This is a genomic window from Flavobacterium sp. GSB-24 (assembly GCF_027924665.1).
Classification (GTDB): domain Bacteria; phylum Bacteroidota; class Bacteroidia; order Flavobacteriales; family Flavobacteriaceae; genus Flavobacterium.
This window is the reverse complement of the sequence record NZ_AP027043.1, coordinates 57,672-115,342: the sequence shown is the minus strand read 5'-3', so window position 1 is coordinate 115,342 and position 57,671 is coordinate 57,672. Positions and strand designations below refer to the sequence as shown.

The following is a 57,671-nucleotide window of genomic DNA, read 5'->3' as shown; positions in this document are numbered from 1 at the left end:
CTCTTTAATAATCAAAATGCAATTACAAATACTTGGGTTCGTGATGTGTATTCTAAAAATCAATATGCGATTCCAAATTATATGACTTCTAGGGTTTTTAACGTTAAGATTAATGCGAGACTGTAAAGTCTTTTCTAATTTTTTAGTAAAATTCAATAAAAACCAAAATTACAATCAAAAATAGTATATTTGATAATCGAATATAATCCGCCTAGATGAAAAAGTATTTTAAATATATAGCCTTGGTAATCGTTGGAACAGTTATAAGCTGCCGCGAAGAAGTTAAAAAACCAAAAGTAAGTTACGACGTATCAAATAAGGTAAGTGTCACGAAAGCCGATTCTACGCAGGTAGAAGTTGCAGATCTGCCTATTCAAATGCAGGGGACGGATTATTTAATTCATCCAGTTGGAGATTTAAGAGTATATGAAAAAGGTTCTAAAGCAAGATTTGGTTCCTCAACTGTAAACGACGTTAGTTTTACTATTTCGAACTTAGGTGAATATGAAATCACGGGTTATTTGCAAAATTTGAAATTTCAAAAAGTAGATTCAGATTCTATTCGTCCTTTATCAGATAAACCAATTTTGATTTTAACTGCCACTTATTTAAAAACTGTTGCAGATAAAACCCATAATAATGTTATGGTTTACACGCTGACAGATTCAGATACAAACAAAGATGGAAAAATAGATACCAGCGATATTAAAACTTTATATTTAAGTGATATCAGCGGAGAAAACTTTACAAAAGTTTCTGCTGATCTTCAAGAGTTGGTAGATTGGAATTTAATTGAATCGAAAAACCGTTTGTATTTCAGAACTATTGAAGATACCAACCAAAACGGACAATTCGATAAAAATGATGTACTACATTATAATTATATAGATTTGACTTCTAAAAAATGGGAAGTTAAAAGTTATAAACCGATCTAAGTTGCTAAGGTTCTGAGGCGCTAAGATTCTAAGGTTTTATAAAAAGCCGTTTAAAAATTATTTCAATAATTTTTAAACGGCTTTTTTGTTCAGTAAGAAAAAAAACTTAGAATCTTAGCGCCTCAGAATCTTAGTACCTTCATATCAATATATCACTTTCCAAATCAGATTTTTCAATTTCAAAACCAAAATCTAGACGTTCGACCAATTCGATAACTAGTTTTTTATACCAGTTTTCAGATTTTGGATGAATGTATATTTTCTCAATTAGTTGATTGATGTCAACATTGATTTTTAATCCGTCGTTTAGTTTTATGTCGCTTTTTGAAGTATCAGTAATAATGCGGACTTCGCGTTCGTATTGAAAACTTTTTCGTTTAAATAAAAACGGAAAAAATAAATCATCAAACGGAATATATTCTTTTTTATAATCGATATAATTTACCTCGCCAATATATTGATCAAAGTTGTTCTCTGGTTTTAAAGCTTTTTGTAATCTTCCAATAGTAGACTGAATCGCTAAACCTTCGCTGTTTTGTGTAAAAATCTGCCACATGGCAAACGATTCATATTCATTAATATGCCAGCTGCTTATAGCAACTTGTTCTCGTTGTGTTTTGTAGTATTTTAAAAAGTCAGGATTGTTTATTGCAAGCTTTTTAATCTCTTCGTAAGTAGGCTCGCTGAAAGTGCCTTCGTATTGATCTTCAAATTTGTCTGAACGAGACATAAATAATTTCTTAGAAAGTAATAAGTCTAAGAACTTAGATAAGTCAAGATATTTCCAAACTATAGTGTCAGGATCTTCAGGAAGTGTAATGTTCGGATGGTTAAGATACATTTTATGGAGATTAAAATTTATTCTTTAACTCACCTAAAGTTATAAAAATAAACACAGATTAAAGAAATTAAACTGAGTTTTAATATTTCCTTAATCTGTGTAGATTATTTAATTGTATGTGTGTCTTAAGATTCGAAAGATTGCATGGTTACCAATTTGTTGTAAGTTCCATTTTTTGCAATTAGTTCTTCGTGAGTTCCTTGTTCTACAATTCTTCCTTTTTGCATCACCACAATTATATCTGCTTTTTGAATTGTCGAAAGTCTGTGGGCAATTACAATAGAAGTTCTATTCTGCATCATGTTTTCGAGTGCAACTTGAACAAATTTTTCGCTTTCTGTGTCCAATGCAGATGTTGCTTCATCCAGAATCATAATTGGTGGATTTTTCAATACTGCTCTCGCAATAGATAAACGCTGTTTTTGGCCGCCAGAAAGCTTGTTTCCGCTGTCGCCAATATTGGTGTAAATGCCAGCTGGCAGATCTTTTACAAATTCGTATGCGTTTGCGATTTTCAAAGCTTCAATGATTTCGTCGTCAGTTGCATCTAATTTTCCTAATGCAATGTTGGCTTTTATCGTGTCATTAAATAAAATGCTGTCTTGAGTTACCAAGCCCATTAAACCGCGAAGAGACTTCAGGTTCATATCTTTAATATTAATTCCGTCAATAGAAATTGATCCGTCATTAACATCGTAAAAACGAGTTAACAAATTGGCGATAGTACTTTTTCCGCTTCCAGATTGTCCAACAAGAGCAACAGTTTGTCCTTTTTTAATTTGAAGAGAAAAGTCTTTTAAAACGGTTTCATCTTCATATTTAAAGTTGATATTTTGAACAGATATAGTATCGTCAAAAGTTGTTTTTTCGATTGCGTCTGTTTTGCTTGTAATAGGATTTTCCTGATCTAAAATCTCTAAAACACGCTCTGCTGCTGCGTTTCCTTTTTTTACTCCATAAGAAGCTTTAGAAATTGCTTTTGCAGGAGTTAGAATATTATAAGCTAATCCCATATAGGCAATAAACGAAGGGCCGTCAAGAGTTTTGTCTATTAAAACCATTTGACCTCCATACCAAAGTAAAATGGCAATTACGGTAATTCCCATAAATTCACTTGCAGGAGAAGCTAAATTTTGACGGTTTCCAATACTATTAGATAATTTAAAAAATCGTTCTGTTGAGTTTTGAAAAACGTTATTGAAATATTCTTCAGAGTTATATCCTTTTACAACTTTTAGTCCGCCAATAGTTTCTTCAATTGTCGATAAAAAAGCACCTTGTTCTTGTTGTGCTTTACCGGATTGTTTCTTTAATTGTTTTCCAATTAATGAAATAATATAACCAGATACTGGAATAAATATAAATACAAACAGAGTAAGTTTCGCACTAATAATTAACATTGTAATTATAGTGAAGATGATAGTTAAAGGTTCTTTTACTATAAGTTCTAGAATTGCCAAAAATGAAGTTTGTACTTCGTTTACATCAGCAGAAATTCTTGAAATCACATCTCCTTTTCTTTTTTCTGAATAAAAGGCCAAAGGCAGTTCTAATGTCTTTTTGTACAAAGCATTTCGCATGTCTCTTAAAACACCATTTCTTAAAAAGTTAATGAAAAACATAGCTAAATAATCGGCTAAGTTTTTAAGTAAAAAGATAGAAATAATAATTGCCACCATTACGGATAAAATATATCCAGCTTCATGAGTTCCTTTTGTTGTGGTGATATAGTAACTTAAATAGTCTTGACCGTAATCCTGAATTTTTAAGATTCCCTGATAGACTGGTTTTGTATAATTTTGTTTTGTTTTGTCGAATAAAACCTGAAGCATCGGAATTAAAGCGACAAAAGAAAGGGTGCTAAAAAGCGCATACAAAATATTAAAAAAGATATTTAAGAATGCGTATTTTTTATACGGATATATAAAAGGAACTATTTTTTTGAAATTACTCATTTTGGTGTTTTTTACCATTAAAACCCGATAGCTTAATAAGCTATCGGGTTTTTGAAAAGTGTATTTGTATTTTTATTATTTCAATTGCATATCTGCAATGATATTCTGTATTTTTTGATCTAAGAAACTTTCGGCAGCATCAAAATCTTGAACAGATTCTAATTCGGCATTTACGCTGATGTAGAATTTAATTTTTGGTTCTGTTCCGCTTGGTCTTGCACAAATTTTAGAACCGTCTTCTGTATAATAAATTAATACATTCGATTTCGGCATATCCATCGTAGATTCTTCATTAGTCAACAAATTCAATGCAGTAGATGATTGATAATCTTCAACCATAATCACACGCTGACCATTGATTTCTTTCAAAGGATTTTTACGTAAATCAATCATCATCTGATTAATTTCTTGTAACCCTTCCATTCCCTTTTTAGTCAATGAAACTAAGTATTCTTTGTAAAAACCATTTTCAACATAAAGTTGTAAAAGTTCTTTGTAAACAGAGCTTCCGGCAGCTTTTGCTTGTGCGGCAACTTCGCATATTAATAACGTTGCAGCAACTGCATCTTTATCTCTAACCGCATCGCCAACCATAAATCCGAAACTTTCTTCACCACCACCGATAAATTCAAGTTCAGGGAAATCTTTGATCATTTTTGCGATCCATTTAAATCCTGTTAAACCAACTTTGCATTCAACACCATAACTTGTAGCCAATTCCATAATCATTGGAGTGGAAACGATTGTTGAACCAACGAATTGTTTTCCGTTTATTTTGCCTGCTTTTTTCCATTGTTTCAAAAGGAAAGAAGTCATTAAAACCATAGTTTGGTTTCCGTTAAGCAAAATCATTTTACCATCATTATTTCTAACGGCAACACCCAGACGGTCACAATCAGGATCTGTTCCTACAACAATATCAGAATTTGTTTTATCTGCCAAAGCCAAAGCCATTGTTAAAGCTTCTGGTTCTTCTGGGTTTGGTGATTTTACAGTTGGGAAATCTCCGTCTGGAACTGCCTGTTCAGGTACAATATGAACATTTTTGTAGCCAGCCTGAGATAAAGTATCTGGAATTGATTTTATTGAAGTTCCGTGTAATGAAGTAAAAACAATATGAAGATTGTCCTTAGCTTCTGCAGGAGTATTAAAACTTGCGTTTTCGATAGATGACTTAATAAATGCTTTATCAATATCAGTATCAATATACTGGATCAAGCTTTCGTTTGCGTTGAATTTAATTTTGTCGTAATCTAGATTTTCGATTACATTAATAATTGCTGCATCTTGTGGAGGTACAATTTGTCCGCCATCCTGCCAATACACTTTATATCCGTTATATTCTGGCGGATTGTGAGAAGCTGTAAGAACGATTCCGCATTGACACCCTAGGTATTTAAGTGCAAAAGATAATTCTGGAGTTGGTCTTAAGTCAGAAAACAAATAAACGTGAATTCCGTTTGCAGAGAAAACATCTGCAACCACTTTTGCCAAAGTATTACTGTTATGACGGCAGTCGTAAGCAATAACAACTTTTAGAGGTTCGTTTGGAAAAACTTCGTGTAAATAATCAGATAAACCCTGAGTATTTTTTCCAAGCGTATATTTGTTAATTCTGTTGTTTCCAACGCCCATAACGCCACGCATACCTCCAGTTCCAAATTCTAAGTTTTTATAAAAACTTTCTTCAAGTTCTTTTGGTGAAGTAGTCATTAATTCTTTAACAGCAGCTTGTGTTTCTTGATCGAATGTTGGTGTCAGCCATTCATTTACAGCATTTAAAATATTAGGTGCTATATTCATGTAAATTTTCTTTTATGTTTTAAATAAAGGTAGTTTTTCTTCAAAAATTAATTTGACTCAAAAAGATTTTTTTTTCCTGATTTGTGTCAAAAATTTACTTCACGTGCTACTTTATATCTTTCTTCGTTGTTTTTGGTTCTTAAAATAATTTCACCTAAAAATCCAGCTAAGAAAAGCTGAGTTCCTAAAATCATTGTAGTCAAAGCAATGTAGAACCACGGATTATTTGTAACCAAAGTATATTTCATTCCGTTATACATATGGTATAGTTTTGAAACGCCTATATATCCAGCAGACAAAAATCCGATTATAAACATTATTGATCCCATTGCGCCAAATAAGTGCATTGGTCTTTTTCCAAAACGCGATAAAAACCAAATCGTAATCAAATCAAGAAATCCGTTAATAAAACGTTCCATTCCAAATTTGGTCTCCCCATATTTTCTAGCTTGGTGAATTACCACTTTTTCGCCAATTTTTCCGAAACCGGCATTTTTAGCCAATACAGGAATATAACGGTGCATTTCGCCAGAAACTTCAATGTTTTTGACAACAACATTTTTATATGCTTTTAATCCGCAGTTAAAATCGTTTAACTCAACACCAGAAGTTTTTCTGGCAGCCCAGTTAAATAATTTTGAAGGAAGATTTTTTGCTACAACAGAATCGTAACGTTTCTTTTTCCAGCCTGAAACCAAATCGTATTTCTGAGCTGTAATCATTTCGTACAATTCAGGAATTTCATCTGGACTGTCTTGCAGGTCGGCATCCATTGTAATAATAACGTCACCTTTTGCTTTGGCAAAACCAGCATGTAAAGCCTGCGATTTTCCAAAGTTTTTCATGAAACGAATGCCTTTTACATTCGGATTTTCATTAGAAAAACCTTCAATTATCTGCCAAGAATTATCTGTACTACCATCATCTACAAAAATGATTTCATAAGAGTAATTGTTAGATTGCATCACTTTAATGATCCAAGTATAAAGTTCTTTAAGTGATTCCTCCTCGTTTAGAAGCGGTATAAGTATAGATAAATTCATTTATATTTTTATTCTTGTGTAGTTTTGCTTTTAAAAAATGCAGCGAAAATCAATCCAAAAATGGCACTGATAACAATTGCAAAAACAGATCCTTTTGCTAGTTCTATAGTAGAGTACGGACTACTTTCTTTCATTTTAGCAACTGCTTCGTTAATACCTGAAGCTGGAGCACCAAATTTCTGCATCATATTTACAGTGTATTTGATCATAATTTCGCTTAAAGTGTCTTTAGCTCCTGGATCAATTACGTTAAATAGAATAATATTAAAAGTTGTAGAAATCAAAATACCGATTACTGCAGCTATAAAATAAGTGGTAAAAGCATCTTTGAAAGTAAAAACGCCATTTAATTCCTTCTTTGTTTTAGAAAGCAAAATAATACTTATTGTAAGACTTATTGCTATTCCAATTATACCCATCCACCAAGCTGTAAAGAGGTTTAAATCAACAGCATATATCGTTGCAGTAACCAAAGCAGATGCAATACCAATCATTACACCATAAGTAATACCGTTCTTTTTTATAACTTCATTAATCATATTTCTATATGTTTTAAAATTAATCCACAAATATAGTAATTCCCACTATAATCGGAGATAAAAAAAGCTTTTCGAAATAAACTAAAAAAAAGTGGGCTAAGTATTTGTTTATTAAAAAAGAATTGTAAATTTGCACACTCAAAAATAATTAAAAGTTTTTAAACAAAAAGAGTATCATTTGTTTACACCTTTTTCTAACCATGAAAAAGCTTCAAAATAAAAATACTCCAAACAATAAATAAAAGATAAAGATGAAAAAAGGAATTCACCCAGAAAATTACAGATTAGTTGCATTTAAAGACATGTCAAATGATGACGTTTTTATCACTAAATCTACTGCAGATACAAAAGAAACAATTGAAGTTGACGGAGTTGAGTATCCAGTTGTAAAAATGGAGATTTCTAGAACATCTCACCCTTTTTATACTGGTAAATCTAAACTTATCGATACTGCAGGACGTATTGATAAATTCAAAACTAAATACGCTAAACACGCTAAAAAATAATAGCTGTTTTACATTATACAAAAGCCTTCCAGATCTGGAAGGCTTTTTTTTATGCGTTAAATATTACTTTTCGTTAAAGTGGTTTTTTAGTAAACCCGTAAAATATTTGTAACTTTGGGGTCAGGTAACCAAATCAAATTTTAACAAACACTCAATTATTTATGAACTACATTCTTTTCGACGGGCCCGTTCGGAATGCGTTATTACCCTTTACCTTTACGAGGCCTGTGGCTGATATTTTGGTCGGAATTATGACCATCCGTCAAAAATGGGAAAAACGTTTAGGTTCAACAATTACCACTATTACCGAAGAATATTTATCAGAAAAATTTCCAATGGTTGAAATGGAAGAAAATGTAATGATCAATGCAGCGTATTTGCCAAATGATACACTTGTAGAGATGATTTCTGACTTAACCGAAAATCAGGCCATTTTTAAAGGAGAAGATGTAATTGCATTTTTTGCAACCGAAAACCAAGAAGAAATCGATTTTGATTCTTACGAAATTATTCAGTACAATGATGACTGTATAACTATTGAACATACTTGGGATATTTTTTCTAAAAATGATGCAGCGATCCGTCAAGATTTTAATTATTTGACAGAAGATCGAAAATCGCAGCCAATTCCAAAAAGTGTTAATGTAATTGCACCCGAAAATATATTTATCGAAGAAGGAGCCAAATTGGAGTTTGTAACTTTAAATGCTTCAAATGGTCCTATATATATAGGTGCGAATTCGGAGATCATGGAAGGAACTGTAATTCGAGGGCCTTTTGCTTTATGCGAAAATGCAATAGTAAAAATGTCTGCCAAAGTTTACGGAGCGACAACTGTAGGGCCGGGATCTAGAATTGGAGGAGAGGTTAAGAACTCTGTGCTTTTTGCAAATTCGAATAAAGGACATGAAGGATTTTTAGGAGATTCTGTTTTAGGCGAATGGTGTAATATAGGGGCCGATTCTAATAATTCAAACCTGAAAAATAACTACGAAGAAGTAAAATTGTGGAGCTATGAAACGGAAGGTTTTGCAAAAACAGGACTTCAGTTTTGTGGTTTAATGATGGGAGATCACAGTAAATGTGGTATCAATACAATGTTTAATACCGGAACTGTTGTTGGAGTAAGTGCCAATATCTTCGGATCTGGTTTTCCTCGTAATTTTGTGCCAAGTTTTTCTTGGGGAGGCGCAGCGGGTTTTACGACTTATGTAACCAAAAAAGCTTTTGAAACAGCCAAACTGGTTATGGGACGCAGAAACATTGAGTTTGATGAAACTGAAGCCGCAATTTTAGAACACATTTTTGAAGAAACCAAAAAATGGAGAAAAGACTGATTTAATTAGAGAATTAGTCAATTTGAAAATGAGATAATTTTAGCAAACCCGACTGGTTTTTGAAACCTGTCGGGTTTGTTTTGTTGTGAATTTTAAAAACGACACATTTTCAAATTAAACAAATGATCTAATTATCAAATTGTCACATTTTCTAATTCCCTAATTGGTACATTATCCAATTAAAATCTATCTTTGCGCTTTCAAAAAAATACTTGCTTAGAAATCTAAAAATCTAAGCAGTCTAAAATCTAAAAATCTAAATGATTACAGTTAACGATATTTCGGTTCAGTTTGGTGGAACTACACTTTTTAGCGATGTTTCTTTTGCTATCAATGAAAATGATAAAATCGCCCTTATGGGTAAAAATGGTGCGGGAAAATCGACACTTTTAAAAATAATTGCTGGTGTAAACAAACCTTCAACTGGAAGTATTTCTGCTCCAAGAGAAGCAGTAATTGCTTATCTGCCACAACATTTACTTACTGAAGATGGGGCGACTGTTATGGAAGAAGCATCAAAAGCATTCAGTGAGATTTTTAAAATGAAATCTGAAATAGACGAAATCAATGAGCAGTTAACAGTTCGTACAGATTATGAAAGTGACGAATACATGAAATTGATCGAAAGAGTTTCTGACTTAAGCGAAAAATTTTATGCTATTGAAGAAGTAAATTACGAAGCTGAAGTAGAAAAGATATTAGTAGGTTTAGGTTTTGAGCGCGAAGATTTTACACGTCAGACTTCTGAATTTTCTGGAGGATGGAGAATGCGTATCGAACTGGCTAAAATTTTATTGAGAAAACCAGATTTAATTTTACTGGATGAGCCAACGAACCACATGGATATTGAAAGTATTCAATGGTTAGAAGATTTCTTGTTGAACCAAGCCAAAGCTGTTGTAGTAATCTCGCACGATAGAGCGTTTGTAGATAATATTACAAATCGTACTATTGAGGTTACAATGGGAAGAATTTACGATTACAAAGCAAAATATACTCATTATTTAGAATTAAGAAAAGACCGCCGTATCCATCAGCAGAAAGCATACGATGAACAGCAAAAAATGATTGCAGAAAATCGTGCTTTTATTGATCGTTTTAAAGGAACATTTTCTAAAACAGATGCTGTGCAGTCTCGCGTAAAAATGCTGGAGAAACTTGAAATTGTTCAGGTTGATGAAGTAGATACTTCGGCATTGCGTTTAAAATTCCCGCCTGCAGCGCGTTCTGGACAATATCCTGTTATTGTAAAAGAAATGTCTAAATCTTACGGAGATCATGTTGTGTTTAAAGATGCAAATATTGTAATCGAACGTGGTCAAAAAGTAGCATTTGTTGGGAAAAATGGTGAAGGAAAATCGACCATGATCAAAGCGATTATGAAAGAAATTGGTGTTGATTCTGGAAGTGTTGAAATCGGTCACAATGCACAAATTGGATATTTTGCTCAAAATCAAGCGGCTTTACTAGATGAAAACGCAACGATCTTTGAAACAATTGACAGTATTGCAGTTGGAGATATTAGAACACAAATTAAAAATATTTTAGGTGCTTTCATGTTCCAAGGTGATGATATTACCAAAAAAGTAAAAGTGCTTTCAGGAGGAGAAAAAACACGTTTGGCAATGATAAAATTATTGTTGGAACCTGTAAACTTATTGATTCTGGATGAGCCTTCGAATCATTTGGATATGAAAACGAAAGATATTATCAAAGATGCGCTTCGTGATTTTGACGGAACTTTAATCTTAGTTTCTCACGACCGTGATTTCCTTGACGGTTTAGCAACTAAAGTTTTTGAGTTCGGAAATAAAAGAGTAAAAGAACACTTTGAAGATGTTGCAGGTTTCCTTGCTCATAAGAAAATGGACTCTATGAGAGAGATCGAAAAATAAATCAAAATAGATTCAAATTAAAAGCACAAGTTAATTCTTGTGCTTTTTTTATTTTTAATAACATTATTTTAATGCAACTTTTTTTACAAGAGATGTATTTTTTTGCTATTTTAGTAGTCCCATTTCGTTTTAGCTGTAAGTAGTTAGCTTTTTGGTTTTCAAAAAGCATAATTCTGATTTGAATTCAGTTGTATAAAAAACTAATATTTTATCTATTTGAAGTCTATGAATAAAATTCTACTATTTCCAATTGTTTTTTTCTTCTTTTTAACTCCGCTTTTGCTGCAAGCCCAAGACTATGTAAATGAAAGTGGAAAAACTGAAAAGCCAGAAAACGAGGTAAAATATCCACAATACCAAATCAAAGGTCTTTTGCAGGCAAGATATCTAGAAAGTTTTGGCGATAATGTTGATGTTTTAGGGGTTCACCACTCTACTGGTGATGTTACACAGCAGTCTTTTGATATTAAAAGAATGCGTGTTGGTTTAAATACCAAATTAAGTGAAGCAACAGAAGTTGTGATCCTAGTCAATTTAGCTGATTTTAAATCCGATACAAAAGGTAAAGTTTTGGAAAATGCCTATGGAAAATATACTTTTAGTAAATACATTGCTCTAACAGGAGGGCAATTCCGTCCTGCATTTGGTATAGAAGAGCTTGTTCCGGTGGATATTATAAAATCTTTTGACTTTTCAAATCAATATTACGAATTCGGAAAAAATGGATGGACCAGCTTTCAGATAGGAGCTTCCGCAACTGGAGCTTTCGATATCGGAAAAATTCCAGTCAATTACGCTGTTTCTGTATTAAATGGAAATGGAAAAAATGTAGAAATGGATAAGGATAATGGAAAACAATATTCTACAAGATGGGTTTTCGAATTATCAAAAGAACACAAAATTAATCTGGGTTTGAACGGAGGTTTCGGAAAAGTGTTTAAAGAAGATGTTTTTGCAATTGGTGCAGATATAACCAGTGATTTTAAACTTACAGACAGATTTACTTTCGATCTTCAAATCGAATACAAACAAGGAACAAATCATAACTTATATTTTTCTCTGCCAGTAGAAAGCAGAACAGATAATGTTGCTGATTATCAAATGCGAGGGATTTATTTTCTGCCAAATCTGAGATATGTTGTAAACTACAAAAAATTGACTGCTTTAGAATTATCATGTCGTTACGAAACATTTGATCCTAGTTATAAGGTCAATTCAAATGTAAGGCAGACCTATACGCCAATGGTAAGTTTAGAATTTGGAAAAGCCTATACGGGTCGAATAGAATTGGGATTTGAAATTGATCGATTTGATAAAAGTGTTCCAGATACATCAACCTATAATGATGATTTATTCTTAATTCAATTACAACTACGACTTTAATTCACCTAAATTTTGTTTTTTATGAAAGAAGTAAAAATTCCTCAGACCCTGATAACGCTGGCAATTGGAATTGCAATTTGGTTTATTCCTGCACCAAATGGCGTTGTAATAGAAGCGTGGCATTTATTTGCCATTTTCGTAGCTACAATTTTAGGAATTATTCTAAAAGCAGCTCCTATGGGGACTATGTGTATGATTGCAATTGCATTAACGGCAATGTCACAGGTTTTGGCTCCAGGCGATCCAGGAAAATCGATTACTTTGGCCTTGAGAGGTTTTGGAGATAAAGTAATTTGGTTAATTGGAATTTCATTCTTTATAGCCAGAGGTTTTATCAAAACAGGTTTAGGAAATAGAATTGCTTTTTTATTCATCAAAATATTCGGGAAAAGTTCTTTAGGATTGGCTTATGGTTTAGGATTGGCCGATTTAGTGCTGGCGCCAGCTGTTCCGAGTAACACGGCAAGAGGGGGAGGGATTATTTATCCGATCATGAAATCCATGTCTATGAGTTTTGGCTCAATGCCTGATCAGCCCGAGACACACAGAAAGCTGGGTTCGTATTTGACTTTAAATAGTTATAATATGAATTTGATAGCATCTTCAATGTTTCTAACAGGTACGGCAAGTAATCCGATGTGTCAAAAATTTGCGCTTAATTTAGGAATAAAAATAGCTTGGATGTCGTGGGCAGCTGCGGCGATTGTTCCAGGTTTATGTGCATTTTTTGTCATTCCGTTTGTGTTGTATAAAATTTATCCTCCAGAATTGAAAAAAACAGCCGATGCGCCGCAGATAGCATCTCAGAAATTAAAAGAAATGGGAGCAATAACCAGAAACGAATGGATGATGCTGCTGACGTTTTTTATACTTCTTTTTCTTTGGATGACTGGAGATTTATTTTCTATTGATGCGACAACAACAGCATTTATAGGATTAGTAATTTTATTGCTGACTTCGGTTTTAACTTGGGATGATGTAAAAGCCGAAAAAGGAGCTTGGGATACAATTGTTTGGTTTTCTGTTTTAGTAATGATGGCCAGTTCGCTCAATGAATTAGGCTTCATTGCGTGGTTTAGTGATCTTGTAAAAGCAGAAATTGGTGGATTAAGCTGGCAAATGGCTTTCCCGATTATTGTGCTTGTATACTTTTTTAGTCATTACCTTTTTGCAAGTGCAACAGCACACGTAGCGGCAATGTATGCCGCATTGCTTGGCGTAGGAGTTTCGCTTGGAATTCCAGGACTGCTGCTTGCTTTTATGCTTGGTTTTATAGGTTCGCTATACGGAACATTAACGCATTATGGTCATGGTCCGGCACCCGTTTTCTTTGGGAGCGGCTACGTCGATTTAAAGAGCTGGTGGGTCAAAGGACTTATAACTGGTTTAGTTATGCTCTTTATTTATATGGTAATTGGAGGATTGTGGCTCCGAATTATTGGATATTTTTAGATTCTAATTCCAGGAGGAAGCAGTTCTTTATATCTAGGATTTTTTTTGAAAAAAGAAACAATCTTTGGATGAATTGGAACAACTCTGTAATTTTTTTCAGAGCTTAATTCTAAAATGTTTTTAAGTAAAGCGTTAATAGCTTCTTCATTTTGATACGAATCTGGTGTGTTGATTTTAGTTAAGAAGATTTTTTTTTCTTGAAATGAATATTCAACTGCCAGCATTCCTTCAGGTACGACAGTTTCAAATTGGCGTGCAAAAGTGTTGTCTTTGATTTCCATAGTTACAAAAGTTTCCATAGTAATTTCTTTTAAGGTTATGTTTATAAATTGAATTTGGGAATTGAAATAGTATTGACAGAAAATTCTTTATAAGATTTTAAAGCCAAAAAATATTTCAAATACAAAGGTAATCATTTGATTTTCAATATTAAATTATTTTTTGAAGAGATAAACTTTAAGCAATTGTTTCTAAGTTTATTTTTTTGGATTCAATTAATAATGTGGAGCGAAATTTGATTAAGATGATATTAAAAAGTAACTTTATTTTTTTAAAATAAATGTCATAAGGTAATTTCATTTTAATAATATGAGTAAAATTCCAGTTTATTTTATGCCGGGTCTGGCAGCAAGTTCGTCTATTTTTGAAAGAATACAATTAGATGAAGATGTTTTTGAAATGTTTCTTTTGGAGTGGGAGATTCCCAAGCCTAAAGAATCACTTTCAGATTATGCGCTTCGAATTAGTGAAAAGATAAAACATGAAAACCCTGTTTTAATTGGTGTTTCCTTTGGCGGAATTTTAGTTCAGGAAATTTCGAAACATATAAAAACTCGAAAAATTATTATTATATCCAGTGTAAGAAGCAATGCGGAGTTTCCTAGAAGAATGAAAATAGGGAAGAGCACAAAAGCATATAAGCTAATTCCGATGCAGTTGATTTTAAATATTGAAAAATTGGCTAAATTTTCATTTGGCGAAAAAGTCAATAAGAGAATTAAACTTTACGAGAAGTTTTTATCAGTCCGTGATTTAGGTTATCTGCAATGGGCTGTAGAAAGTGTGATTCGCTGGGATAGAAATCAAATTGATGAAAATGTAATTCACATTCACGGAGATCAAGACGAGGTTTTTCCAATAAAATATATCAATAAGTGTATTATCGTAAAAGGCGGAACCCATATTATGATTCTCAATAAATATAAATGGCTGAATGAGAATCTGCCTTCTATTATATTGGAAGACTAAAAGATTTAAATTCCAAGTTTAATGTTTTAAGTTTTCAGGCTTTGTCAAAATTTTGATAGAGGTTTTGTCATGAAGATTATCTTCAATCTTGTCATTTTGATCCCGAGGCTTCGGGAGAGAAATCTCTGTAAGTAGCTCCACAAAGAGAATTAATAAAATATGAGAACATTGATAATTGTTTTGGGGCTAATTTTAGTTGGCTGTGAATCTCCAAAGAAAGATTATGATTTTACTTTTTTCAAATGGAATATTCATGAATCTTATTATTTGAAATTCAATTCTTCAGACACACTTTATTATACTAATGTTTATGGTTTCAAGAAAGAAACATACTTTACAATTTTGAACGACGAAGAAAAAGAAAGAATTTATAATATATTGGATACTATAACTTTTCCAAAGAAAGACAGCTATGAAAGTTTGGTTGAAGATGGAGAAACGAATGCATTTGTATTAAAGTATAAGAATCAATTAAAGAAGCTTAAAATTCATGGACACAACGGGTCAATTTTATTTAGGCTTTTTGGAAAATCATTAGATAGAATAAAGATTGATCATGAATTTACTAAGACAGATAAAAAGATTGATCTAAGAGAAATTAATAAAATGGTTATAATGAAAGTCCCACCAACGTTTGTTGTTGATACTTTAAAATGAAAAATCCCAAACACCAGTAAATTGAAATTTGGGATTTAAATATTGAAATTTAAAAATCGTTAGATTTTCTTCATTTGTTCTTTCATCATAGAAATTTGTTCTTTCAGCATTCCTTGTTTGTCTAATTTTTTAGCTTCGTTTAATAAATTAGTTGCTTCAAGTTTTCTTCTGCGTGACATGGCAACCCCTGCAAGGTTCAATTTAGCTACAGCTAAATCCATGTCCATTGATAGTCCAAGTTCGATAGCTTTTTTGAAATGTTTCTCAGCTTGGTTGATATTTGTTTGAGAAAGCATGATTCCTTGTAAATAATTTAAGTAACCTTGCTGCTTTCTTACTAATGCCCCTTCTGGATTTTTAATATATGATAGCCATTTTTTAGCACCTTCAAAATCTTGTTTTCTTAATTTTAGGAAAGCTAAAAGGATAAATTCGTTTTTAAAATAAAGAAAAATTGGAATCGCAGTTAGTAAAATAAGGAAAATACCATTTCCGATATTACTTTCTGTAAATTGCCAAATGCCAGCTACAACAAGAAGTCCGGCCAAAATAAGTTTAATATTTTTGTGAAACATAATTAATGTAAATTTGTGATTGCAAAGATAGTAAAAGGAATTAAAAATATTTTTATAAAACTACTTGCCAGAAAAAAAAGTCTTTGTATATTTGCACTCGGTTTTTGAGCAACGATATTGAAAACTAGAAAAAGAGATATTAGATACCATTTTAAAGATACAAAACAATGAGCAAAAGAACATTTCAACCATCGAAAAGAAAAAGAAGAAATAAGCACGGATTTATGGACAGAATGGCTTCTGCGAATGGAAGAAAAGTTCTAGCGCGTAGAAGAGCAAAAGGAAGACATAAATTAACTGTTTCTAGCGAACCTAGACACAAAAAATAATGTTTGTATAAACATACATAAGGCGATTACTTTTTTAGTATCGCCTTTTTTTATACCTTGTCGGTAAAAATTTTTGCAACATTCTAGTTTAGAATAGACTACGAATGTTTTTTAGAAGTACTTTATATAACTACACAATACATACAAAATGCCTAAAGACACATCAATTAAATCCGTTTTAATAATAGGTTCGGGACCTATTGTTATTGGTCAAGCTTGCGAATTCGACTATGCAGGTTCTCAATCTGCACGTTCTATTCGTGAAGAAGGAATTGAAGTTATCTTGATTAACTCAAATCCAGCGACGATTATGACCGACCCATCTATGGCCGATCATATTTATTTGAAACCATTAACGACAAAATCGATTATTGAGATTCTTAAGGAACATCCACAAATTGATGCTGTTTTACCAACAATGGGAGGACAAACAGCTTTGAACTTGTGTTTGGAAGCGGAAGAAAAAGGAATCTGGCAGGATTTCGGAGTAAGATTAATTGGAGTTGATGTAAACGCAATTAATATTACAGAAGACAGAGAGCAGTTTAAACAGCTTTTAGAAAAAATCAATGTACCAACTGCACCTGCAAAAACGGCTACTTCATATTTAGAAGGAAAAGAAATTGCTCAGGAATTTGGTTTTCCACTTGTAATTCGTCCATCGTTTACACTTGGAGGAACAGGGGCTGCAGTAGTTTACAAAAAAGAAGATTTTGATGAGCTTTTAACAAGAGGTCTTGAAGCTTCGCCAATTCACGAAGTTTTAATTGATAAAGCTTTGATGGGATGGAAAGAATACGAATTAGAGCTTTTAAGAGATAAAAACGATAATGTTGTAATTATCTGTTCAATCGAAAATATGGACCCAATGGGAATCCATACTGGAGATTCGATTACAGTTGCGCCTGCAATGACTTTATCTGATACAACTTTCCAAAAACTGAGAGATTACGCAATCTTGATGATGAGAAGTATCGGAAACTTTGCTGGAGGATGTAACGTACAATTCGCAGTTTCGCCAGACGAAAAAGAAGATATCGTAGCAATCGAGATTAACCCTCGTGTTTCTCGTTCTTCTGCATTAGCATCAAAAGCAACTGGTTACCCAATTGCTAAAATTGCTTCTAAACTGGCTTTAGGATACAACTTAGATGAATTACAAAATCAAATTACAAAATCGACTTCGGCTCTTTTTGAACCAACTTTAGATTATGTAATCGTAAAAATACCACGTTGGAACTTTGATAAGTTTGAAGGATCAGACAGAACTTTAGGTCTTCAGATGAAATCTGTAGGTGAAGTTATGGGAATCGGGCGCTCTTTTCAGGAAGCGCTTCACAAAGCAACTCAATCTTTAGAAATTAAAAGAAATGGGTTAGGGGCTGACGGAAAAGGATATAAAGATTACGAGCAGATTATCGAAAAGCTTACATACGCAAGCTGGGATAGAGTATTTGTAATTTATGATGCAATCGCAATGGGAATTCCGTTGAGCAGAATTCATGAAATTACAAGAATCGATATGTGGTTCTTAAAACAATACGAAGAACTTTATGTTTTAGAGAAAGAAATTTCAAACTATAAAGTTTCTAATCTTCCTAAAGAATTATTACTTGAAGCAAAACAAAAAGGTTTTGCAGACAGACAAATTGCTCACATGATGAACTGTCTGGAAAGTGAAGTACATTCTTTACGTATGGAGCAAAACATTAACCGTGTGTTTAAACTGGTTGATACTTGTGCAGCTGAGTTTAAAGCACTGACTCCTTACTACTATTCAACTTTTGAGGCTGAAATAGAAAAAGCAAATGGAGAACGTTTTGTTGATAACGAAAGTATTGTTACAGATAAAAAGAAAGTTATCGTTCTAGGCTCTGGACCAAACAGAATTGGTCAGGGAATTGAGTTTGATTATTCTTGTGTGCATGGAGTTTTAGCAGCAAAAGAATGCGGTTACGAAACAATCATGATTAACTGTAACCCTGAAACGGTTTCTACAGATTTTGATACTGCTGATAAATTATACTTTGAGCCAGTTTTCTGGGAACATATTTACGATATCATCCAGCACGAAAAACCAGAAGGTGTAATCGTACAGCTTGGTGGACAAACAGCTCTTAAATTAGCAGACAAATTATCTAAATATGGTGTAAAAATCATCGGAACTAGTTTTGATGCACTTGATTTAGCTGAAGATAGAGGACGTTTCTCAGACTTATTAACTGAATTAAATATTCCTTTCCCAAGATTCGGAATCGCTGAAACGGCAGACGAAGCTTCGAACTTAGCTGATAGTTTAGATTTCCCACTTTTAATTCGTCCTTCTTATGTATTAGGAGGTCAGGGAATGAAAATTGTAATCAACAAAAAAGAACTTGAAGAACACGTTATCGATTTGTTGAAAACAATTCCAGGAAACAAATTACTTTTGGATCACTATTTAGCTGGAGCGATTGAAGCTGAAGCTGATGCCATTTGTGATGCTGATGGAAATGTTTACATCATTGGTATTATGGAGCACATTGAGCCTTGTGGAGTTCACTCTGGAGATAGTAACGCGACATTACCTCCTTTTAACTTAGGAGAATTTGTAATGCAGCAAATTAAAGATCATACACATAAAATTGCGAGAGCTTTAAAAACTGTAGGTCTAATTAATATTCAGTTTGCGATAAAAGACGATACAGTTTACATTATCGAGGCAAATCCAAGAGCTTCTAGAACGGTTCCATTTATTGCAAAAGCTTACGGAGAACCTTATGTAAACTACGCTACAAAAGTAATGTTAGGCCACAATAAAGTAACTGACTTTGATTTTAATCCGCAATTAAAAGGATATGCAATTAAGCAGCCAGTTTTCTCTTTCAGCAAGTTTCCGAACGTAAACAAGGCGTTAGGACCAGAAATGAAATCTACAGGAGAAAGCATCTTGTTTATTGATGACTTAAAAGACGATCAATTCTACGAATTGTACTCTAGAAGAAAAATGTATTTGAGTAAATAATCTCAAATTCTGATATAAAAAAAGCTCCAATGAAAATTGGAGCTTTTTTGTTTTTTGTTCCTTAGTAGGCAACATCATATTTATAATTAAAAGTACCATCTGTAACTTGTGTTGTAACTGGATTATCTGCACCAATTGGCTTTGAATAATCTTCAACGCAATTAAAAGAAAAGGTTCCTGCGACGATTTTTGTATTTAAATCAATTGAAGTTATAGACAAAGTTCCTTTGGCGACATATTGGTTTTTTGGTTTTGTATTAAAGATAAATTGAATTTGTGTTTTTGAGGCATCATAAGTTTCTGGCGTGATAGGATAAGTGCCAATTTTTAGATCGCTTCTTTTAATATATAAAATTATTTCATCTACACCTTTTCTCCCCTGTAATTGAATATATTCAGATGTAGGATAGTAGGTATATAATGGTTTTGTTGCAAAATTTGAATTGAACGGATTGTTCATTTCCCACAAAGTTCCATCAATTTTAGCAGTCATTGCAAATTTTGATGTTGGAACGGTTGGATCTTCTGGATTTTCACTGTTATCGCTTGAACAGCTGTTTAGAACTAAAACTAAAAAAAGAAAGAGAATTTTTGGTGTTTTCATTAGTGGTATTTAAAGGTTATGTTGGATGTAAATGTAGAAAAATATTTGTTAATATTGTGATTTTGTAAAAGCCTTGTTATTAACGGGCTATAAAAAAAGCTCCAATTTATTGGAGCTTTTTTGGTTTAAAAAGTAAGATGTTATTTTTTAATAAGTTGTTCTAATGGTTTCAATTGATCCATATCTATTTTAGATTTTTGTAAAACAGACATTAATGTCATAATATTATTCGGATTCATATCTTCACCTAAAACACGGACTACAGCAAAGCCAGTTTCTTTTCGATTAAGGAATATAACAAATTCTTTAATGTTGTCTTCTGATCCTACATAACTAATAGAAGCTCCGTCTTTACCAGATCCAAACTTCATTAATTGTTCATATTTTGGATTTTTTAATATGGCATTGACTTTTGTTCTCTCTGTATCAAACTGCGCCTGATTTTTATCATTTGCTTTAAAAGCCAGAATATTCATTTTTTCGAAAGAATTTACCGCTTCAGTTTGTTCTGCTGAAAGTTTCGTTTTTTCAAGATTTAAAATATTAGGTGAAATATCCAATGCTATAAAATCTTTGTTTTCTGTGTTTTCAACAAAATACTTTTGTAATGTTGGTTCAGAGTTACAGCTTCCTAAAGTTAGCAAAGCTATAAGTGCTAAGGTGAAAATAGTTGTCTTCATTTTATTTTTTGCCTTTAGAAGCTTTCTTTAAATCAGAACCTCCTGGAAGCTGCATTTTATCTGTTAATACTGAGATTTCGTTTAGATCAAAATTACCAGTTAAAGATAATAAAACAGTCTCATCGTTTTTAGCACCGTCAACATACATTAACAATTCTCTTATCTGCGTATCTGATGCGCCAGATTTTACCATGATTCTAACATTTTTACCGCTGTCATTTACACGCATCAATTCTTCAAGGCCTGCAGTTTTAATGTATTTGTCTGCTGAAGCTTTCATTTCTGCTTCAATTTTTGGATTTTTAGTGGTAAACACTTTTAAATAATCTAATTTTTTAATTAAAGCAATGTATTGTTGTGTCTGTTTATCAGAAGCATCAACTTTTACCTTGCTCATTAAATCGAACATTTTTTTGTTTACAATTACAGAGGTTACATCGTCTTGACCATCAAATTTGTCAAAAGCACCTTGTGCATAAAAAACGTTTGTAACAAATGCGAAAACTAGAGTTATGATGAAATTTTTCATTTGATTTAAATTTAATTACTGTTTAAAAATTTTGTTTTTTGATTGTTCGTATTCTTTAATGTACTGTACACTTTCAATACCTACATTAACATTGTTTGATAATAAAGCCAAAGCTTTTTGTGTCGCTTTTAGCGCCTCTTCGGGATCATCGTAGGTTCCTAATTCTGTTTTAGAAGCTACGGCAGTAGTAGTAGTACTTTGTTCGCTTGCAAAATAATAGGTTCCAATTCCCAGCAAAATCACAGCTGAAGCCGCAATCGATAACCACGCCACATTTCGTTTTTTAGTTTGTAGTGGAATTTCATACGTCGATTTCTGTTCTTTTGCTAGAGAGAAATAGCCAAACATAGACTTGTACTGCTCCAAATGCTGCGCAACATTTGGTGAAGAAAAGTATTCTCTTAATTCTTTTTCTTCGGCAATCGTTGTTTCTCCCTGAAAGTATTTTTCTAATAGATTTTCTATTTTATTTAGTTCCATAAAGGTGTGTATTTGTCATTGATTCTCTAATTTTTTTTCTCGCTCTCGAAAGTGCCACTCGTATTGCAGTTTCGTTCATATTGACAATTTTCGCTATTTCGTCAAATTCATATTGTTCAACATCCCGAAGCTGAATCAGCAGCTGCATTTGTTCTGGAAGCTGATTTATAATTTTTTCAACCCATTCTAGACTATTTTCATCTTCCAGCTTTTTGTCTAACTGCGGTTCCCTGTCGGTAAAATTATTATGAACAATCTGCAGATTACTGGCTCTTTTAGATTTTAATTGGTCGAGACAATAATTTTTAGTCATTGTCATAGCTAAAGCTTCGACGCTGTTATAGTTTTCCAGATTTTCTTTTTTATTCCATAATTTTACCATTACTTCCTGAGTGGCGTCTTCGGCCTCTTCAGTACTTGTAAGCAATCTTTTTGCCAGACGAAAAACTTTGTCTTTAAAAGGATTTATTAATTCTATAAATACAACTTGGTTCATTAAACTGATGGTTAATCGTTAGCTTATATAGTCAAGACGAGGTACAATTATATTTGTTACAACAAAAAATAAATATTTTTTTTACGTAAAAAAAATACTGCTTTTTTGACGAAGCTAAAACTAAAGATACTACTTTTACGTTTATACCACTAAGAAACCCAATTGATATGAAAACACCTTTAAAGAGTATTCTCTTTCTTTTTTTGCTAGCTTTTTCTTTGCAGTCTTGTGAAGATCAAGATGACGTTGCAGCTCCAGCAGACTTACAAGTTAATAATTTTATATGGAGAGGATTAAATGAAGTTTATTTATGGCAGGCAGATGTGCCTAATTTAGCTGATGGACGTAATCTTCAACCTGATTTCGATACTTTTTTAAGAGGTTATTCTAAGCCGGAAGATTTGTTTGAAGATTTATTGAATAAACCAGAAAGTAAATACCCGAACGGAGGGGCTATTGACCGTTTCAGCTGGATTGTTGATGACTATACTGTTTTGGAACAAGAATTAAGCGGTATTACCAAAAATAACGGAGTCGATTTTAGACTAAGCCTTATTTCTTCTGGGTCAAATGATGTTGTTGGATATGTTCGTTATATTATACCAAATTCTGATGCTTCTACAAAAGCAATTAAAAGAGGCGATTTGTTTACAAGCGTGAACGGAACAAAACTTACTGTTTCTAATTACCAGCAATTGTTATTGAATCAAGATAGCTATACTTTAAATCTAGCAGATTATAACGGAAGTACTTTTGTTTTGAATGGTAAATCGGTTGCTTTAACGAAAACAGTTTTAGAAGAAAATCCAATTTTCATCAATAAAGTGATTACTTCAGGAAGTCATAAAATTGGTTATTTGATGTATAATGGTTTTTATTCTGAATACGATGATAAATTAAATCAAGCTTTTGGCGAATTAAAAGCACAAGGAGTAACAGATTTAGTTTTAGATCTTCGTTATAATGGAGGAGGAGCTATTACATCTTCAACTAGACTTGCAAGTATGATTACGGGACAGTTTCCAGGGCAGATTTTTTCAAAAATGACGTTTAATGCTAAACAAATGGAAGGTCTAAGCGGTGATGACTTAGAAAGTCTGAATGAAAGATTCGTTAATAATATTGATGGAAAATCATTAAACAGTTTAAATTTAAACACGGTTTATATTATTACAACAGAAAGTACAGCTTCTGCAAGTGAATTAGTGATAAATGGGTTAAAACCTTATATCAATGTTGTTCAAATTGGAGAAATTACAACTGGAAAGAATGTAGGTTCATTTACAGTTTATGATTCAGAAACTTTGACTAAAAAGAACGTAAATCCGAATCATAAATACGCAATGCAGCCTTTGGTTTTAAAGATTACAAATTCAGCAAATTTTGGAGATTATACTCAAGGTTTACAGCCAACATACGAGCAGAACGAACAAGTTAGCACTTATGGCGTTTTAGGAGAAACATCTGAGCCGTTACTTAGTTTAGCTATTTCGAAAATTACGGGAGCAACTGCTAAAAGAACTTTTAATGATTTGGAACCGAAGTTTCCTTACGTAACAGATTCAAAAATCATTAACGGATTGAAACATGGTATGTATCTTAAAACTGTACCAAAACTATATTAAGTAAAATTCAAAATAATAAAAAAGGCTTTCAGAAATGAAAGCCTTTTTTGTAAAAAAAACAAAAACTAATTCTAAATAGTTTAATCGTTAAAGTAAAAACCGTTTGATCCTGCACCGGTTGCTAATTCTTTTTGAAGATTTCCAGCTAAGTCGTAAATGAATGCTTTACTATCTTTATCGAATTTTGCATCTGCAACATAAATACGATTGTTTTCTACTGCAAATCCGTATATATAACTATCAGCTATCGTAACAATTGCTGTTGTAGAAGGCGCTGTTGCGTTAATGCCCATTGCATAAACAGAAGTTCCTGCTGTATAGTAAATTTTGTTGTCTTCAATATCCATAAGACCAACTCCAGCTAAACTGTCTGGGAATCCAATTTTAGAAACGGATTTGTCTGATAATTTAACTTTTACTAATTCGCCATTACCAGAAAATGGCGCTCTAAGAATATATAAATTACCATTTTCTTCTTCGATACAATCTGCACTATATCCAATTTCTAAAGTTTCAACTGCTTTTGTAGCAATATTTACAATTAAAAGTTTACTGCTGCTGTTTGGTTCAGTGATGTATAATTTACCATCTTCTAGAACTAATCTGTTTGCAGTTGCGTTTAATTCAATTTTTGACTCTACTTTATTAGTAGCTAAGTTAATAACAGCAACAAAATCATCAGTATCTCCTGTTGCTGGATTAATGTACGAATACGTATTTGCGTTGGTAACATAAGCTTTTCCATCTTTCACAACACCATATCTTGGAGTTGCAAGACCTGAATCAATTTTTGCAATCAATTTAAAAGTATATCTGTTTACAACATTGATCACATTGGAACCACCTGCAATGATATAAGCTTTATCTCCGTCAAAAAAGATATTCTGTAAATATCCTCCAACCAAATCATTTCCATTTTCAGCTTTATAAGCATCTTTTGTAAACAAACTAAAATCATTGCTAGAGAATGAAACACTACCAACACTTGAACTTCCTTCATTCAAAATAAAAAAACCATTGTCATAAGCGCCTTTTGGAGTATCGTCATCATCGCTTGAACAAGAAACGAATAACGAAATGCTTAACGCTATTAAAAGTAATTTACTGAACTTCATATATTAAAATTTTAAGGTTAAATACACATTGAAATTGCGACCTGGCATTGGTCTGTTTTCTAGGCTTTCATAGTCTTTATTTAAAAGATTTAAAACCTGAAAACCTATTTTAAAAGAATCTAAAAATTTAAGATCATAATCGATTCCGATATTTGAAATTAAATAATCGTTTATAATTTCATCCTTACTATTATCGGCGGTTGTATAAACAAAACCATTGTAAAGAATTTGATAGTAAGCGCTTACTTTATTTCTTGAGTAGGAAACTGCTCCAGTTGCTTTATTAAAAGGAACAAAAAAGATTTGGTTTTTGGTTTTTTCATCTTGAGATATGGTATAAGCATACGTTGCATTTGCTGCAAAATTGTTTTTACCATAATTTTTTCTCCAGCTTAATAAAGTTTCAGTTCCATAACTGTTGACTTTATCTTGGTTTTGCGGTGTCCAAATACCACCAGTTCCAGGCACCCATTGCAGCATGTCTTTTATTTTTATATAATAAAAATTCTGCGTCCAAGTGAAATTTTTAAATGTAAACGCATTGCCAATTTCTCCCTGATAAGAGTTTTCTGGTTTCAAGTTCGGATTTCCTCCAGTTTCCCAATACAAGTCGTTGTAAGTTGGAATTCTGAAATTTCTAGAAATATTCAACTTTAAATTGTACCAATCATTGAATTTATAAGAAGAGCCTAAATTGAATAAAAGCGGTGATTTGTAATTATTGGTAAATTCTTTTCTAACACCAATTTCATTTTTCCAGTTATCACCAATATCTTGCCTTAATAACAAAGAAGCCGAACTGATTTCGCGAACATGACTTCCAAAACTAGTTCCATAACCATTTGTTCTGCTGTAATCTATAATTCCGTTGACCTGAGTAGATTTAAATAAAGTATAATCTAAATCTAACTTTGTAATCAAATTTTCGGTTTTTCCGTACGTAAAATTATTAGTGCTATTATCAGCAAAGTATTGATAATTTTCAAAAATATATGCTGTCTTAAAATTGGTTTTCAGCTTTCCAAAATTTCCATCGTATTCAAGCAGGTTTCTGTTGAAACCATTTACGTACTTGCTTTTGGTTTCTGTTTCTACAATTAAAGATGTATTTCTGTCTGTATTTGAAGTTTGACTATACAGCTTTAAAATATGGTTTTCGTTTATTTTGTACCCAACATTTGCATTCAAAGTAATAATATCATACTGCCCGTTTTGGTTCCAGCGCTGTTCGCCTCTCCAAGTATAGCGATTCAAATACTTATAATCGTTTGTGGAGCTGTTTTTTGAAAAACCAATTTGCGTGCTCCATTTTTTGTTAGAAATAGATGTTTTGTAATTAATACCAATAGTATTAAAACTGCCGTAATCTAATCTTAAGTTATTTTCAAAACGATTTAAAAAAGATAAGTCATTATTTAAATGAACGGTTCCTCCAATTGCGCCACTTCCATAAATTACACTTCCACCGCCAGCCTTAACACTGACTGAATTATAATCTGAACTGGAAATAGTATTAAAATCGGTGCTTCCATTCATTTGAGAATTAATATTTATTCCGTTCCAAATTACTGCTGTTTGGGAAGAAGTCGTTCCTCTAAAAGAAACAGTCGAAAGCATTCCGCGACCATATTCTTTAAAATATAAAGTAGAATTAAAATTCAGCAAATCAGTTAACAATGCCTCATTTTTATTAATAATGGAATCATTAAGTTTTAAAACAGATTGCGATGCTGAGTATTTTTTTAAGTTTTTGTCTGAAACAAAAACTTCTTTCAAACTGGTAATAGAATCGCTCTGCGCCAAAGTAATCTGGCACAACAATAATAAACAAAAAGCTAACCTTAGTTTTATAGTCATAATTTCTACACTCTTTTTCCCGAGAGCTCGATATTGTTACAAAGGCAGGTCTCCTGGCTTGCGTCTTGTTGTTTACCTTCCCATTCGCCATGGGCGAGCAGTGGTTTTGTAGTTTACAACAAGCATTCGTTTAAGAACTCAGCTTACAGTTGCGGGTACAGCTCAAGAAATTACTTGATTCCCTTTTAATGTGTTTTATAAAAACACAACCTTAATTGGCTGCAAAGATAAAGTTAAAAATATTGAATATTCAAAATTTGTTTAGCTTTTCGAAGCAAAATGTAAAACATTACAGAAAATTAGAGCTTTATTCTGATAACTTGTCCGAAATTTACTTTATTTTTAAAAGCTTCTATCAAGGGAGTTTCTGTCTGATGACATAAAATACTTCTGATGACTCCTGCATGAGAAACAATAATTATAGGATTTTCTAGCAGTGAAATTTCATTTAAAAAGTCACCAACTCTTTCATGTAACTCTACAAACGATTCGCCATTTGAAACTTTGATATTTACAAAATCTTCCATCCACGGATTGAGTTGTTCGGGCGGAATCTCATCCCAGCTTTTCAATTCCCAATCTCCAAAATTCATTTCCTTTAGACGATCATCTTCCTGATATGAAATTGTATTTACATTCTCCTGAATATGTTTAGCAAGAATTGAACAACGTTTTAATGGACTTGAAAAAATCATTGCTTTTGAAGGTAATTCTGAAATAATTTTACCAAATATTTCATCAAAGGGTTCTGCAATATTTAAATCAGATTGTCCGTAACAGATTCCTTTTTCGCAGATCGTCTCGGTGTGACGGACTAGATAAATTTCCATAAAAATAAAATACTTAGATAAAATATAACCTCGCAGACTTGCTGTGTTGCGCCTAAACAATCACCTGTATAACCGCCAATCCATTTTTGAAAATAACGAGCCAAAAAATATCTTGTAATAAATACAGGAATTATGGCTAAAATTAATTTGTAATCAAAATAAGAAAGTATAATTAACGGAATTAAACCAAAAAAGCATGAGCCAAAAACTTCTTTCCAAGTATATTGCTTCGCAATTGGTTTACTTTTGCTCGAAGCATCTTCACGAGCATATTCATGTGTAAAAATGATACTTATAGCTGCTAAACGACTTAACGAATGAGCAGAAATAAATAAAAGGAAAATTAGTAAGATGTTATTTGTGGAAAGTAAAATGGATTCTGCAAGCAGTTTGAATTTTAATAAAAAAAGTAAAACCAATCCGATTGCTCCGTAAGCGCCAATGGCACTGTCTTTCATAATCATTAGGATTTTTTCTTTGGTCCAGCCGCCGCCAAATCCGTCACAGACATCTGCAAATCCGTCTTCGTGAAAAGCGCCGGTTGTTAAAACAGAAGCAATAATTGCAAAAATTACAGCAGTTTCTGTAGAAAGAAAAAGCGAAAAAAGATAGAAAGCCAGAAATGAAATTGTTCCAACAATCCAGCCAATAAAAGGGAAATATCGTGTGGCTTTATTTAAATAATCAGGATGATGAGTTATGTTTTTTGGACAAGGAATTCTGGTGTAAAACATTAAACAGGTGAAGAAAATATGTAGTTCTTTTTTCATTTAGATTGGGTTTTCATTTAGTATGTCATTTCGACGAAGGAGAAATCTCCGCAAGTAATTCCGTTCTAAAAGAGGCTCAACTTTGTGGACCTTCTAATGGAGATTTCTCCTTCGTCGAAATGACAAAAGTGAGAATAAATCATAATGAAACATAATTATTTTTAGGAATTCGAGTAATTACTATTTCCTACTTATGCCGGCACTTTCAAAACTAGCCATTTCATTCAAAAAAGCCTCAGCCGATTTTAGAAGTGGAAAAGCAATCGCACAGCCCGTTCCTTCACCTAAACGTAAATCAAGATTTAAAATGGGCTTGACATCTAAATATTCTAGCAATTTAGAATGTGCTTTTTCTGCAGAGCAATGACAGAAAACTGCATTTTGCTTTATATTCGGATTGATTTTATAAGCGATTAAAAAAGCTGTGGTACAAATAAAACCATCAACTAAAATCAGCATTTTATTTTCAAAGGCAGCCAGCATTCCGCCAGCCATTTGTATGATTTCAAAACCGCCAAAATAAGAAAGCTGTGAAATTAAATCGGCTTGACTGGAATAATTTTCGAGTGCTTTTTTTAGAATATTTTGTTTCAGAATTAATTTTTCATTTTCAACTCCAGTTCCTTTTCCAACGCATTCTTCAATAGGAAAATCAGTTAAAAGGCTAATTAAAACAGAAGCTGTAGAAGTATTTCCTATTCCCATTTCTCCAAATCCAATGCAGTTAGAACCTGTTTTAGCAATTCTTTCAATAATATCTTTTCCTTTATCAAAGCACAATTGAACTTCGGTTTCGCTCATTGCAGGAATATGCAGAAATGATTGAGTGCCTTTGGCAATTTTTGCATCAATTAAATTTGCATTTGTTGGGAAATCATAATTTACACCAGCATCAACAATTGATAATTCAATATTATTTTGTTTGCAGAAAACATTAATTGCGGCGCCTCCTTCAAGGAAATTAGTTACCATTTGTCGCGTAACATCTTGCGGATAATCGCTTACGCCATGATTAGCGATTCCGTGATCTGCAGCAAAAACAACAATATTTGGTTTTTCAATTTTGGGATTTAAAGTTTCAAAAACACTTGCCATCTGAAAAGCCAAGGTTTCTAATGTTCCTAAAGAACCAACAGGTTTTGTTTTTGAATCTATTTTTTCCTGCAGCAGTTTGTTGAAATCGGGTTTAGTTTCGATTTCATTTATAGAATTTACTTTTAAATCAGAAATGTTTATTTGATGAATTTCTGTGATTTCAGCGCAGATCGGAGCTTCTGATTTTTGTTTCCAATGCAATTGCTGCAGCATTGGCTGATTATTATAATTTGTTGCTGGTTTTCCGATACAGAAATAACCAAGCGGTTCTATATTCTCAGGTAAAGCAAGGATTTTTTTAAACTGATAATAATTCAGAATCGAAACCCAGCCCATTCCGTAACCTTGTTCAGTTAGAGAGAGCCAAATATTCTGAGCCGCACAAACCGAACTAAATTTCACAGCTTCATTACTGCCAATAGTCCCAATAGTAAATTGGTTTAAAACCGAACGATCATAAGCAATAATAAGCCCGATTGGCGCTTCTTCAATTGCTTCTAATTTGAGCGATCGGTAGAGTTCTTTTTGTTCGGGATTGTCGGTAAGTTCCTCGGCTTTTTTGTTGTAATCTAAAAATAGTTTTTTAATTGAAGTCTTTACTTCATCCGATTTAATAATATAATATCTCGTAGCATCAGTCAAACCAACAGACGGCGCCCAATGTCCAGCCTGTAAAGCTTTTTGAATTACTTCATCAGGAACTTCATCAGTTGTAAAATGTCGGGTGTCGCGGCGTGATTTTAATATATCTTCTAGATTGCTCATTTTAAATTTTGGAATTTTCTCCTTTTATCTTAACCGGAATTCCCGAAACCATCAAAACTACTTCATCTGCATTTGAAGCTAGAAACTGATTCATCCAGCCTTGCAATTCGGTAAATTTTCGTCCGATTTCTGTACTAGCATGAACGCCCATTCCAATTTCGTTAGTTACAATAATTAAATTAGTATCTTTTTGACTGGCAATTGAGAGGAATTCTTTTTTAGCTTCTTCGAGACTTAGATCGACATTATTTTTATGATCGACAAAAAAGTTAGTCAGCCAAAGAGTTACGCAGTCAATTAAAGCTGTTTTACCAGAAAAATCAATTTCGCTTAAAAATTTTTCTTTTTCAATATTGGTCCAGCGCTCGTCTCTTTCCTGCTGATGGCGGTCTATGCGATTTTGAAAATCATCGTCCCATTTTCGAGCAGTTGCTACATATATGGGAGAGTTAGAAAGTTCCAAAGCAAGTTTCTGAGCATAACTGCTTTTGCCCGAACGCTCGCCGCCGGTAATTAGGTAAATCATCTTAATTGTTGATTGTTAATTGTTGATTGTTAATGGTTAATTGGGAAGAAGTCTACTTTTACTTAATTGGCTTTTTGATGTTTTAATGATGCTGGTTATTAATTTTAAAATTGAAACAGCATCATTGTTGATGTTTTCAAATTCTTTTTGATTTAAATAATCAGTTGCTTTTAATAATTCCAGCCAATAAATAACCTCATTTGCTTCTTTTTGCGCAATAGCAAATTTATGAATAAAATCACTTTTACTTTCGGCATGTTCTGCTTCTCGAATCATTGCGCCAATACTTGTTCCTGATCTAAGAAGTTGTTTGGAAAGTATAAATTCTTTTTTATCATTGCTGAGATACTGATATAGTTTGACAATTCTGATTGCAAATTCAAAACTTTTATTTTTTACGATGTTGTTTTTCATAATTAACAACTAACAATTTATAATTAACAATTAATAGGGGCAATGTCTGCAGTCATTTCCGCAGCAGGTTCCTCGTTTAAGATGAAACCAAGTTTTAAAAACCATATTACCATCTTCGATGTAATAATCAATGCCTTCGATTAATTTTTCTGTTTTGGGCAAAGATATGGCTTTATTTTTCGGAGCATTGTGAGGAGTAATAGTTTCGATGTAGGCCTCTATTTTGTCTTCGCAGGCTTCTTTGAAGCAGACAGGGCAAAGACAATCTCCGCCTTCAGAGAGATTAAAGATTGGCGGGTAATCATTACACCAGCATTTGTTTTCTATAGATATATCTCCACAGCTGAATTCAGATTCACAGCTTGAGCAAATTTTCATTTTTGTGGTATTCATGTTGTAAAGATACAATTGTTTAAATTTGTAAGAATAAAGGTAAACAAAAAAAATATAAAATACTTTACCTTTGTTTCATCCAAAACATAAAACATGAGACATTTATTACCTAAAATGATTTTTGCGGCTTCTTTTTTTATTCTTATCGGATGTAAGAAGAATGAGAAAGCTGAAATTGTAAAAGCTGAAAATGCAAAAAACAGTATCGAATATGCAACAGGACTTTCTATCGTAAAATATGAGGATTATTCGGTTGTAACTGTCTCAAATCCATGGCCGAATGCCAATAAAGATTTCAAATATATTTTAAAAGAAAAAGATGCAAAGGTTCCAGACAGCCTTCAAACTTATACTACTGTCCAAGTTCCGTTAAACTCTGTCGTTGTGACTTCAACAACTAATATTCCGTTTTTAGAAATGCTTGAAGTGGAAAATAAATTGGTCGGATTTCCGCATACCGATTATATTTCATCAGAAAAAACGAGAGCATTAATTGACAAAGGTTCCGTAAAAAATGTTGGACAAAATGAAAAACTGAACATTGAGCAGTTAATCGAATTATCTCCAGATTTGATTGTAACTTTTGGAGTTGATAATAATAATCCGATGCTGGATAATCTGAAAAAAAGCGGTTTAAAAGTTTTAATTCAAGGTGATTGGATGGAACAATCCCCACTTGGAAAAGCAGAATGGATCAAACTTTACGGTGCTTTGTTTGGTAAAGAAGATCAAGCCAAGGAACTTTTTGATAAAATTGTAGAGAGTTATAATCAGGCTAAAAAATTAGTAGCAGACAAGCCAGCTACTTCAAAAGTTTTGTACGGTTCAATGTACGAAGATGTTTGGTATGTTGCCAAAGGAAACAGCTGGGTTGCGCAATTTATGCAAGATGCGAAATCCAATTATTTGTGGGCAGATTTAAAAGGAACTGGAAGCGAAGGTTTATCTTTTGAAAAAGTTTTAGACAAAGCCAAAACGGCCAACATTTGGATTGCTTCGGGTTCATTTAAAAGTTTAGATGAACTGCAAAAAGCAAATCCACATTACGGAGAATTCGACGCTTTTAAAAATAAAAGCGTTTATAATTTTGAAGGAAAATTGGGAGCAACTGGCGGCACCGTTTATTACGAATTGGCACCAAGCCGACCTGATTTAGTTTTAAAAGATTATATCAAAATTTTCCATCCCGATTTATTGGCTAGCTACGAATTTACTTTTGCATCAAAACTGAATTAAATTGGCGAATAAGAAAAGAAATACCATTTTATTTGTCACTTTGGCTTTGGGTCTTTTACTGATGTTTTTTGCAAGTATTAGTTTAGGATCTGTCCTGATTCCTTTAAAAGATGTTTTTGCAAGTTTAACGGGAGGTCACGCTGCCAAATCAACTTGGGAATATATTATTATCAACTATCGTCTGCCAAAAGCGATTACAGCAGTTTTAGTTGGAAGCGGACTTTCAATAAGCGGACTCTTAATGCAGACTTTATTTCGAAATCCGCTTGCTGGACCTTATGTTTTAGGATTAAGTTCTGGCGCGAGTTTAGGAGTTGCATTTGTGATTTTGGGCGCAGGATTTCTGCCGTCTTTTTTAAGTGTAATTGCCTTGTCCTCATATGGAATTGTTTTGGCATCTACTTTAGGAAGTACGTTAGTTTTGCTTTTAGTTTTGGTAGTTTCACAAAGATTACGAGATACCATGGCGATTTTAATTGTGGGTTTAATGTTCGGAAGTTTTACAACGGCAATTGTCAGTGTCTTAACCTATTTCAGCACAGCAGAACAATTGCAGAAATTCACTTTCTGGTCAATGGGGAGTCTTGGAAATCTTTCATGGTCAACAATTGGAATTTTGACTTTTTGTGTCGCAATCGGCTTGCTTTTAAGCGCCAATAGCATCAAACCGTTAAACGCGTTACTTTTAGGTGAAAACTATGCAAAAAGTATGGGCTTGAATTTTAAACGAGCAAGACTGATTATTATATTCGCTACCAGTATTTTGGCAGGAAGTATAACTGCTTTTGCAGGTCCAATTGCTTTTGTTGGCTTAGCGGTTCCTCATATTGCAAAACTGACTTTTCAAACTAGTAATCATACGATTCTATTTTGGAGTACTTTGTTTTTTGGTTCGATTATAATGTTGTTTTGTGATATTGTTTCACAAATGCCAGGATTCGATGTCACGCTTCCCATAAATGCAATTACGTCTATAATTGGTGCGCCAGTTGTAATATGGCTTTTGGTAAGAAAAAGAAATTTTCAATAATTTTTTTGCCGCAGATTAAACAGATTAGCACAGATTTTTTTAATCATTTTAATCTCTTAATCTGTGGCAAAAAAAAACTTAGAGCCCTAGGATCTCAGTAACTTAGAATCTTAAAAAAAATGATAAGTATATTAAAGACATCAGATTTAAATATTGGATATAGATCCAAGAAAGGTCTTACGCTTATTGCTGAAAATCTAAATCTAAATTTAGCATCTGGGAAACTCATTACTTTAATAGGAGCAAACGGCATTGGAAAATCAACCTTACTGCGAACTCTTACCGGAATTCAGCAGCCTTTATCTGGAAATGTCTATTTAAACGAAAAAAATATTTCCGACTATAAACCTTTAGAATTAGCGCAAAATTTGAGTTTGGTTTTAACGGAAAAATTACCTCCGAGCAATCTTTCTGTTTTTGAATTAGTTGCGCTTGGCCGTCAGCCGTATACCAATTGGGTTGACACTTTATCAAATGAAGATATTCTGAAAGTTCAAGAGGCTATGAAGCTCACACAGATTGAACATTTAGCTTCAAAGAAGCATTTCGAAATCAGCGATGGCCAATTGCAGAAGGTTTTAATCGCCAGAGCTTTGGCACAGGATACACCATTAATTATTTTAGATGAGCCCACAACTCATTTGGATTTACTGCACAAAGTTTCTTTATTCAAATTATTAAAAAAACTGACTCATGAAACTCAAAAATGTATTTTGTTTTCAACACACGATATTGATCTGGCGATTCAATTAAGCGATGAAATGATTATCATGACGCCGGAAAATATTACTCAGGATCAGCCTTGCAATTTAATTTCAAACGGAAGTTTCAGCAATTTATTCAAAGATGAACATATCGTTTTTGATGCTGAAAAAGGGAAATTTATTGTGACTTAGTTTTCTTCGTCTTCCTGCAAGGTTTTGAAAACCTTGCAGGAGAGATACCATAGGTATTATTTCTTTAATCCAATTTGTCTCTTAGCTTCTCCAACCACAAAAGCAACAGAATTAGCGATATTAAAACTACGAATAAGCGGTGACATCGGAATCGTTAAATGATTTTCAAATCTCTCCATAAACTCCTTACTCAAACCAACGCTTTCTTTTCCGAAAACTAGCCAGTCACCATCTTTAAATTCATTTTCTAAATAAGACTTTTCAGAACGAGAACTCATTAAAAATACACGAGAATGATCTGGAATTTGCGCCATCCATTCTTCTACGTTTTGATATTCGGTTACATCAAGATGAACCCAGTAATCCAATCCAGAACGTTTTAGGTTTTTATCATTAATAACAAATCCGAACGGGTGAATCAAATGAAGACGACTTTCTGTGCCAACGCACAATCTTCCTATGTTTCCAGTGTTATTTGGTATCTCGGGTTCTACAAGAACAACGTTTAGCATTTTTTTTGAGTTTTGAGTTTTGGGTTATGGGTTATGAGTTTTGGGTTATGAGTTTTGGGTTATGGGTTATGGGTTATGGGTTTAGTTCAAGAATTATCTAATTATCTAATTGACAAATTTTCTAATTTAAAATCGTTTACCTCCAGAACTTCTCCAGCTTTTAGGTTTTGCAAATATACATTTCCTATTCGAACGCGAACTAGGCGAAGAGTGGGAAAACCAACAGCAGCAGTCATTTTTCTAACCTGACGAAACTTTCCTTCATTTACAGTAATAGAAGCCCACGAAGTAGGACCATGGCGTTCGTCTCTGATTTTTTTGGCTCTTGGTCCAAAATCAGGAATTTCATTTACGATAAAAGCTGAACAGGGTTTTGTTTTGTATTTACCGCCTTCAAAACCAATTTCGACACCTTTTTGCAGTTCTTCAATTGCTTCTTGAGTAATAATGCCGTCAACTTGAACGTAATATTCTTTGTCAACTTTTTTGCTTCTAATTTGTTCACTTACTTTTCCGTCAGTGGTCAGTAAAAGCAAACCTTCAGAATCTTCATCTAATCTTCCAATTGCCATTATTCCCTCCGGAAAATCATACAATTCGCCTAAAAGCTTTTTCTTTCTTTTTAATTCATAAATAAATTGGCTTAAGTAGCCGTAAGGTTTAAAAAGAATGAAGTGTCTGTGCATTTTTAATTTTTTGCAAAGATAGTTTCTTTCTTAAAATTAAAGCGAAAGTAAAGCATATTAATAGTCTGCAAAAAATGAGTTCAAAACGGGGAACAGCATGAATCGAGAAAGAATCATAATCTTAAAATGTTGTAAATAAAGATAATAAATTATGAAAGATCTTGCCTTTTAAACCCAAAGCAATGTTAAACCATTTAATTTTAAGATTTAGAATTCGTAATATTATAATAGAAACCAAAAAATAAAACGATTATGGGAACGGATAATTTAGGAACAAAAAAGATAAACGGAACGCAGAAAGATATTGACGAATCTAAAGGAAAAAACGTTTCGCACGATAAAGATTTAAAGGATGCTAAATTGAAAAAAGAAATCGTAACCGATGCAGATGGCGATAAAAAAATAGTTGACCGAGCTCGAAATGAGAACGAAGATATTCAATTAAAAACGCCAAAAGTATCCTCAGATAATCCAAATTCAAATCGAGGAGTATCTTCTGAAGAAGAAGCAAAAAAGACGGTTGAAAATAAAGACCGGAATTCTGATATCACACCTAACAGATATCCAAATTCAAATCCAGAAAGTCATAAAGACCGTGGTAATATGAAATTGGATGAAGATGAATAATACAAAATTTTATAGAAAATAAGGTCATTTTAATGTCAAATAACATAACATTAGCGGTAAGCGTTAATGTTATTGTAAACTCTTTTCAAACCTTGAGTATCGGTGTAGATCTTCGTAAATTAGGGGTACAAATTTAAATCGTAAGAATATGTCACTTTTAGAAAATAAAGTAGCATTTGTATCTGGCGGCGGTTCAGGAATCGGACGCGCAGTTGCAGAAGCATATGCTCGAGAAGGAGCAAAAGTAGTAGTATCTGATATTAATGTTGATCATGGTGAAGAAACCGTAAAAATTATAAAGGAAAAGGGCGGAGAAGCTTTTTTCGTAAAAGGAGATTCGTCGAGCGCAATTGATAATAAACACATGGTTGAGGTAACCGTTTCAAAATACGGCCGTCTTGATATTGCTTGTAACAATGCTGGAATGGGTGGACCTGCAAAACCAACAGGAGAATATGAGCCAGAAGCTTGGGATAAAGTTATTGCTTTAAATTTAAGCGGTGTTTTTTATGCCTGCCGTTATCAATTGGAACAAATGGAAAAAAACGGCGGTGGAAGTATTGTAAACATTGCCTCAATTCATGGGCAGGTTGCAGCTCCGCTTAGCCCTGCATATACAGCTTCTAAGCATGGAGTTGTCGGTTTGACAAAAAACATTGCTGTAGAATATGCACAGAAAAATATTAGATGTAATGCAGTTGGACCTGGGTATATTGAAACAGCACTTTTGAAAGATAATTTGAATAAAGATATGATGGATGCTGTTGCAGCAAAATCTGCAATGAATCGTTTAGGGACTGCAGAGGAAATTGCTGAATTGGTGGTTTTCTTGAATTCTGATAAATCATCATTTACAACAGGAAGTTATATTATTGCCGATGGAGGTTATACCGCGGTATAATATTTTAGAGAATACTATTTTGAATTAGGAAAAGCAGCGAACAAAAGTTCGCTGCTTTTTTGTTTAAAAACCCTTTGGTTTGTAGGAAACATGGAGTTTTTTAGCGTTTTTAAAGATTGTTTATTTTTGAATTATATTTTGAATTAAGAGATTTTGGTTGTAGTAATTTTAATTTAATAAGGCTTATGTTGTTTTAAATTGAATTATTTTGATAAAAAATTCAGCATTAAGTTTATAGTTTTATAATATTAGCTTAACTTTAAAGGCTATAAATTTGACTTCTAAAAACTCTATTCTTTAACGTATGAAAAAACTTTACTTTTCGCGACAGCTTTTGCTTTTACTATGTTTTTTGGGCTGTTTTTCTGGAGATCTTTTTTCTCAGACAATGCCAGCTCCGCAAAAATTGCCACACTCACAGAATTTTAATACACTTTTAGTAACAGATACATCTTATCCAGCAGGATATCAAGGATGGACTGCAGGAACTTCAAATCCAACAGGTGAAAGTCAATTTGCTACATCTGGTAGTTTTGGTGCTGATAGAGCTTTAGTAGCCAGTAGTTCTGCCAGTACTAACAGCGGTAATTTTCATAATTATAATGGAAAAATTGGATTTTTAAATACAGGTTCGTTAGACTTGACTATTGGTTTTGCGTTTGATGCAACTGGACAATTCTCTATTCCTGTTCAATATGATGCAATGACGATTCGTAATCCATACGGCGATGGAACCAATAATCGTATCAATGAAATGATATTGCAATATAGAGTAGGAACAACTGCGGGTTTTACTTCAGTAACTGGAACGTTATATTCAAATAATACTACGACCCAAATTGGAACGGGAAATACAACCCCTCAAAATCCTAAGACTATAAATATCATTTTGCCAGCAGAGTGTGATAATCAGCCTGTAGTACAGATTAGATGGATTTCAAGACAACTTAGCGGGGGAGGTTCTCGCCCATCTTTTGCTATAGATAATATAAAAGTTGGAAGAGATATTACAGCACCAGTTGATATTTCTGGTTTTCCTAAAGCAAATAATGTTTTAGCCGAAAGTTTTGATTTTATCTATAAATTAGATGAAGCTGGAAAAACTTATTTTGTACTGCTTCCAGGCGGAAGTGCTGCGCCAACCGTTGCGCAGGTAAAAGCTGGTCAAGACTCAAATGGTACTGCAGCTTTACAAGCAGGAAGTATAGATATTGTAGATCCTGCTCAGGAATATACCAAAACTTTTTCGGGACTTACTTTAAATACGAGTTATTCTGTTTATTCTGTTTCTGAAGATACTTCTAGTAATATTCAGGCAGTAGTAAATAAAGTTGATGTTACTACAGCCAGTTCTGCAGTTCCAGTTTTAACAACTACTACGACAAGTTTAGATTTAGGTTTTTCCGAAGCAAATTATGAAGCAAAGGTTCTAAGTTACCAAGTTGGAGCAATTGATTTAACTCAAAATGTTGTTTTAACTTCTACAGCTAATTTTACTATTTCTAAAGATAACAGCACATTTGCCTCTTCTCTGACTTTTGTTCCTGCTGATTTTGCATCAAATGCTACCCCAACAGTATATGTGAAATTTATTCCAAATGCGGTTGCTAATTTTACAGGACAAATCACTCACGAATCGACTGGTGCTGTAACAAAAACGGTTACTTTGACAGGAACAGGAATCAATCCTTATAAACAAGATTTTAACGATTCAAATGTTTTAACAAATAGCGGATGGACACAATATAACGAAGCCGGACCAGTAAACAAATGGTCTTATACTTCAGTAGCTAGAAATGTAAATTCAGGAACTGGCGCCGTTCTTATAAATGGTTTTTCAGATAATGGACCAAGTAAAGATTGGTTGATTTCACCTAAATTACGTTTAGATAATTTTGGAGCACTTCCATTGCTGTCTTTTTATTCTCGTAAATTTTATGCCGGTCCCTCTTTAAAATTAATGGTCTCAACGAATTATGATGGAGTGAGTAATCCTAATACAGCAACATGGACAGAAATAAATGGAGCATTTCCGACTGTAACAGGTACTTATGCACAATCTCAATATATTAAGCTAGATAATTATAAGACAAGCAATACCTATTTGGCTTGGGTTTATGAAACAACTGCGGGAGGTAATACCAATGCATCAGAATGGTCTTTTGATGATTTTGCTGTAACAAATGAGATTGGATATGTAGATTCAAATCCTGTTTTAGATTTTGGAGTTGTACTTCCAAATACAGTTTCAGACTCTCAATCGTTTAACTTTAAGGCAGAAGGATATGGAGATATTACAATTACAACTCCTGCTTCTTATCAAATTTCAGCAGATAATGTTTCGTTTGTATCCAGTATAGTAATTACTGCTGCCGATGCTTTAGCAGGAAAAACACTTTATGCAAAATTTGCACCAACAGTAAAAGAATTTAAAATATCAGGAGCTTTAACTGTAACAGGAACCTCATTAAACAGGCAAATAGGTTCATTGACTGGTTCTTCTTTGCCAAAAGCAGATACTTTTGATGTAGTAACATACAATTTAGAGTTTTTCGGTGCTCCGACTTCAGCTTATGGTCCTTCAGATAAGCCTCTACAACTAGAAAACGTGGCCAAAGTCATGAATAAATTAGATGCAGATGTTTACGTAGTACAAGAGGTTTCAAGTGATGCTCAGATTGATGCTTTAATTCAGAAAATAAATGTAAACGGAAAAACATTTGAAAAAAGTATTTCTAATGTATGGTCATATTCTTGGCAAAATCCGCCTTCAGATCCAAATTTTCCACCTCAGAAATTGGTAGTGCTTTATAATACGCAAACCGTAACAGTGAAAAAAACACGTGTCATGTTTGATAAATTCTATACTGAATTGCGTAATGGAACTAAAACACTGAACAATTATCCAGGAGATAGCAATAGCAACTTTTTCTCTTCAGGGCGTCTGCCTTATATGGTAACAATAGAAACAAATCTTAATGGAGTTAAAAATGAAATTAACCTAATAGATCTTCATGCACGTGCTAACAGCGGAACCGATATTTCTCGTTACAACATGCGTAAGTATGATACTCAGGTTTTGAAAGACAGCTTAGATGCTCATTATGCAAACTCAAATATTATTCTTTTGGGAGATTACAATGATGATGTAAAAGCATCTGTAATTGAAGGACAGCCTTCTTCTTATGAAGCTTTTGTAACAGACACCAATAATTATAAAGCACTTACTTTAGAAATAAGCCAGGCTGGTGCATACAGCTTTTTGAGCTCAGGCGGATTCTTAGATCATATTACGATTTCTAATGAGCTAATAGATGATTATATTTCAAACTCTACAGCCGTTTATGATCCGCGTAGTGATATTGCAAATTATACCACAACAACTTCAGATCACGGACCAGTAATAGCGCGTTTTCAGTTAAAACAAGATGTGCTTTCAACACCAGATTTTGAAAAGAACAAATATTATGTAAAAGCGTATCCAAATCCTGCTATAGATGTTCTGAATTTTGATGTAAAAACAACTCAAGGAAGAGATCTGAAAATTAGATTATACGATTTCAACGGACGTGTAATTGGAAATCCAATCAGCGTTAAAAACGAATCTGAAGTTAGTACAGCAGCTGTTGCGGTTGGAAATCTAGTTTCGGGAGTTTATTTCTATACCGTTACCGAAAACAACAAAGTGATCTTTAAAGATAAGATTCTTAAAAAATAAGAAAAATAAAAACAAAAAAAGGCTTCCAAATCTGGAAGCCTTTTTTATTGAAAATCTATAAAAGAATTTCTCAATTGATCGAAATCAATTTTATTTGAATTAGTAAGCGAAATAAAATAATCTAACTGCCATTTTTGTGTTTTTTGAGCTTGTTTACTTGTCGTTTCATCCCAAGGCGGATAAACTCTTGTAGCTCTAATTCCCTCTTTATTTGGGGTTGAAAAAACACCTTTTTCTAATAGTATCTTTTTAGGAAAAATAAATTGTCCCCAATTTTGATCCTTACGAACACTAACAATTACAAAATCTATTGCATCAGAGTAATCAAAAGGTTCGATTGTCCCAGTTTTGTTACGTTTCCATAAAGTAACAAACTGTCCAGTTTTAGTTGGAGTGATTTTGGCTTCACGGTAACAAATGTTTTTATCATTCAACAGAAAACGATAAGCGCTGTATTCATCACTTTCGGCTTCTTTTTGCAGCGCTGTTAAATGAAGGTCTGTTTGGTCAAAAACAATTTCTTTGGCTAATAATAAATCAGTTGGAATTTGAATTGAATCAATCGTAGAAGCGGTAAAACTCATAAAAGAAATAATAATTAATTTTCTGAAAATTACTACAATTATAATTTAGAAAGAAACATTTAATCCGAAATTTAATCCCCATTGAAACTGATTGAAAGACTGGCTGTTTAACGGATTGATATAGTAATTCATAGCAGGCTCTACAAAAACATTTGTTTTTTTGTAAACTCGATATTGAATTGTACTGCTCAAAGTAGAACCGTAAACATAATCGTTTGCAGTTACATTTTCTCCAATAGAATGGCCGTCTAAAGCAACATTGTTTGAAATTAATTTCCCGACAAAACCACCTGTATTCAAATTAATGCTGGCTTTATTTTTATTAAAAACAGAATAAGAAACCTCCAAAGGCATTTCAATATATCGTAGATTTTGATCCAATTTTCCACTCTGGATATTATCACCTTTTAAAGCTTCTTTGGTGCTGTTTGATATCAGTATATAATCAGAATTACTGCTTGCCTGCGAAACGGGACTATTACTATTGCTAGCATATTCACCAGGAGCAAAAAGGGCATTACCTTTGGCACTTACATAAGAGACATTCGCCACACTTTGACCAAGTTCATTGATTTTTAAACCAGAACCAACAGCCCATTTTTTATTAATGCTGTATTTCGTTTTAACCCCAAAAGAATTAGATTGTTTGGAGTCGTTTACATTGCCTAAAGTCTTTTCATTTCTAGTGTTTTCAGAACTCGCAACACCGGCAAAAACAGAAAGAGCCCATTTTTCTTTTTTGTTAATTAATTTGTCTTTTTTATCCTTTTCTTCTTTTTTAGTTTCTGGAGCTAAAATTCCTTTTTCTAAATTTTGAAGTTCTGCCAGCTGCATAGAATCTTTTTTACTTAAAGCAGCAGTATTGAATTTTGAGTTCTCTTTTATATTAGCGGCTAAAGTTTTTTCGGAAACTTTTTCATTCTTATTAACAAGAGCATTTTGTTTTGATGCATTATTCCCAACAGAACTTTCGGCAATGAAAGCAAAATTGTTATTGTTTTTAGGAACTAACTTATCATTAAAAATAGAATTCGAAAGCTGTTTTTTAGCCGTAGAATTAAATTTGTTTTGTTTTCCAAAAGCAACTCTTTCTTCAGCGATTCCTTTAGTATTAGAAAATTTGTCTTTTTCTAAAATAGATTTTTTTGAAGATCGAGCACCTGATTTTTCTTCTGAAGAATTAAAATTCTGAACAGCAAGAGATTGATTCGGAACATTATTGTTCGGAAGCTGCATATGAGATTCAGAATCCTTTTTATTGGTTTTGTTTTTCGAATTGGCATGTGCAACAGCACTTTCTTGCTCTTGCGTTGCTTTTGAATTATTTAATTTATCTTTTGTTGAAGAAACATTAGTTACAGAATCAAGAGTTTTATTATGATTGTGATCACTGTTTATATTGCCTTTTTTGGCATTATCATTTATTTTTTTATCCAGAACTACGCGATTATTTTCGAAACCACCTTTCCCATTGTCAAAGTTTTTATTTTGAGGAGAAGAACTAAAATGTAAGATTGAGGGCAGAAGCAACCCTAGTAGTAAGCATGCAGCAGCCGACCACCAAAGAATAGCTCTCTTCTTCTTTTTTGGTTTGTCTAATTTTTCTTCAATTTGTCCCCATAATTCAGGAGGCGGAACACTCGAAAAGTCTTCCATTGATGAAAAAATATCTTCTATTTTTTGCTTCTTCATGCTGTCTTAAAATTTTTTATGCTCAAAATTCGCTTTTGTAATATGTGTTTGGCGCGATTTAAATTTGATTTTGATGTTCCTTCGGAGATTTTTAATAACTCGGCAATTTCCTTGTGTTTCATTTTTTCAAAAACATATAAGTTAAAAACCGTTCGATATTGGTCTGGTAAATCCCGAATATATTCTAGAAGTTTTTCCTGCTCCATCGGAATAATTTCTAATTCTTCCTCTTCAACAAAGTCAGTATCTGGATCAAAAACATCTAAAAAGAAACTTTCTTTCTTTTTTTTATTTAAAGTCTCGATGAGTTTGTTGATGAAAATCCGCTTGAGCCATCCTTCAAAACTTCCTTCAAATTTGTATTGGTTTATTTTCTGAAAGACAATCACAAAGGCTTCCTGAAAGACATCTTTTGCATCATCCTCGTTTTTCATATATTTCAAACATATACCATACAAAACAGGAGAGAACAACTGATAAATTTTCAGTTGTCCCTCTCTGTCATTTTTCATGCACAGTTTGATATATTTTTCTAACTCGTCTTTCAAAAATGTGGTATTGTTTGGTTTGGCAAAAATAGTTCTAAAAAGCTTATAAAACTATCTTTTAAAAATAGTACGAGCTGCGTCTTGGTTATTACTCAAAATCGTTAGGTTTTGATTGTCAAGGTTTTCTATCACATAAGTTTTGCCTTCGAACGTAATTAGATCATGTTCTGACTGATCAAGATATCCTATCCCTTTTTCTACCTGATAAGGACTGTTTCTAATCTCTACATTATTTTTATATGTAATCACTCTCCCATCTGGAGTAAAGATAATTTTCTTAGTAAAACCAATAGTTTTTGGCGTTGCGACATACGGATTATTAGCACCGCCTACAGATTTTTCCCAGATCCAAGTATTTACAAGCGAACTAGATCCTGCACTAAAAGTCTTGTCTATGGAATAAAAACTGGCAAAAAGAAAAAATGCAATAAAAGAGATAAAGAGTTTTTTCATGATCGGGGGATTATTTTAAACTAGTAATTTTTTCTTGAATAAGTTTTTTGAAAGCTTTTATATCAGCACTTTGATCTTGCGTATCATTGTTGTCAATATAAACCTTAGTTACTGTTATACCTTGGCGTAATTCAAAATAAACACCACCTTGATCTGCTGCATCTGGAGCGCCGTAAATTTTAGTTTGTCCTTTTAAAGCTAAAATTTCAGCAGGAACAGCTTTTAATAATATTGTGTAATCACCTCTTTTTATAGTTGGAGTGTATTTATATTGATTGAAATCGTATTGATTAGCGCCAACATTTAAGAATTTTAAAATACTGTAATCATTAACTTGGAAGAATTTTTGACAGTCTGCACCAGTACAATTATTATTGAAACTACCAATAATTGCTGTGTCTGGACTTTCATTAGCTTTAATGAAAATAAAACCTTTTGATGTTTTTGGAATTAAAACAAAGTCTGAAGGATAAGTAGGAGATTGAGTTATATTTTCGCCTGGCGCTGGTGATTTCTCGTAGTAATTAACTACAATTTCGCAATTGTTTTCTACAATAGAAGTAATTTTAATTGCATATCCGCTTGTAGGTTTAGCTCCCGCAAAAATTCCCACTAAATATTGTTTGGTAAAATCAATATTAGGATCGCTTGCAACAGGACATGTGTTATCATGTTTTGGGAATAATTCATTCATTTTTTCTTGCGTTGCAACAACTGCTACAGCCGCATTGTTAGGCTGCGATTTTACGCTATAATTACAATAGAAGGGAAATCCAGTAAAAGCTACATTTGTATTAGCACCGCAATCAACATAATTATCATCATTATTTAGAGAACATGCACTAAATCCGAAAGCTATAAATAAGCTCAACATTAATTTTTTCATAATTTATTTTAATAGGTTTATATCTTGTAGATTGAACTTTTTAAAAAAGGTTGCGTAAAACTTTTATTTTTTTTTGGAAAAAAAATAAAATGTTGATTTAGTTTGGATTAAATACGAATTCGTGAAATTTTAATTTTTAAAACTAAGTACTACGTATTATTGCGTACTTTTACGTAAAATAAACTTAGTTATGTCGGATTATCTACCATTTTTATTGGCTTTTGTAGTGGCGCTTTTTGTTGGAATATACTTAGGTAAAATGCTTTCCGGGTCTAAATTTCAGTCAGAAAAAGCAATTTCAGAAGAGCGATTAAACGCATTAAACAGCCAGTTGCAAATGCAGAAAGAGCAATTTGAAAGTGAAAAAAATTACTTTCAAAAACAATTGCAGCTGCTCAATTTTGAGAAAGAAAACATTCGGACAGAGAAAGACAGTCTGGCGATTCAGCTTTCTAAAAAGGAAGTTGATTTTGAAAATTTGTGGGAACGACATAAAGAACAAAAAAATGAAATCAACGAGCTTCAAGAAAAATTCACCAAAGAATTTGAAAATTTAGCCAATAAAATCCTCGAAGAAAAATCGGCTAAGTTTACCGAACAGAACAGCGAGAATATGAAAAATATTCTATTGCCGCTTCAGGATAAAATTCATGTTTTTGAACAAAAAGTAGATCAGACCCATAAAGAAAGCATCGATTATCACGCCGCACTTCGCCAGCAGATTTTAGGTTTAAGCGAAATGAATGCACAAATGAGTAAAGAAACCTTAAATCTAACCAAAGCGCTAAAAGGCGACAGTAAAATGCAGGGAAATTGGGGCGAATTGGTTTTAGAGCGCGTTCTGGAAAAATCTGGATTAGAGAAAGGAAGAGAATATGAAGTACAGCAGAGTTTTACGAACAGCGAAGGAAATCGTGTTTTTCCAGATGTTGTAATCAATCTTCCTGACGGTAAAAAAATGATCGTCGATTCTAAAGTTTCGCTAGCGGCTTATGAAAAATGGATTAACGAAGAATCAGAGCTTTTAAAAATAGATTATCTAAAAGAACATGTCAATTCTATTAGAAGACACGTGGAACAGCTTGGCAGTAAAAATTATCACGATTTATATCAGATAGAAAGCCCCGACTTTGTGCTGTTATTTATTCCGATGGAGCCAGCTTTTGCGATAGCTTTAAATGAAGATCCAGCTTTATACACCAAAGCATTCGACCGAAATATTGTAATTGTTACGCCAAGTACACTTCTGGCTACTTTGAGAACAATAGACAGCATGTGGAGCAATCAAAAACAGCAGGAAAATGCTTTTGAGATCGCAAGACAAGCCGGCGCATTATACGATAAATTTGAAGGTTTTGTTTCTGATTTAGTCCGAATTGGAAATAAAATAAAAGATACCAAAACAGAATACGAAAGCGCAATGAACAAATTGGTTGACGGAAAAGGAAACTTGATTACAAGCGTAGAAAGATTGAAAAAAATGGGAGCAAAGGCCAAGAAATCACTTCCTGAAAATATAATTACAAGAGCTGCTTTAAATTCAGATGAAAATGAATTGTTGAATTAAAAAAAAATAAAACACATAGAAACATAGGTTTTGTTCTGAATCTATGTGTTTAAAAAATAAAAACATACACTCCAAAAAACAAAAACATGACTACAGATTTTAAACCCGTTTCTTCATCAAAAATCAGCATATCAGAATTAATGCTGCCTTCGCATACCAATTTCAGCGGTAAAATCCACGGAGGTTATATTTTACAACTATTAGATCAAATTGCTTTTGCTTCGGCGTCAAAATTTAGCGGTAATTATTGCGTAACGGCTTCTGTAGATACCGTAAACTTTCTAAAACCAATTGAAGTTGGAGAATTGGTAACCATGAAAGCCTCTGTAAACTATGTCGGCAGAAGTTCAATGATTGTCGGGATTCGTGTTGAAGCAGAAAATATTCAGACTGGAGTTGTTAAACATTGTAACTCCTCTTATTTTACAATGGTTGCCAAAGATAAAGAAGGAAAGAGTGTTCAGGTTCCTGGATTAATTTTGTCAAACCTGCAGGAAGTCCGTCGTTTTAGAAAAGCAATTAAACATATCGAAGTTAGAAGAGAAGTCGAAGAGCACGAAAAACTTACAAATATAAACTCTATTGAGGATTTAGCCAGTTTAGAAAAATATAATGTCCTTCTAGAAATCAGCTAATTTTTCTTATATTTATATAATACACATTAAATAAAGAAAACATGATAAAGTTTGGATATACCATTTTGTACGTTGAAGATGTCGAAGAGGCATTGGCATTTTATGAAAATGCACTTGGATTCTCAAGGAAATTTATAAGCCCAGATAATGATTATGGCGAATTAATTACGGGAGAAACAACACTTTCGTTTGCATCTAAAAAGCTCGCATCACAAAATTTGAAAGACGGTTTTATAGAAAGCAGTTTAGAAGATAAGCCTTTTGCCATAGAAATAGGTTTTATTGTCGAAAATGTTCCCGAAGTTTTGCAAAAAGCGACTTCTTTTGGTGCGATAATGGTTGCAGAACCTGTAGAAAAACCGTGGGGACAAGTTGTGGCTTATGCACGAGACTTAAATGGATTTTTAATCGAAATCTGTACAGAAGTAAAAATGTAGTTAAGGAGCATTTCACATCTTACAAAAAACATTTTACTTTTAAAAACATTCACAAATATTTAGCATTAGTTCTAGAACTTTGCTTGTCGAAATTTCGTAACTTTAAATGTGATCATTTGGTTACGAAATTTTTTTTCACTGAATAACTGCCGTTCAATTTTTATAGTTAATCGGATTTTTTTTTCACTTTCTATTAACCGCAATTATTGAATGACATAATTGTTTAAATGTAGACGATTATGAAAACAACTACCTTATTATTTTTATTTTTTACTGCTTTTTCTGTAATTGCTCAAGATAAATTTTTTACCAATACCGCCACGGTAAACTTTGAGGCGTCTGTTCCTCTATTTGAAGAAATAAAAGCAGTTAACAGACAAGTTGCAATTCTTTTAGAACCTAAAACAAGCACTTTTGTTTGTACTTTAATGATCAAAGATTTTCGTTTTAAACTTGATATGATGCAAGAGCATTTTAACGATAATTATATGGAAAGCCGTCGTTATCCTAAAGCTGTATTTAAAGGCAAAATAGAAAAATTTGATTTGAAAGATATTAATGAAGTCGAAAAGCAATATCAGATAAAAGGTAAGCTTTATTTACGAGGAAAAATGAAAGAGATTGTTGTAAATGCTCTAATCAAGAAAGTTGCAGACGGCATTCAGGTAATTTCAGATTTCCCAATTTCAATTTCAGATTTCAATATCCAAATTCCAAGTTCGGTTGCTTCAAAAATTGCAAAAACTGCCAATACAGCACTGACAGGTGTTGTTCATAGCGACGAAATAATGTTTGCAGCTTTGAAATAAGTGTTATTTGATACAATTTATGAGTGCCTTTTCTAAATCGGTAAACTGAAATTCAAATCCAGTTTTCTGAATTTTTTCAGAAGAAACTCGTTGCCCAGTTAAAACAGCTTCGCTCATTTCTCCCAAGAAAATTTTTAGAATAAATGGCGGAACTTTAGGAAGCCAAATAGAATAACCAAACAAATTGGCAAGTGTTTTAGAAAAGCTGGAATTTGTGGTATTGTCTGTTATACATGCGTTATACGCGCCTTTCAGCTTTTCATCTTCGATGCTTTTTAAATAAATATTGCATAAATCATCAATATGGATCCATGGAAGATATTGTTTACCCGAGCCAAGGACCGAGCCAAATCCAGATTTAAAAGTCGGAATCATTTTTTTAAGAAAACCTTCGTTTTTCCCTAAAACTATTCCCGTTCTTATTTTGACCGTTCTAATCTCTAAAGAGTCAATTTTGTCTACTGTGCTTTCCCATTTTTGACAGATCGAACCCAAAAAATCATCGGCTGGCGGTGTGTTTTCGGTACAGATTTTATGACTGGTGACAGCACCATAAATCCCAACTGCCGAAGCAGAAATAAAAGCATTTAGTTTTTTGTTGTTTTGTTCTAAAACCGAAAAGATTAAATCAATTGGTTTAATACGGCTTTCTAAAAGCTCTTTTTTTCTTTTGTCTGTCCATCTTTTTTCAACAATTCCTTCACCAGCAAGGTGAATGATGTAATCAGCATTTAGGACGGCATTTTCGTCAATGTAATTTTTATTTAAATCCCATTTATAATATGTAATTGAAGGAGAATTTTCTCTTTCAGACCGACTCAAAATTGACACAGAATATCCAGCTTCCAAAAGTGTATCTGTTAAGTGTTTTCCAATGAATCCGCTTCCGCCAGTTAAGAGAACATTTTGAGCCATAATAGTTTATAATATATTTAACAGTGTATATTGTTTAAGGATTAGTAAAGATAATTAAACAATGTTTACCTTTATGGCAAATTCTAAATTTTAATAAAATGGCGACTAAAAAACAGGTTATTACCAAAGATGTTATCGTTTCAAAATATATGGATGAGGTTCTGGAAAAAGGTCATAAACCAAAATCGGTTTATCATTTTGCGAAAGAAAATGATTTTACCGAAGCTGAGTTTTATTCCTTTTTTGGAACATTAGAAAGTTTAGAAAAAGAAATTTTCAGAATGTTTTTTGAAAATACAGTTAATCTGCTTCTTGAAAATGAAGAATACCAGCAGTATGACATGAAGAATAAAATGCTGAGTTTCTATTTTACGTTTTTTGAAATTTTAACTGCAAATAGAAGTTACGTTTTACAGACGCTAAAAATCGATAGAAATCCGCTTAAAAATTTAGTACAGCTGACTACTCTTCGAGAAAGTTTTAAAAATTATGTTTCTGAAATCCTTACTGACGATTACAGGTTGGAGCAGGAAAGATTTCAAAAATTTCAAGAAAAAACTATTCGGGAATCAGCTTGGCTGCAATTAATGCTGACGATTAAATTCTGGATGGAAGATGAATCTGCTGCCTTTGAAAAAACAGACATTTTTATCGAAAAATCGGTTAATGCATCATTTGAATTAATGAATGTTGCACCAATGAATCATTTAATAGATTTTGGAAAATTTCTATTTAAAGAAAAAATACACAGCAGATAATGAAAACAATCGATTATATTCCTACCTCAAAAATAGAAAGAGCAGGAAAACTGGTTCAAACTGGAGCTAAAATTGGGGTAAACTATGTGAAGCACTATGCTGAGAAAATAGTAAACCCAGATTTAACCCGAGATAAACTAAACGAAAATAACGCCGAAGATATTTACGACGGACTTAAAAGCCTAAAGGGAAGCGCGCTTAAAGTCGCTCAAATGTTAAGTATGGACAAGAATTTTCTGCCTCAAGCTTATGTGGAGAAATTCTCATTGTCTCAATTTTCAGTTCCGCCGCTTTCTGCACCTTTGGTTTTAAAAACTTTCAAAAATAATTTTGGTAAAACACCTTACGAAATCTTTGACGAGTTCAATCCAAATTCTGTAAACGCAGCAAGTATTGGGCAGGTTCATTTGGCAAAGAAAAATGATAAAAAACTGGCTGTTAAAATTCAATATCCAGGTGTTGCAAACAGTATTTCATCAGATTTAGCTTTGGTAAAACCTATTGCAATTAGAATGTTTAATCTGCAAGGGAAAGATTCTGATAAATATTTCAAGGAAGTTGAAGATAAACTTATTGAAGAAACAAACTATTTATTAGAATTAGAACAAAGTAAGGAAGTTGTTGATGCCTGTAATAAAATTGAAAACATCATTTTTCCTAATTACTATCCAGAGTTTTCATCAGAGAAAATCATTACCATGGATTGGATGACAGGAATTCATCTTTCTGAGTTTACTGCTATAAATAAAGATCAGGAAGTTGGGGACAAAATAGGGCAGGCACTTTGGGATTTTTATATGTATCAAATTCACGTTTTACGAAAAGTTCACGCCGATCCGCATCCAGGTAATTTCTTGGTTGATGATCAAAACCAGTTGATTGCTTTAGATTTTGGCTGTATGAAACAAATTCCAGAAGATTTCTACACGCCTTATTTTGAATTAATCAATAAAAATGTAATTACAGATGAAAAGCGTTTTAACGAAAAACTATTCGAATTAGAAATTCTTCGTCCAGACGATTCGCCTGCAGAAGTTGCATATTTCACAGAAATGTTTCATGATTTGTTATCGCTTTTCACGAAACCTTTCCAAAATGAAACCTTCGATTTTGCCGACGAAACTTTTTTCAATGCAATTGCCGAATTAGGAAAACGTTTCTCTGAAGATACAAATCTTAAAAAAATGAACGGAAACCGCGGTTCTAAGCATTTTATTTACATGAACCGTACTTTCTTTGGTTTGTATAATCTAATGTTTGATTTGAAGGCAAAAATTGTTGTAGATAATTATTTGAAGTACTAGATTGGAAAATTCCAAATTTTTAAAATTCCAAATTCCAATTTTACATAAACCTTTGTCAAAGTTTAAACCTTTGACAAAGGTTTTTTTTGTATTGTTTGTCATCCTGACGGAAGAAGGATCACGAGATTACGAACAATTGGAATTTGGAATTTAAAAAATTTGGAATTTTATTTAATTATTCCAGCCTTATAAGTCGCAATAGCACGATCTCTCGCAAAAGCATGATCGACCATTGGTTCATTATAACCAAAATCAAATTCAGGAATCCATTTGCGGATGTATTCGCCTTTTTCGTCAAATTTCTTTTGCTGGATTTCTGGATTAAAAACCCTGAAATAAGGCGCAGCATCACAACCTGTTCCTGCTGCCCACTGCCAGTTTCCAACGTTCGAAGCCAGTTCGAAATCTAAAAGTTTCTCGGCAAAATAAGCTTCTCCCCATTGCCAGTTGATTAATAAATGCTTGCATAAAAAACTCGCCACAACCATGCGAACGCGATTGTGCATGTAACCCGTTTCGTTAAGCTGGCGCATTCCTGCATCGACCATTGGGTAACCTGTAGTTCCAGAACACCATCTTTTAAAATCATCTTCGTTATTACGCCATTGAATTCCATCGTAGGCCGATTTGAAATTATGATTGACACAATTCGGAAAGCTGAAAAGAATTTGAATAAAGAATTCTCTCCAAATTAATTCGCTTAGAAAAGTTTGATTTTTTCGATTTGCCCAGTTTACTAATTTCCGAATGCTTACCGTTCCAAATCTTAGGTGTGGAGAAAGATAGGAGGTACTGTCTAAAGCTGGGAAATCTCTGGTCTCTTTATAATTACCAATTTGTGTTAAGTTGTGCGGCTGTACTTTTATGGTGCTTCTTTCAAAACCAATTACTAATAAATCGGGAAAAGGAAATTGATTTTTTGCAAAATTGGATTGATATGGTTTTGAATCATATTCTGGAGCCGATCCTAAAATATGATATTTTTCAAGCCACTTATTTTTGTATGGAGTGTAAACGGTATATGGAAGTCCGTCTGCTTTGGTGATTTCTTTTTCTTCAAAAATAACGTGATCTTTAAATGAAAAGCATTCTATTTTATTTTCTTTTAATACCGTAGCAATTGCGTTATCACGTTTAATAGCAAAAGGTTCATAATCTTTATTGAAAAATACGCTTTGAATGTCGAATTCTTCTAAAAGCGATTTCCATACTTCTTGTGTTTTTCCTTTTTTAATTAAAATTGAAGATTCAAAAGTGTTTAATTCTGAGTTTATTTTTTGGAGTGAATGATAAATGAAAGACACCCTCGCGTCGTTTTTTGGAAGATTATCCAAAATATCTTCATCAAAAATAAATAAAGGAATTATTGGGAATTCAGATTGTAAAGCGTGAAATAGTCCATTGTTGTCCTCTAAACGTAAATCCCGTCTGAACCAGAAAAAGGAAACTTTTTGTTTTGTCATTTGTTGAGTTCCGTTTTGTTTTTTTGCCACAGATTAAAAGATTAAATCTGTGGGTGTATTCTAAAATTCTCGCAAGGAGTTAAAAGCAAATTGTTTATTTTTAAATATATAGTTTTATAATTTAAACTTTAAAAAATATGTTTCTATGTTTAAAAATAAAATCTTTAAATACTTTTTTGCTCTGCGTGTATTTGTATAATCTTTGGCTGTGGTTTTGAATTAAATAATTCTTCGATTTTCTTATAGCGGAAATCGAAAATGGTTTTTAGTTTGTTTTTTACAACTAAACTATTCATAATCCGCCCAAAAATTCCGAGTGGTAAAGCATAGTGTACAATGTCTGTCATTTTTGTTCCACCGTCTGGTGTTCGCTCAAAAAAATGTTTGTGATGCCATAGTTTGTACGGACCAAAACGTTGTACATCGATAAAATACTCGTTTTCCTTACAAGCAGTAATTTCGGTAACCCAAGAAATTTTGATTCCTAAAAGCGGTCTTAAAGTGTAAGTGATAATTTGACCGTGATACATGCGTTTGTCATCGAAGTCCTTAATTTGAAAATTCATATTGTCTAGAGTGATGGTCTGGAGATTTTTTGGGCTCGAGAAAAAATCCCAGCAGTCTTCTACGCTGGCATTTACATATTGTACGGTTGCTATTTTGTATAATTTCATTTCTTATGAATCAATTGTTTGCAAATGTTTCTTGTATTACGTGAGCGTTAGGGATTGCAGTGGAGCTCTTTTTATGGCTGGCTTTTTAGCCTGACATAAAAAAGCGGGAACGAAAAGCCCGGCCCTTGGGAAACGCCCAAATAATGCTACATTTTATAATATTTTAATGGTACAAACAACATTCCGAAACATTCTCCTTTTTCTTTATTAAGGTGTTTATGGTGTATTTTATGTGCTTTTCTGAGTCCGATTAGATATTTGTTTTTGGTGTTTTTGAACCATTTAAAACGCTGATGAATTAATACATCATGAATTAAAAAATAACAAATTCCGTAAAGTGTCACGCCGCAGGCAATAAAAAATAAATAGTTAAAACCGCCTTGAACACCAAAATAAAATAAGAGAATACTTGGAATTGCAAAAATGACAAAGAAAATATCGTTGCGCTCAAAAGTATGTTCATATCTAGGCTGGTGATGATCTTCGTGAAAATACCACATAAAGCCGTGCATAACATATTTGTGCGTAAGCCAGGTCACACATTCCATAAACAGAAAAACGCCCAAAAAGATTAAGAAAGAAATCATTTGTAAAATGTTGTAATTAAAATTATAATTTAAAATCTTTTGAGTTTAGCTTTAAATTACAAAAGATTGACTCTAAAGAATATTTTTTTTTGCTTTGTTGCTCTCATTTTTGTCATTTCGACGAAGGAGAAATCTCCGCAAATAACTCCGCAAACTATGGTAACCATCTTTGTCGGGAAATTATAAACTGGAAGAATTTATACCAGTTTGAGCTTGTACGTCACAAAAGACTGCGCCAAAAGTCCTGCTTTTGTGTAATTAGAAACACGGATTCTTGCGTTACCAATTTCGTAATAAGGCGTATTTTTTAGTTTTTTAAGCAATTTTCTGTAATAAACATAAGCGGTATAAACTCCGAATTTGGCTTCGATAGGAAGTTTTACAATTCCTTGGTAAGCGATGCGGAAATCTTCTTCAATTTCTTGTATAATCTGCTCTTTTGAATCTTCGTTGAAATTATTAAGATTAACACCTGGGAAATAAGTTCGGTTTAAAAGCGTATTGTCATCTTTTAAATCCCTCAAAAAGTTTACTTTCTGAAAAGCAGATCCTAAGCGCATGGCTTCATCTTTTAATTGTTCGTATTTATGCTCTTTTCCAGAAACAAAAACCTTTAAACACATTAATCCCACAACATCAGCTGAGCCGTAAATATAATCTGCGTACTCTGCCTGTGTGTTATAGGTTGATTTTATAAGATCTAGTTTCATGCTTTTTAGAAAAGCCTGAATAAGATCGTCTGTAATATTATATTGTTTTACAGTATGCTGAAAAGAATTTAGAATTGGATTTAGGCTGATTCCTAATTCCATTGCTTTATAATATTCTTTTTCAAAATCGTCGATAAGATATTCTTTTTCATAATCATGAAATGAATCTACAATTTCGTCAGCAAAACGAACAAATCCATAAATGCTGTAAATAGCATCGCGAATGCTTGGTGAAAGCATTTTCACGGCAATTGAAAATGAAGAGCTGTAGTTTTTGGTAACCAGCTTGCTGCATTTGAAAGAAACGGCGTCGAATAGTGATTTCATTTTTTTAAGATCTTAGAGATTTTTGAATTAATTCAGCTGCTAGTTTTCCTGAAATTAAGGCAGGAGGAACACCTGGTCCAGGAACAGTTAATTGTCCTGTAAAGTATAAATTCCTGACTTTTTTGCTTTTTAATTTGGGCCTTAAAAATGCAGTTTGTAATAGTGTGTTGGCCATTCCGTAAGCATTTCCTTTATAAGCATTATAATCTGTTACAAAATCGTTTTTGCAGAATGACTTCTTAAAGATAATATTATTTCTGATTTCTTGTTGCGTAACTTGCTCAAAACGAATGATTATCTTTTCGAAATACTCTTCTCGGAGTTTCTCGTTATCTTCAATTCCCGGCGCAAGCGGAATTAGGAAAAATCCAGTTTCCATTCCATTTGGTGCAGCTGTTAAATCAGTTTTGGATGGAAAATTGGCATAGAATAAAGGCGATTCAGGCCATTTTGGATTATCGTAAATATCAACAGCATGCTGGTTAAAATCGGTATCAAAAAATAATGCGTGATGCGAAATGTTTTCTATTTTTTTATTAAAACCAATAAAAAATAGGAGAGAAGAAGGTGCAAAAATGCGGGTTTCCCAATATTTTTCAGAATAAGCGCGATGCTCTTTATCTAATAAAGTTTCGGTATGCTGATAATCGGCGCCGCTTAAAATGATATCTGCTTTTATAACTTCGCCATTGATAACAATCGCAGTTGCTGTGCTGTTTTCAACTACTATTTTTTCAATTGGAGCATTAGTTTTAATAGAAACACCAAGTTCTAAGGCTAGTTTTTCGATTCCGCGAATAACATCAAACATTCCAGTTTTCGGGTGCCACGTTCCTAATCCAAAATCGGCATAATTCATGAAATTGTAAAATGATGGCGTTTTGGTTGGTTTCGCACCAAGAAATAATACAGGAAACTCAAGAATTTGGATCAATCTTTCGTTTTTGAATTTCTTTCGGATATCGGCACTTACATTACTAAAAAACTGATTTAATTTTAAAGCGGTTTCTTTTGTAATTAATTCAAGCGGTGAAACTCCCGGGCGATACACTAAATCTTTTATAGCGATATCATAATTGCTTTTGGCTTGATTGATAAAGTTTTGAAGTTTTTGAGCGCTTCCTTTTTCAATTTCTTCAAATGTCGATTTGATATCTTCTAAATTGTCATAAATACTTATAAAATCATTTATTCCAAAATAGACGCGATACGCTGGATTCAGCTTTACGAGTTCGTAATAATCTGATGGTTTTTTATTAAAGTCTTGAAAAAAGCGTTCAAAAACATCGGGCATCCAATACCAGCTTGGTCCCATGTCAAATGTAAAACCGTCTTTTTTAAATTGTCTGGCACGTCCGCCAATCGTGTCATTTTTTTCATAAATAGTTACATCGTTTCCTTGTTGTGCAAGGTAACAAGCTGCGGCTAAAGAAGAAAAGCCCGATCCTAGTATTGTTATTGTTTTTCTCATTTGTTTAACAAATATAAGAAAAACTTAAACAAAATAAAATTAGATCATATTAATAGTTTCTTCCATTGAATCAAAAACTCGAATTCTATCGGTTAAAACTTTCTGATCGATATGTTCAACCATTTTTCCCATAAGCCAGATTTCGTTGTTTTTTTGCAACAATTTCTGTCCCATAGATTTAACATACTGGTTAATTACATTTCTATCAGGCTGAACGGTCATGAAAGAAACAAATGTAATGTTCTCAAAATGTCTGGTTAAATCCTGTAGATTTTCAATCGGCATACTTTCTCCTAAATAAATGGATTTGTAGCCTTTGTCGAGAATTTCATATTGCAGATATAGTAATCCGATTTGGTGAATTTCATTTAGCGGAAGCGACAAAACAAATACTCTATCTGTCTTGGTTGGTTTTCTTATTTGAAGACTTTCTGTGTAAATTAATATTTTCTGTTTGATCAAATGGCTCATGAAATGTTCATTTGCAGGAGTAATTGTTTCAGACTGCCATAATAATCCAAGCTCTTTTAAAAGAGGTAAAAAATGTTCTTTAAAAACTTCTTT

At 33.0% G+C, this 57,671-nt stretch carries 58 protein-coding genes and 1 riboswitch (2 of these 59 cut by a window edge); of the genes, 24 read left to right on the top strand and 34 right to left on the bottom strand.

The window, feature by feature from the left end; translation table 11 throughout:
* Together QMG60_RS00585 and QMG60_RS00580 are read left to right on the top strand one after the other, a co-directional pair.
* Positions 1–126, top strand: partial view of a carboxypeptidase-like regulatory domain-containing protein gene (locus QMG60_RS00585; RefSeq protein ID WP_281866559.1) — the final stretch only. The gene continues 2,340 nt to the left of window position 1, outside the view; 126 of the gene's 2,466 nt are visible here — the last part of the coding sequence; the start codon falls outside the window, past its left edge; the stop codon is at positions 124–126.
* Between the two features lie 89 nt (positions 127–215).
* Positions 216–935 carry a hypothetical protein gene (locus QMG60_RS00580; RefSeq protein ID WP_057117755.1) on the top strand — a complete coding sequence of 240 codons (720 nt, stop codon included), beginning with the start codon at positions 216–218 and terminating at the stop codon, positions 933–935.
* 139 nt (positions 936–1,074) lie between these two features.
* Here QMG60_RS00580 and QMG60_RS00575 read toward each other — a convergent pair whose 3' ends face one another.
* The 5 genes from QMG60_RS00575 to QMG60_RS00555 all read right to left on the bottom strand — a co-directional run bounded on the left by QMG60_RS00575 (position 1,075) and on the right by QMG60_RS00555 (position 7,116).
* On the bottom strand, positions 1,075–1,776 hold the full coding sequence (locus QMG60_RS00575) for a DUF2971 domain-containing protein (RefSeq protein ID WP_134142488.1): 702 nt from the start codon (positions 1,774–1,776) through the stop codon (positions 1,075–1,077).
* A gap of 125 nt (positions 1,777–1,901) precedes the next feature.
* Positions 1,902–3,731 carry an ABC transporter ATP-binding protein gene (locus tag QMG60_RS00570; RefSeq protein WP_281866558.1) on the bottom strand — a complete coding sequence of 610 codons (1,830 nt, stop codon included), beginning with the start codon at positions 3,729–3,731 and terminating at the stop codon, positions 1,902–1,904.
* A gap of 75 nt (positions 3,732–3,806) precedes the next feature.
* Positions 3,807–5,534 (bottom strand): phospho-sugar mutase, encoded by a 1,728-nt coding sequence (locus QMG60_RS00565; protein ID WP_281866557.1) that lies wholly within the window; start codon positions 5,532–5,534, stop codon positions 3,807–3,809.
* A gap of 86 nt (positions 5,535–5,620) precedes the next feature.
* Complete coding sequence (locus tag QMG60_RS00560) at positions 5,621–6,577, bottom strand: glycosyltransferase family 2 protein (RefSeq protein ID WP_057117759.1); 957 nt, start codon at positions 6,575–6,577, stop codon at positions 5,621–5,623.
* Positions 6,578–6,585: 8 nt separating this feature from the next.
* Positions 6,586–7,116, bottom strand: a complete 531-nt coding sequence (locus QMG60_RS00555) for a DUF4199 domain-containing protein (protein WP_134142493.1) — start codon at positions 7,114–7,116, stop codon at positions 6,586–6,588.
* Between the two features lie 251 nt (positions 7,117–7,367).
* On the opposite strand from QMG60_RS00555, the gene QMG60_RS00550 reads away from it, so the two are divergent.
* The 5 genes from QMG60_RS00550 (at position 7,368) to QMG60_RS00530 (ending at position 13,689) form a co-directional block, all read left to right on the top strand.
* Positions 7,368–7,622 (top strand): type B 50S ribosomal protein L31, encoded by a 255-nt coding sequence (locus QMG60_RS00550; RefSeq protein ID WP_011921626.1) that lies wholly within the window; start codon positions 7,368–7,370, stop codon positions 7,620–7,622.
* Positions 7,623–7,783: 161 nt separating this feature from the next.
* Positions 7,784–8,959 (top strand): GlmU family protein, encoded by a 1,176-nt coding sequence (locus QMG60_RS00545; protein WP_281866554.1) that lies wholly within the window; start codon positions 7,784–7,786, stop codon positions 8,957–8,959.
* A gap of 260 nt (positions 8,960–9,219) precedes the next feature.
* On the top strand, positions 9,220–10,854 hold the full coding sequence (gene abc-f, locus QMG60_RS00540) for a ribosomal protection-like ABC-F family protein (RefSeq protein WP_281866553.1): 1,635 nt from the start codon (positions 9,220–9,222) through the stop codon (positions 10,852–10,854).
* Positions 10,855–11,079: 225 nt separating this feature from the next.
* On the top strand, positions 11,080–12,237 hold the full coding sequence (locus tag QMG60_RS00535) for a porin (RefSeq protein ID WP_281866551.1): 1,158 nt from the start codon (positions 11,080–11,082) through the stop codon (positions 12,235–12,237).
* A gap of 21 nt (positions 12,238–12,258) precedes the next feature.
* Positions 12,259–13,689, top strand: a complete 1,431-nt coding sequence (locus QMG60_RS00530; RefSeq protein WP_281866550.1) for an anion permease — start codon at positions 12,259–12,261, stop codon at positions 13,687–13,689.
* On the opposite strand, the gene QMG60_RS00525 is transcribed toward QMG60_RS00530, so the two are convergent.
* Positions 13,686–13,988 carry an N-acetyltransferase gene (locus QMG60_RS00525; RefSeq protein WP_230406408.1) on the bottom strand — a complete coding sequence of 101 codons (303 nt, stop codon included), beginning with the start codon at positions 13,986–13,988 and terminating at the stop codon, positions 13,686–13,688. The two genes, QMG60_RS00530 and QMG60_RS00525, sit on opposite strands and share 4 nt — an antisense overlap.
* Positions 13,989–14,277: 289 nt before the next feature.
* Between QMG60_RS00525 and QMG60_RS00520 the strand changes: the two genes are divergently transcribed.
* Positions 14,278–14,937, top strand: coding sequence for an alpha/beta hydrolase (locus QMG60_RS00520; protein ID WP_281866548.1), 660 nt, complete (start codon positions 14,278–14,280; stop codon positions 14,935–14,937).
* A gap of 159 nt (positions 14,938–15,096) precedes the next feature.
* A complete protein-coding gene (locus tag QMG60_RS00515; RefSeq protein ID WP_281866546.1) occupies positions 15,097–15,594 on the top strand; it encodes a hypothetical protein in 498 nt (165 codons plus the stop codon).
* 59 nt (positions 15,595–15,653) lie between these two features.
* Here the strand turns inward: QMG60_RS00515 and QMG60_RS00510 are convergent, their stop codons facing one another.
* Positions 15,654–16,169, bottom strand: a complete 516-nt coding sequence (locus QMG60_RS00510) for a hypothetical protein (protein WP_057117767.1) — start codon at positions 16,167–16,169, stop codon at positions 15,654–15,656.
* A 167-nt stretch (positions 16,170–16,336) separates the two neighbouring features.
* Between QMG60_RS00510 and rpmH the strand changes: the two genes are divergently transcribed.
* Both rpmH and carB read left to right on the top strand, forming a co-directional pair.
* Positions 16,337–16,498: a 50S ribosomal protein L34 gene (rpmH, locus tag QMG60_RS00505; RefSeq protein ID WP_008464848.1), complete on the top strand. Its 162-nt coding sequence runs from the start codon at positions 16,337–16,339 to the stop codon at positions 16,496–16,498.
* 148 nt (positions 16,499–16,646) lie between these two features.
* Positions 16,647–19,502 carry a carbamoyl-phosphate synthase large subunit gene (gene carB / locus QMG60_RS00500; RefSeq protein ID WP_057117768.1) on the top strand — a complete coding sequence of 952 codons (2,856 nt, stop codon included), beginning with the start codon at positions 16,647–16,649 and terminating at the stop codon, positions 19,500–19,502.
* Between the two features lie 61 nt (positions 19,503–19,563).
* Here carB and QMG60_RS00495 read toward each other — a convergent pair whose 3' ends face one another.
* From QMG60_RS00495 to QMG60_RS00475, 5 genes are all read right to left on the bottom strand, one after another.
* Positions 19,564–20,106, bottom strand: a complete 543-nt coding sequence (locus QMG60_RS00495) for a DUF6252 family protein (RefSeq protein WP_281866541.1) — start codon at positions 20,104–20,106, stop codon at positions 19,564–19,566.
* A gap of 140 nt (positions 20,107–20,246) precedes the next feature.
* Positions 20,247–20,786 (bottom strand): DUF4252 domain-containing protein, encoded by a 540-nt coding sequence (locus QMG60_RS00490; RefSeq protein ID WP_281866540.1) that lies wholly within the window; start codon positions 20,784–20,786, stop codon positions 20,247–20,249.
* Position 20,787: 1 nt separating this feature from the next.
* Positions 20,788–21,315 (bottom strand): DUF4252 domain-containing protein, encoded by a 528-nt coding sequence (locus tag QMG60_RS00485; RefSeq protein WP_057117771.1) that lies wholly within the window; start codon positions 21,313–21,315, stop codon positions 20,788–20,790.
* Positions 21,316–21,330: 15 nt separating this feature from the next.
* Positions 21,331–21,795, bottom strand: coding sequence for a hypothetical protein (locus QMG60_RS00480; protein ID WP_057117772.1), 465 nt, complete (start codon positions 21,793–21,795; stop codon positions 21,331–21,333).
* Positions 21,782–22,291: a sigma-70 family RNA polymerase sigma factor gene (locus QMG60_RS00475; protein ID WP_057117773.1), complete on the bottom strand. Its 510-nt coding sequence runs from the start codon at positions 22,289–22,291 to the stop codon at positions 21,782–21,784. The genes QMG60_RS00480 and QMG60_RS00475 overlap by 14 nt, the downstream gene beginning before the upstream one ends.
* Positions 22,292–22,458: 167 nt before the next feature.
* Between QMG60_RS00475 and QMG60_RS00470 the strand changes: the two genes are divergently transcribed.
* Positions 22,459–23,916: a S41 family peptidase gene (locus QMG60_RS00470; RefSeq protein ID WP_281866539.1), complete on the top strand. Its 1,458-nt coding sequence runs from the start codon at positions 22,459–22,461 to the stop codon at positions 23,914–23,916.
* A gap of 80 nt (positions 23,917–23,996) precedes the next feature.
* Here the strand turns inward: QMG60_RS00470 and QMG60_RS00465 are convergent, their stop codons facing one another.
* The 8 genes from QMG60_RS00465 to QMG60_RS00430 all read right to left on the bottom strand — a co-directional run bounded on the left by QMG60_RS00465 (position 23,997) and on the right by QMG60_RS00430 (position 31,681).
* Complete coding sequence (locus QMG60_RS00465) at positions 23,997–25,031, bottom strand: DUF5074 domain-containing protein (RefSeq protein ID WP_057117775.1); 1,035 nt, start codon at positions 25,029–25,031, stop codon at positions 23,997–23,999.
* A gap of 3 nt (positions 25,032–25,034) precedes the next feature.
* Positions 25,035–26,888, bottom strand: a complete 1,854-nt coding sequence (locus tag QMG60_RS00460) for a TonB-dependent receptor (RefSeq protein WP_281866537.1) — start codon at positions 26,886–26,888, stop codon at positions 25,035–25,037.
* A gap of 25 nt (positions 26,889–26,913) precedes the next feature.
* A riboswitch (cobalamin riboswitch) is annotated at positions 26,914–27,117 on the bottom strand.
* Positions 27,118–27,187: 70 nt separating this feature from the next.
* Complete coding sequence (gene cobC, locus QMG60_RS00455; RefSeq protein ID WP_281866535.1) at positions 27,188–27,718, bottom strand: alpha-ribazole phosphatase; 531 nt, start codon at positions 27,716–27,718, stop codon at positions 27,188–27,190.
* Positions 27,703–28,488, bottom strand: a complete 786-nt coding sequence (locus QMG60_RS00450) for an adenosylcobinamide-GDP ribazoletransferase (protein ID WP_281866533.1) — start codon at positions 28,486–28,488, stop codon at positions 27,703–27,705. Before QMG60_RS00450 ends, cobC begins: the two co-directional genes overlap by 16 nt.
* A 180-nt stretch (positions 28,489–28,668) precedes the next feature.
* The gene (cobT, locus tag QMG60_RS00445; protein ID WP_281866532.1) at positions 28,669–30,348 is read right to left on the bottom strand and encodes a nicotinate-nucleotide--dimethylbenzimidazole phosphoribosyltransferase; all 1,680 of its coding nucleotides are present in this window, start codon (positions 30,346–30,348) and stop codon (positions 28,669–28,671) included.
* 1 nt (position 30,349) lies between these two features.
* On the bottom strand, positions 30,350–30,874 hold the full coding sequence (cobU, locus tag QMG60_RS00440; RefSeq protein ID WP_281866531.1) for a bifunctional adenosylcobinamide kinase/adenosylcobinamide-phosphate guanylyltransferase: 525 nt from the start codon (positions 30,872–30,874) through the stop codon (positions 30,350–30,352).
* 36 nt (positions 30,875–30,910) lie between these two features.
* Positions 30,911–31,288, bottom strand: a complete 378-nt coding sequence (locus tag QMG60_RS00435; RefSeq protein WP_281866530.1) for a four helix bundle protein — start codon at positions 31,286–31,288, stop codon at positions 30,911–30,913.
* 30 nt (positions 31,289–31,318) lie between these two features.
* A complete protein-coding gene (locus tag QMG60_RS00430; RefSeq protein ID WP_057117781.1) occupies positions 31,319–31,681 on the bottom strand; it encodes a DUF5522 domain-containing protein in 363 nt (120 codons plus the stop codon).
* 93 nt (positions 31,682–31,774) lie between these two features.
* Between QMG60_RS00430 and QMG60_RS00425 the strand changes: the two genes are divergently transcribed.
* The 3 genes from QMG60_RS00425 to QMG60_RS00415 all read left to right on the top strand — a co-directional run bounded on the left by QMG60_RS00425 (position 31,775) and on the right by QMG60_RS00415 (position 34,843).
* A complete protein-coding gene (locus tag QMG60_RS00425) occupies positions 31,775–32,917 on the top strand; it encodes an ABC transporter substrate-binding protein (protein WP_281866529.1) in 1,143 nt (380 codons plus the stop codon).
* A 61-nt stretch (positions 32,918–32,978) separates the two neighbouring features.
* Positions 32,979–33,947 carry an iron ABC transporter permease gene (locus tag QMG60_RS00420; RefSeq protein WP_281867916.1) on the top strand — a complete coding sequence of 323 codons (969 nt, stop codon included), beginning with the start codon at positions 32,979–32,981 and terminating at the stop codon, positions 33,945–33,947.
* A 119-nt stretch (positions 33,948–34,066) separates the two neighbouring features.
* Positions 34,067–34,843, top strand: a complete 777-nt coding sequence (locus QMG60_RS00415) for an ABC transporter ATP-binding protein (RefSeq protein WP_281866527.1) — start codon at positions 34,067–34,069, stop codon at positions 34,841–34,843.
* 56 nt (positions 34,844–34,899) lie between these two features.
* Here the strand turns inward: QMG60_RS00415 and QMG60_RS00410 are convergent, their stop codons facing one another.
* Positions 34,900–35,355: a tRNA (cytidine(34)-2'-O)-methyltransferase gene (locus QMG60_RS00410; protein ID WP_281866526.1), complete on the bottom strand. Its 456-nt coding sequence runs from the start codon at positions 35,353–35,355 to the stop codon at positions 34,900–34,902.
* A 101-nt stretch (positions 35,356–35,456) separates the two neighbouring features.
* Positions 35,457–36,041, bottom strand: coding sequence for a pseudouridine synthase (locus QMG60_RS00405; protein WP_281866524.1), 585 nt, complete (start codon positions 36,039–36,041; stop codon positions 35,457–35,459).
* A gap of 252 nt (positions 36,042–36,293) precedes the next feature.
* On the opposite strand from QMG60_RS00405, the gene QMG60_RS00400 reads away from it, so the two are divergent.
* From QMG60_RS00400 to QMG60_RS00390, 3 genes are all read left to right on the top strand, one after another.
* Positions 36,294–36,668, top strand: coding sequence for a hypothetical protein (locus QMG60_RS00400; RefSeq protein ID WP_134142513.1), 375 nt, complete (start codon positions 36,294–36,296; stop codon positions 36,666–36,668).
* A gap of 148 nt (positions 36,669–36,816) precedes the next feature.
* Entirely contained in the window at positions 36,817–37,569 is a 753-nt protein-coding gene (locus tag QMG60_RS00395) for a glucose 1-dehydrogenase (RefSeq protein ID WP_281866522.1), read from the top strand.
* A gap of 304 nt (positions 37,570–37,873) precedes the next feature.
* Complete coding sequence (locus tag QMG60_RS00390) at positions 37,874–41,287, top strand: T9SS type A sorting domain-containing protein (RefSeq protein WP_281866521.1); 3,414 nt, start codon at positions 37,874–37,876, stop codon at positions 41,285–41,287.
* A 44-nt stretch (positions 41,288–41,331) separates the two neighbouring features.
* On the opposite strand, the gene QMG60_RS00385 is transcribed toward QMG60_RS00390, so the two are convergent.
* The 5 genes from QMG60_RS00385 to QMG60_RS00365 are packed head-to-tail and all read right to left on the bottom strand — an operon-like array spanning position 41,332 to position 45,450.
* Positions 41,332–41,871 (bottom strand): MepB family protein, encoded by a 540-nt coding sequence (locus tag QMG60_RS00385; protein ID WP_281866519.1) that lies wholly within the window; start codon positions 41,869–41,871, stop codon positions 41,332–41,334.
* Positions 41,872–41,916: 45 nt separating this feature from the next.
* The gene (locus tag QMG60_RS00380) at positions 41,917–43,563 is read right to left on the bottom strand and encodes a hypothetical protein (protein WP_281866517.1); all 1,647 of its coding nucleotides are present in this window, start codon (positions 43,561–43,563) and stop codon (positions 41,917–41,919) included.
* Entirely contained in the window at positions 43,560–44,111 is a 552-nt protein-coding gene (locus QMG60_RS00375; RefSeq protein WP_057117791.1) for a sigma-70 family RNA polymerase sigma factor, read from the bottom strand. Before QMG60_RS00375 ends, QMG60_RS00380 begins: the two co-directional genes overlap by 4 nt.
* A gap of 51 nt (positions 44,112–44,162) precedes the next feature.
* Positions 44,163–44,564, bottom strand: coding sequence for a hypothetical protein (locus QMG60_RS00370; RefSeq protein ID WP_057117792.1), 402 nt, complete (start codon positions 44,562–44,564; stop codon positions 44,163–44,165).
* A 10-nt stretch (positions 44,565–44,574) separates the two neighbouring features.
* Positions 44,575–45,450, bottom strand: a complete 876-nt coding sequence (locus QMG60_RS00365) for a protease complex subunit PrcB family protein (protein WP_057117793.1) — start codon at positions 45,448–45,450, stop codon at positions 44,575–44,577.
* Positions 45,451–45,640: 190 nt separating this feature from the next.
* Here QMG60_RS00365 and rmuC point away from each other — a divergent pair, with 190 nt between their 5' ends.
* The 4 genes from rmuC to QMG60_RS00345 all read left to right on the top strand — a co-directional run bounded on the left by rmuC (position 45,641) and on the right by QMG60_RS00345 (position 48,898).
* Positions 45,641–47,017 (top strand): DNA recombination protein RmuC, encoded by a 1,377-nt coding sequence (gene rmuC / locus QMG60_RS00360; RefSeq protein ID WP_281866515.1) that lies wholly within the window; start codon positions 45,641–45,643, stop codon positions 47,015–47,017.
* Between the two features lie 86 nt (positions 47,018–47,103).
* On the top strand, positions 47,104–47,652 hold the full coding sequence (locus QMG60_RS00355; protein ID WP_057117795.1) for an acyl-CoA thioesterase: 549 nt from the start codon (positions 47,104–47,106) through the stop codon (positions 47,650–47,652).
* Between the two features lie 41 nt (positions 47,653–47,693).
* Positions 47,694–48,089, top strand: a complete 396-nt coding sequence (locus QMG60_RS00350; protein WP_281866513.1) for a VOC family protein — start codon at positions 47,694–47,696, stop codon at positions 48,087–48,089.
* A gap of 239 nt (positions 48,090–48,328) precedes the next feature.
* Positions 48,329–48,898: a YceI family protein gene (locus QMG60_RS00345; RefSeq protein ID WP_281866512.1), complete on the top strand. Its 570-nt coding sequence runs from the start codon at positions 48,329–48,331 to the stop codon at positions 48,896–48,898.
* Positions 48,899–48,901: 3 nt separating this feature from the next.
* On the opposite strand, the gene QMG60_RS00340 is transcribed toward QMG60_RS00345, so the two are convergent.
* Entirely contained in the window at positions 48,902–49,813 is a 912-nt protein-coding gene (locus QMG60_RS00340) for a TIGR01777 family oxidoreductase (protein WP_281866511.1), read from the bottom strand.
* Between the two features lie 98 nt (positions 49,814–49,911).
* Between QMG60_RS00340 and QMG60_RS00335 the strand changes: the two genes are divergently transcribed.
* Both QMG60_RS00335 and QMG60_RS00330 read left to right on the top strand, forming a co-directional pair.
* Complete coding sequence (locus QMG60_RS00335; protein WP_281866510.1) at positions 49,912–50,571, top strand: TetR family transcriptional regulator C-terminal domain-containing protein; 660 nt, start codon at positions 49,912–49,914, stop codon at positions 50,569–50,571.
* Positions 50,571–51,875 (top strand): AarF/ABC1/UbiB kinase family protein, encoded by a 1,305-nt coding sequence (locus QMG60_RS00330; protein ID WP_057117800.1) that lies wholly within the window; start codon positions 50,571–50,573, stop codon positions 51,873–51,875. Before QMG60_RS00335 ends, QMG60_RS00330 begins: the two co-directional genes overlap by 1 nt.
* Positions 51,876–52,042: 167 nt before the next feature.
* Here QMG60_RS00330 and QMG60_RS00325 read toward each other — a convergent pair whose 3' ends face one another.
* From QMG60_RS00325 to QMG60_RS00300, 6 genes are all read right to left on the bottom strand, one after another.
* Positions 52,043–53,338 (bottom strand): deoxyribodipyrimidine photo-lyase, encoded by a 1,296-nt coding sequence (locus QMG60_RS00325; RefSeq protein ID WP_281866508.1) that lies wholly within the window; start codon positions 53,336–53,338, stop codon positions 52,043–52,045.
* Between the two features lie 164 nt (positions 53,339–53,502).
* Complete coding sequence (locus QMG60_RS00320; RefSeq protein WP_281866507.1) at positions 53,503–54,012, bottom strand: SRPBCC family protein; 510 nt, start codon at positions 54,010–54,012, stop codon at positions 53,503–53,505.
* A 146-nt stretch (positions 54,013–54,158) separates the two neighbouring features.
* Positions 54,159–54,599 (bottom strand): sterol desaturase family protein, encoded by a 441-nt coding sequence (locus QMG60_RS00315; RefSeq protein WP_134142527.1) that lies wholly within the window; start codon positions 54,597–54,599, stop codon positions 54,159–54,161.
* 197 nt (positions 54,600–54,796) lie between these two features.
* A complete protein-coding gene (locus QMG60_RS00310) occupies positions 54,797–55,636 on the bottom strand; it encodes a phytoene/squalene synthase family protein (protein ID WP_057117803.1) in 840 nt (279 codons plus the stop codon).
* A gap of 4 nt (positions 55,637–55,640) precedes the next feature.
* Complete coding sequence (locus QMG60_RS00305) at positions 55,641–57,107, bottom strand: oleate hydratase (RefSeq protein ID WP_281866504.1); 1,467 nt, start codon at positions 57,105–57,107, stop codon at positions 55,641–55,643.
* Positions 57,108–57,146: 39 nt separating this feature from the next.
* Positions 57,147–57,671: the 3' portion of a MerR family transcriptional regulator gene (locus QMG60_RS00300; protein ID WP_057117805.1), read on the bottom strand. Its footprint extends 375 nt past the window's final position; the window shows 525 of its 900 coding nt (coding positions 376–900); its start codon lies off the right edge, out of view; its stop codon occupies positions 57,147–57,149.

Bases quoted from the DNA above. Each gene is read 5' to 3' on its own strand.
- QMG60_RS00330 (WP_057117800.1), top strand. From the start codon at position 50,571: ATGAAAACAATCGATTATATTCCTACCTCAAAAATAGAAAGAGCAGGA.
- QMG60_RS00485 (WP_057117771.1), bottom strand. From the start codon at position 21,315: ATGAAAAATTTCATCATAACTCTAGTTTTCGCATTTGTTACAAACGTT.
- QMG60_RS00490 (WP_281866540.1), bottom strand. From the start codon at position 20,786: ATGAAGACAACTATTTTCACCTTAGCACTTATAGCTTTGCTAACTTTA.
- QMG60_RS00555 (WP_134142493.1), bottom strand. From the start codon at position 7,116: ATGATTAATGAAGTTATAAAAAAGAACGGTATTACTTATGGTGTAATG.
- QMG60_RS00325 (WP_281866508.1), bottom strand. From the start codon at position 53,338: ATGACAAAACAAAAAGTTTCCTTTTTCTGGTTCAGACGGGATTTACGT.
- QMG60_RS00315 (WP_134142527.1), bottom strand. From the start codon at position 54,599: ATGATTTCTTTCTTAATCTTTTTGGGCGTTTTTCTGTTTATGGAATGT.
- QMG60_RS00570 (WP_281866558.1), bottom strand. From the start codon at position 3,731: ATGAGTAATTTCAAAAAAATAGTTCCTTTTATATATCCGTATAAAAAA.
- QMG60_RS00345 (WP_281866512.1), top strand. From the start codon at position 48,329: ATGAAAACAACTACCTTATTATTTTTATTTTTTACTGCTTTTTCTGTA.
- QMG60_RS00550 (WP_011921626.1), top strand. From the start codon at position 7,368: ATGAAAAAAGGAATTCACCCAGAAAATTACAGATTAGTTGCATTTAAA.
- abc-f (WP_281866553.1), top strand. From the start codon at position 9,220: ATGATTACAGTTAACGATATTTCGGTTCAGTTTGGTGGAACTACACTT.
- QMG60_RS00495 (WP_281866541.1), bottom strand. From the start codon at position 20,106: ATGAAAACACCAAAAATTCTCTTTCTTTTTTTAGTTTTAGTTCTAAAC.
- QMG60_RS00310 (WP_057117803.1), bottom strand. From the start codon at position 55,636: ATGAAATCACTATTCGACGCCGTTTCTTTCAAATGCAGCAAGCTGGTT.
- QMG60_RS00470 (WP_281866539.1), top strand. From the start codon at position 22,459: ATGAAAACACCTTTAAAGAGTATTCTCTTTCTTTTTTTGCTAGCTTTT.
- QMG60_RS00425 (WP_281866529.1), top strand. From the start codon at position 31,775: ATGAGACATTTATTACCTAAAATGATTTTTGCGGCTTCTTTTTTTATT.
- QMG60_RS00305 (WP_281866504.1), bottom strand. From the start codon at position 57,107: ATGAGAAAAACAATAACAATACTAGGATCGGGCTTTTCTTCTTTAGCC.
- QMG60_RS00320 (WP_281866507.1), bottom strand. From the start codon at position 54,012: ATGAAATTATACAAAATAGCAACCGTACAATATGTAAATGCCAGCGTA.
- QMG60_RS00510 (WP_057117767.1), bottom strand. From the start codon at position 16,169: ATGTTTCACAAAAATATTAAACTTATTTTGGCCGGACTTCTTGTTGTA.
- QMG60_RS00395 (WP_281866522.1), top strand. From the start codon at position 36,817: ATGTCACTTTTAGAAAATAAAGTAGCATTTGTATCTGGCGGCGGTTCA.
- QMG60_RS00465 (WP_057117775.1), bottom strand. From the start codon at position 25,031: ATGAAGTTCAGTAAATTACTTTTAATAGCGTTAAGCATTTCGTTATTC.
- QMG60_RS00565 (WP_281866557.1), bottom strand. From the start codon at position 5,534: ATGAATATAGCACCTAATATTTTAAATGCTGTAAATGAATGGCTGACA.
- QMG60_RS00450 (WP_281866533.1), bottom strand. From the start codon at position 28,488: ATGAAAAAAGAACTACATATTTTCTTCACCTGTTTAATGTTTTACACC.
- QMG60_RS00545 (WP_281866554.1), top strand. From the start codon at position 7,784: ATGAACTACATTCTTTTCGACGGGCCCGTTCGGAATGCGTTATTACCC.
- QMG60_RS00355 (WP_057117795.1), top strand. From the start codon at position 47,104: ATGACTACAGATTTTAAACCCGTTTCTTCATCAAAAATCAGCATATCA.
- QMG60_RS00435 (WP_281866530.1), bottom strand. From the start codon at position 31,288: ATGAAAAACAACATCGTAAAAAATAAAAGTTTTGAATTTGCAATCAGA.
- QMG60_RS00410 (WP_281866526.1), bottom strand. From the start codon at position 35,355: ATGCTAAACGTTGTTCTTGTAGAACCCGAGATACCAAATAACACTGGA.
- QMG60_RS00560 (WP_057117759.1), bottom strand. From the start codon at position 6,577: ATGAATTTATCTATACTTATACCGCTTCTAAACGAGGAGGAATCACTT.
- QMG60_RS00390 (WP_281866521.1), top strand. From the start codon at position 37,874: ATGAAAAAACTTTACTTTTCGCGACAGCTTTTGCTTTTACTATGTTTT.
- QMG60_RS00340 (WP_281866511.1), bottom strand. From the start codon at position 49,813: ATGGCTCAAAATGTTCTCTTAACTGGCGGAAGCGGATTCATTGGAAAA.
- QMG60_RS00480 (WP_057117772.1), bottom strand. From the start codon at position 21,795: ATGGAACTAAATAAAATAGAAAATCTATTAGAAAAATACTTTCAGGGA.
- QMG60_RS00380 (WP_281866517.1), bottom strand. From the start codon at position 43,563: ATGAAGAAGCAAAAAATAGAAGATATTTTTTCATCAATGGAAGACTTT.
- QMG60_RS00535 (WP_281866551.1), top strand. From the start codon at position 11,080: ATGAATAAAATTCTACTATTTCCAATTGTTTTTTTCTTCTTTTTAACT.
- QMG60_RS00350 (WP_281866513.1), top strand. From the start codon at position 47,694: ATGATAAAGTTTGGATATACCATTTTGTACGTTGAAGATGTCGAAGAG.
- QMG60_RS00525 (WP_230406408.1), bottom strand. From the start codon at position 13,988: ATGGAAACTTTTGTAACTATGGAAATCAAAGACAACACTTTTGCACGC.
- rpmH (WP_008464848.1), top strand. From the start codon at position 16,337: ATGAGCAAAAGAACATTTCAACCATCGAAAAGAAAAAGAAGAAATAAG.
- carB (WP_057117768.1), top strand. From the start codon at position 16,647: ATGCCTAAAGACACATCAATTAAATCCGTTTTAATAATAGGTTCGGGA.
- QMG60_RS00385 (WP_281866519.1), bottom strand. From the start codon at position 41,871: ATGAGTTTTACCGCTTCTACGATTGATTCAATTCAAATTCCAACTGAT.
- QMG60_RS00530 (WP_281866550.1), top strand. From the start codon at position 12,259: ATGAAAGAAGTAAAAATTCCTCAGACCCTGATAACGCTGGCAATTGGA.
- QMG60_RS00365 (WP_057117793.1), bottom strand. From the start codon at position 45,450: ATGAAAAAATTAATGTTGAGCTTATTTATAGCTTTCGGATTTAGTGCA.
- cobC (WP_281866535.1), bottom strand. From the start codon at position 27,718: ATGGAAATTTATCTAGTCCGTCACACCGAGACGATCTGCGAAAAAGGA.
- rmuC (WP_281866515.1), top strand. From the start codon at position 45,641: ATGTCGGATTATCTACCATTTTTATTGGCTTTTGTAGTGGCGCTTTTT.
- QMG60_RS00420 (WP_281867916.1), top strand. From the start codon at position 32,979: ATGTTTTTTGCAAGTATTAGTTTAGGATCTGTCCTGATTCCTTTAAAA.
- QMG60_RS00370 (WP_057117792.1), bottom strand. From the start codon at position 44,564: ATGAAAAAACTCTTTATCTCTTTTATTGCATTTTTTCTTTTTGCCAGT.
- QMG60_RS00575 (WP_134142488.1), bottom strand. From the start codon at position 1,776: ATGTATCTTAACCATCCGAACATTACACTTCCTGAAGATCCTGACACT.
- cobT (WP_281866532.1), bottom strand. From the start codon at position 30,348: ATGAGCAATCTAGAAGATATATTAAAATCACGCCGCGACACCCGACAT.
- QMG60_RS00335 (WP_281866510.1), top strand. From the start codon at position 49,912: ATGGCGACTAAAAAACAGGTTATTACCAAAGATGTTATCGTTTCAAAA.
- QMG60_RS00515 (WP_281866546.1), top strand. From the start codon at position 15,097: ATGAGAACATTGATAATTGTTTTGGGGCTAATTTTAGTTGGCTGTGAA.
- QMG60_RS00430 (WP_057117781.1), bottom strand. From the start codon at position 31,681: ATGAATACCACAAAAATGAAAATTTGCTCAAGCTGTGAATCTGAATTC.
- QMG60_RS00400 (WP_134142513.1), top strand. From the start codon at position 36,294: ATGGGAACGGATAATTTAGGAACAAAAAAGATAAACGGAACGCAGAAA.
- QMG60_RS00580 (WP_057117755.1), top strand. From the start codon at position 216: ATGAAAAAGTATTTTAAATATATAGCCTTGGTAATCGTTGGAACAGTT.
- QMG60_RS00475 (WP_057117773.1), bottom strand. From the start codon at position 22,291: ATGAACCAAGTTGTATTTATAGAATTAATAAATCCTTTTAAAGACAAA.
- QMG60_RS00460 (WP_281866537.1), bottom strand. From the start codon at position 26,888: ATGACTATAAAACTAAGGTTAGCTTTTTGTTTATTATTGTTGTGCCAG.
- cobU (WP_281866531.1), bottom strand. From the start codon at position 30,874: ATGATTTACCTAATTACCGGCGGCGAGCGTTCGGGCAAAAGCAGTTAT.
- QMG60_RS00405 (WP_281866524.1), bottom strand. From the start codon at position 36,041: ATGCACAGACACTTCATTCTTTTTAAACCTTACGGCTACTTAAGCCAA.
- QMG60_RS00415 (WP_281866527.1), top strand. From the start codon at position 34,067: ATGATAAGTATATTAAAGACATCAGATTTAAATATTGGATATAGATCC.
- QMG60_RS00520 (WP_281866548.1), top strand. From the start codon at position 14,278: ATGAGTAAAATTCCAGTTTATTTTATGCCGGGTCTGGCAGCAAGTTCG.